56 protein-coding genes (2 of these 56 cut by a window edge) are annotated in these 55327 nt (G+C 68.2%); 29 read left to right on the plus strand and 27 right to left on the minus strand.

The features are described 5' to 3' along the window. Positions 1-801 carry the 3' portion of a hypothetical protein gene (locus tag MRBLWH13_RS16255; RefSeq protein WP_341955953.1) on the plus strand. It extends 186 nt beyond the left edge of the window, so 801 of the gene's 987 nt are visible here — the last part of the coding sequence; its start codon lies beyond the left edge, outside the window; the stop codon is at positions 799-801. Positions 802-978: 177 nt separating this feature from the next. Then, positions 979-2310, plus strand: coding sequence for an LCP family protein (locus MRBLWH13_RS16260; RefSeq protein WP_341955954.1), 1332 nt, complete (start codon positions 979-981; stop codon positions 2308-2310). A 49-nt stretch (positions 2311-2359) separates the two neighbouring features. On the opposite strand, the gene MRBLWH13_RS16265 is transcribed toward MRBLWH13_RS16260, so the two are convergent. After that, complete coding sequence (locus tag MRBLWH13_RS16265) at positions 2360-2956, minus strand: isochorismatase family protein (protein ID WP_341955955.1); 597 nt, start codon at positions 2954-2956, stop codon at positions 2360-2362. Then, a complete protein-coding gene (locus MRBLWH13_RS16270) occupies positions 2953-3615 on the minus strand; it encodes a Pr6Pr family membrane protein (protein ID WP_341955956.1) in 663 nt (220 codons plus the stop codon). The genes MRBLWH13_RS16265 and MRBLWH13_RS16270 overlap by 4 nt, the downstream gene beginning before the upstream one ends. A gap of 127 nt (positions 3616-3742) precedes the next feature. Here MRBLWH13_RS16270 and MRBLWH13_RS16275 point away from each other — a divergent pair, with 127 nt between their 5' ends. Continuing rightward, on the plus strand, positions 3743-4540 hold the full coding sequence (locus tag MRBLWH13_RS16275; RefSeq protein ID WP_341955957.1) for a siderophore-interacting protein: 798 nt from the start codon (positions 3743-3745) through the stop codon (positions 4538-4540). 11 nt (positions 4541-4551) lie between these two features. On the opposite strand, the gene MRBLWH13_RS16280 is transcribed toward MRBLWH13_RS16275, so the two are convergent. Both MRBLWH13_RS16280 and MRBLWH13_RS16285 read right to left on the minus strand, forming a co-directional pair. Continuing rightward, positions 4552-5541, minus strand: a complete 990-nt coding sequence (locus MRBLWH13_RS16280) for an aldo/keto reductase (RefSeq protein WP_341955958.1) — start codon at positions 5539-5541, stop codon at positions 4552-4554. A 97-nt stretch (positions 5542-5638) separates the two neighbouring features. Next, a complete protein-coding gene (locus tag MRBLWH13_RS16285) occupies positions 5639-6001 on the minus strand; it encodes a hypothetical protein (RefSeq protein ID WP_341955959.1) in 363 nt (120 codons plus the stop codon). Positions 6002-6223: 222 nt separating this feature from the next. On the opposite strand from MRBLWH13_RS16285, the gene MRBLWH13_RS16290 reads away from it, so the two are divergent. The 3 genes from MRBLWH13_RS16290 to arr are packed head-to-tail and all read left to right on the plus strand — an operon-like array spanning position 6224 to position 7170. Beyond that, the gene (locus MRBLWH13_RS16290; protein WP_341955960.1) at positions 6224-6460 is read left to right on the plus strand and encodes a hypothetical protein; all 237 of its coding nucleotides are present in this window, start codon (positions 6224-6226) and stop codon (positions 6458-6460) included. Beyond that, entirely contained in the window at positions 6457-6711 is a 255-nt protein-coding gene (locus MRBLWH13_RS16295) for a hypothetical protein (protein WP_341955961.1), read from the plus strand. The genes MRBLWH13_RS16290 and MRBLWH13_RS16295 overlap by 4 nt, the downstream gene beginning before the upstream one ends. 48 nt (positions 6712-6759) lie before the next feature. Further along, complete coding sequence (gene arr, locus MRBLWH13_RS16300) at positions 6760-7170, plus strand: NAD(+)--rifampin ADP-ribosyltransferase (RefSeq protein WP_341955962.1); 411 nt, start codon at positions 6760-6762, stop codon at positions 7168-7170. Between the two features lie 6 nt (positions 7171-7176). Here arr and MRBLWH13_RS16305 read toward each other — a convergent pair whose 3' ends face one another. From MRBLWH13_RS16305 to MRBLWH13_RS16335, 7 genes are all read right to left on the minus strand, one after another. Next, positions 7177-7938, minus strand: coding sequence for a Pr6Pr family membrane protein (locus MRBLWH13_RS16305; RefSeq protein WP_341955963.1), 762 nt, complete (start codon positions 7936-7938; stop codon positions 7177-7179). A 116-nt stretch (positions 7939-8054) separates the two neighbouring features. Continuing rightward, positions 8055-9014: a sugar kinase gene (locus tag MRBLWH13_RS16310; RefSeq protein ID WP_341955964.1), complete on the minus strand. Its 960-nt coding sequence runs from the start codon at positions 9012-9014 to the stop codon at positions 8055-8057. After that, positions 9011-9679, minus strand: a complete 669-nt coding sequence (locus MRBLWH13_RS16315; RefSeq protein WP_341955965.1) for a bifunctional 4-hydroxy-2-oxoglutarate aldolase/2-dehydro-3-deoxy-phosphogluconate aldolase — start codon at positions 9677-9679, stop codon at positions 9011-9013. Before MRBLWH13_RS16315 ends, MRBLWH13_RS16310 begins: the two co-directional genes overlap by 4 nt. Then, positions 9669-10895 (minus strand): D-mannonate dehydratase ManD, encoded by a 1227-nt coding sequence (gene manD, locus MRBLWH13_RS16320; RefSeq protein ID WP_259161187.1) that lies wholly within the window; start codon positions 10893-10895, stop codon positions 9669-9671. The genes MRBLWH13_RS16315 and manD overlap by 11 nt, the downstream gene beginning before the upstream one ends. Positions 10896-10975: 80 nt before the next feature. Continuing rightward, on the minus strand, positions 10976-12367 hold the full coding sequence (locus MRBLWH13_RS16325) for an MFS transporter (RefSeq protein WP_341955966.1): 1392 nt from the start codon (positions 12365-12367) through the stop codon (positions 10976-10978). 72 nt (positions 12368-12439) lie between these two features. Further along, on the minus strand, positions 12440-13444 hold the full coding sequence (locus MRBLWH13_RS16330; RefSeq protein WP_341955967.1) for an L-idonate 5-dehydrogenase: 1005 nt from the start codon (positions 13442-13444) through the stop codon (positions 12440-12442). After that, positions 13441-14955 carry a mannitol dehydrogenase family protein gene (locus MRBLWH13_RS16335; protein ID WP_341955968.1) on the minus strand — a complete coding sequence of 505 codons (1515 nt, stop codon included), beginning with the start codon at positions 14953-14955 and terminating at the stop codon, positions 13441-13443. The genes MRBLWH13_RS16330 and MRBLWH13_RS16335 overlap by 4 nt, the downstream gene beginning before the upstream one ends. Positions 14956-15107: 152 nt before the next feature. On the opposite strand from MRBLWH13_RS16335, the gene MRBLWH13_RS16340 reads away from it, so the two are divergent. From MRBLWH13_RS16340 to MRBLWH13_RS16355, 4 genes are all read left to right on the plus strand, one after another. Continuing rightward, the gene (locus tag MRBLWH13_RS16340) at positions 15108-16070 is read left to right on the plus strand and encodes a LacI family DNA-binding transcriptional regulator (RefSeq protein ID WP_341955969.1); all 963 of its coding nucleotides are present in this window, start codon (positions 15108-15110) and stop codon (positions 16068-16070) included. A gap of 146 nt (positions 16071-16216) precedes the next feature. Beyond that, positions 16217-17260 carry an ABC transporter substrate-binding protein gene (locus MRBLWH13_RS16345; protein WP_194764429.1) on the plus strand — a complete coding sequence of 348 codons (1044 nt, stop codon included), beginning with the start codon at positions 16217-16219 and terminating at the stop codon, positions 17258-17260. Positions 17261-17373: 113 nt separating this feature from the next. After that, on the plus strand, positions 17374-18345 hold the full coding sequence (locus MRBLWH13_RS16350) for an iron chelate uptake ABC transporter family permease subunit (protein ID WP_341958341.1): 972 nt from the start codon (positions 17374-17376) through the stop codon (positions 18343-18345). Beyond that, positions 18342-19106 (plus strand): ABC transporter ATP-binding protein, encoded by a 765-nt coding sequence (locus MRBLWH13_RS16355; protein ID WP_194764430.1) that lies wholly within the window; start codon positions 18342-18344, stop codon positions 19104-19106. The genes MRBLWH13_RS16350 and MRBLWH13_RS16355 overlap by 4 nt, the downstream gene beginning before the upstream one ends. A gap of 5 nt (positions 19107-19111) precedes the next feature. Here MRBLWH13_RS16355 and MRBLWH13_RS16360 read toward each other — a convergent pair whose 3' ends face one another. After that, complete coding sequence (locus MRBLWH13_RS16360) at positions 19112-19540, minus strand: MerR family transcriptional regulator (RefSeq protein WP_341955970.1); 429 nt, start codon at positions 19538-19540, stop codon at positions 19112-19114. 116 nt (positions 19541-19656) lie between these two features. Between MRBLWH13_RS16360 and MRBLWH13_RS16365 the strand changes: the two genes are divergently transcribed. Further along, the gene (locus MRBLWH13_RS16365; RefSeq protein WP_341955971.1) at positions 19657-20382 is read left to right on the plus strand and encodes an SDR family oxidoreductase; all 726 of its coding nucleotides are present in this window, start codon (positions 19657-19659) and stop codon (positions 20380-20382) included. A 182-nt stretch (positions 20383-20564) separates the two neighbouring features. Beyond that, positions 20565-21101 carry an MOSC domain-containing protein gene (locus MRBLWH13_RS16370; protein WP_341955972.1) on the plus strand — a complete coding sequence of 179 codons (537 nt, stop codon included), beginning with the start codon at positions 20565-20567 and terminating at the stop codon, positions 21099-21101. Between the two features lie 40 nt (positions 21102-21141). On the opposite strand, the gene MRBLWH13_RS16375 is transcribed toward MRBLWH13_RS16370, so the two are convergent. Together MRBLWH13_RS16375 and MRBLWH13_RS16380 are read right to left on the minus strand one after the other, a co-directional pair. Further along, on the minus strand, positions 21142-21768 hold the full coding sequence (locus tag MRBLWH13_RS16375) for a response regulator transcription factor (protein ID WP_341955973.1): 627 nt from the start codon (positions 21766-21768) through the stop codon (positions 21142-21144). Next, positions 21765-22949, minus strand: coding sequence for a sensor histidine kinase (locus tag MRBLWH13_RS16380; RefSeq protein WP_341955974.1), 1185 nt, complete (start codon positions 22947-22949; stop codon positions 21765-21767). Before MRBLWH13_RS16380 ends, MRBLWH13_RS16375 begins: the two co-directional genes overlap by 4 nt. Positions 22950-23112: 163 nt before the next feature. Here MRBLWH13_RS16380 and MRBLWH13_RS16385 point away from each other — a divergent pair, with 163 nt between their 5' ends. Together MRBLWH13_RS16385 and MRBLWH13_RS16390 are read left to right on the plus strand one after the other, a co-directional pair. Next, positions 23113-24183 carry an ABC transporter permease gene (locus tag MRBLWH13_RS16385; protein WP_341955975.1) on the plus strand — a complete coding sequence of 357 codons (1071 nt, stop codon included), beginning with the start codon at positions 23113-23115 and terminating at the stop codon, positions 24181-24183. Beyond that, complete coding sequence (locus MRBLWH13_RS16390) at positions 24180-24878, plus strand: ABC transporter ATP-binding protein (protein ID WP_341955976.1); 699 nt, start codon at positions 24180-24182, stop codon at positions 24876-24878. Before MRBLWH13_RS16385 ends, MRBLWH13_RS16390 begins: the two co-directional genes overlap by 4 nt. 7 nt (positions 24879-24885) lie before the next feature. Here the strand turns inward: MRBLWH13_RS16390 and MRBLWH13_RS16395 are convergent, their stop codons facing one another. Continuing rightward, positions 24886-25887, minus strand: coding sequence for a hypothetical protein (locus MRBLWH13_RS16395; protein WP_341955977.1), 1002 nt, complete (start codon positions 25885-25887; stop codon positions 24886-24888). A gap of 8 nt (positions 25888-25895) precedes the next feature. Continuing rightward, positions 25896-27725 carry a substrate-binding and VWA domain-containing protein gene (locus MRBLWH13_RS16400; protein ID WP_341955978.1) on the minus strand — a complete coding sequence of 610 codons (1830 nt, stop codon included), beginning with the start codon at positions 27723-27725 and terminating at the stop codon, positions 25896-25898. 129 nt (positions 27726-27854) lie between these two features. On the opposite strand from MRBLWH13_RS16400, the gene fdhD reads away from it, so the two are divergent. Next, a complete protein-coding gene (fdhD, locus tag MRBLWH13_RS16405; RefSeq protein WP_341955979.1) occupies positions 27855-28745 on the plus strand; it encodes a formate dehydrogenase accessory sulfurtransferase FdhD in 891 nt (296 codons plus the stop codon). Continuing rightward, complete coding sequence (locus MRBLWH13_RS16410) at positions 28735-31080, plus strand: FdhF/YdeP family oxidoreductase (protein WP_341955980.1); 2346 nt, start codon at positions 28735-28737, stop codon at positions 31078-31080. Before fdhD ends, MRBLWH13_RS16410 begins: the two co-directional genes overlap by 11 nt. A gap of 46 nt (positions 31081-31126) precedes the next feature. On the opposite strand, the gene MRBLWH13_RS16415 is transcribed toward MRBLWH13_RS16410, so the two are convergent. The 3 genes from MRBLWH13_RS16415 to MRBLWH13_RS16425 form a co-directional block, all read right to left on the minus strand. Further along, positions 31127-32086 (minus strand): glycoside hydrolase family 43 protein, encoded by a 960-nt coding sequence (locus MRBLWH13_RS16415; RefSeq protein ID WP_341955981.1) that lies wholly within the window; start codon positions 32084-32086, stop codon positions 31127-31129. Next, a complete protein-coding gene (locus MRBLWH13_RS16420) occupies positions 32077-33915 on the minus strand; it encodes a glycoside hydrolase family 2 TIM barrel-domain containing protein (RefSeq protein WP_341955982.1) in 1839 nt (612 codons plus the stop codon). Before MRBLWH13_RS16420 ends, MRBLWH13_RS16415 begins: the two co-directional genes overlap by 10 nt. Before the next feature lie 75 nt (positions 33916-33990). Next, positions 33991-35001 carry a LacI family DNA-binding transcriptional regulator gene (locus MRBLWH13_RS16425; RefSeq protein WP_341955983.1) on the minus strand — a complete coding sequence of 337 codons (1011 nt, stop codon included), beginning with the start codon at positions 34999-35001 and terminating at the stop codon, positions 33991-33993. Between the two features lie 141 nt (positions 35002-35142). Here MRBLWH13_RS16425 and MRBLWH13_RS16430 point away from each other — a divergent pair, with 141 nt between their 5' ends. The 4 genes from MRBLWH13_RS16430 to MRBLWH13_RS16445 are packed head-to-tail and all read left to right on the plus strand — an operon-like array spanning position 35143 to position 39266. Then, a complete protein-coding gene (locus MRBLWH13_RS16430) occupies positions 35143-36453 on the plus strand; it encodes an ABC transporter substrate-binding protein (protein ID WP_341955984.1) in 1311 nt (436 codons plus the stop codon). Continuing rightward, entirely contained in the window at positions 36446-37420 is a 975-nt protein-coding gene (locus MRBLWH13_RS16435; protein ID WP_341955985.1) for a sugar ABC transporter permease, read from the plus strand. The genes MRBLWH13_RS16430 and MRBLWH13_RS16435 overlap by 8 nt, the downstream gene beginning before the upstream one ends. Beyond that, on the plus strand, positions 37417-38271 hold the full coding sequence (locus tag MRBLWH13_RS16440; RefSeq protein ID WP_341955986.1) for a carbohydrate ABC transporter permease: 855 nt from the start codon (positions 37417-37419) through the stop codon (positions 38269-38271). The genes MRBLWH13_RS16435 and MRBLWH13_RS16440 overlap by 4 nt, the downstream gene beginning before the upstream one ends. Beyond that, entirely contained in the window at positions 38268-39266 is a 999-nt protein-coding gene (locus MRBLWH13_RS16445) for a glycoside hydrolase family 43 protein (protein WP_341955987.1), read from the plus strand. Before MRBLWH13_RS16440 ends, MRBLWH13_RS16445 begins: the two co-directional genes overlap by 4 nt. Positions 39267-39283: 17 nt before the next feature. On the opposite strand, the gene MRBLWH13_RS16450 is transcribed toward MRBLWH13_RS16445, so the two are convergent. Next, positions 39284-39733: a MarR family transcriptional regulator gene (locus tag MRBLWH13_RS16450; protein ID WP_341955988.1), complete on the minus strand. Its 450-nt coding sequence runs from the start codon at positions 39731-39733 to the stop codon at positions 39284-39286. 113 nt (positions 39734-39846) lie between these two features. Here MRBLWH13_RS16450 and MRBLWH13_RS16455 point away from each other — a divergent pair, with 113 nt between their 5' ends. Next, the gene (locus MRBLWH13_RS16455; protein ID WP_341955989.1) at positions 39847-41034 is read left to right on the plus strand and encodes an MFS transporter; all 1188 of its coding nucleotides are present in this window, start codon (positions 39847-39849) and stop codon (positions 41032-41034) included. Then, positions 41031-41906, plus strand: a complete 876-nt coding sequence (locus MRBLWH13_RS16460; RefSeq protein ID WP_341955990.1) for an aldo/keto reductase — start codon at positions 41031-41033, stop codon at positions 41904-41906. The genes MRBLWH13_RS16455 and MRBLWH13_RS16460 overlap by 4 nt, the downstream gene beginning before the upstream one ends. A 30-nt stretch (positions 41907-41936) precedes the next feature. Here the strand turns inward: MRBLWH13_RS16460 and MRBLWH13_RS16465 are convergent, their stop codons facing one another. After that, on the minus strand, positions 41937-42734 hold the full coding sequence (locus MRBLWH13_RS16465) for a shikimate 5-dehydrogenase (protein WP_341958343.1): 798 nt from the start codon (positions 42732-42734) through the stop codon (positions 41937-41939). Positions 42735-43317: 583 nt separating this feature from the next. Here MRBLWH13_RS16465 and MRBLWH13_RS16470 point away from each other — a divergent pair. Beyond that, complete coding sequence (locus MRBLWH13_RS16470; RefSeq protein ID WP_042540947.1) at positions 43318-43524, plus strand: cold-shock protein; 207 nt, start codon at positions 43318-43320, stop codon at positions 43522-43524. A 94-nt stretch (positions 43525-43618) separates the two neighbouring features. Here the strand turns inward: MRBLWH13_RS16470 and MRBLWH13_RS16475 are convergent, their stop codons facing one another. The 3 genes from MRBLWH13_RS16475 to MRBLWH13_RS16485 all read right to left on the minus strand — a co-directional run bounded on the left by MRBLWH13_RS16475 (position 43619) and on the right by MRBLWH13_RS16485 (position 46312). Continuing rightward, positions 43619-44284 carry an HAD hydrolase-like protein gene (locus MRBLWH13_RS16475; protein ID WP_341955991.1) on the minus strand — a complete coding sequence of 222 codons (666 nt, stop codon included), beginning with the start codon at positions 44282-44284 and terminating at the stop codon, positions 43619-43621. Positions 44285-44347: 63 nt separating this feature from the next. Continuing rightward, positions 44348-45043 carry an endonuclease NucS gene (gene nucS / locus MRBLWH13_RS16480; protein ID WP_341955992.1) on the minus strand — a complete coding sequence of 232 codons (696 nt, stop codon included), beginning with the start codon at positions 45041-45043 and terminating at the stop codon, positions 44348-44350. Between the two features lie 9 nt (positions 45044-45052). Continuing rightward, positions 45053-46312: an MFS transporter gene (locus MRBLWH13_RS16485; protein ID WP_341955993.1), complete on the minus strand. Its 1260-nt coding sequence runs from the start codon at positions 46310-46312 to the stop codon at positions 45053-45055. 59 nt (positions 46313-46371) lie between these two features. Between MRBLWH13_RS16485 and MRBLWH13_RS16490 the strand changes: the two genes are divergently transcribed. Further along, a complete protein-coding gene (locus MRBLWH13_RS16490; protein WP_341955994.1) occupies positions 46372-47433 on the plus strand; it encodes a LacI family DNA-binding transcriptional regulator in 1062 nt (353 codons plus the stop codon). Between the two features lie 2 nt (positions 47434-47435). Here MRBLWH13_RS16490 and MRBLWH13_RS16495 read toward each other — a convergent pair whose 3' ends face one another. From MRBLWH13_RS16495 to MRBLWH13_RS16505, 3 genes are all read right to left on the minus strand, one after another. Beyond that, positions 47436-48944 carry a hypothetical protein gene (locus tag MRBLWH13_RS16495; RefSeq protein ID WP_341955995.1) on the minus strand — a complete coding sequence of 503 codons (1509 nt, stop codon included), beginning with the start codon at positions 48942-48944 and terminating at the stop codon, positions 47436-47438. 111 nt (positions 48945-49055) lie between these two features. Beyond that, complete coding sequence (locus tag MRBLWH13_RS16500; protein WP_341955996.1) at positions 49056-49385, minus strand: L-rhamnose mutarotase; 330 nt, start codon at positions 49383-49385, stop codon at positions 49056-49058. A 14-nt stretch (positions 49386-49399) separates the two neighbouring features. After that, complete coding sequence (locus MRBLWH13_RS16505; protein WP_341955997.1) at positions 49400-50728, minus strand: alpha-L-fucosidase; 1329 nt, start codon at positions 50726-50728, stop codon at positions 49400-49402. Positions 50729-50813: 85 nt separating this feature from the next. Between MRBLWH13_RS16505 and MRBLWH13_RS16510 the strand changes: the two genes are divergently transcribed. After that, complete coding sequence (locus MRBLWH13_RS16510; protein WP_341955998.1) at positions 50814-52157, plus strand: alpha-L-fucosidase; 1344 nt, start codon at positions 50814-50816, stop codon at positions 52155-52157. 81 nt (positions 52158-52238) lie between these two features. Then, positions 52239-53495, plus strand: a complete 1257-nt coding sequence (locus MRBLWH13_RS16515) for an extracellular solute-binding protein (RefSeq protein WP_341955999.1) — start codon at positions 52239-52241, stop codon at positions 53493-53495. A 13-nt stretch (positions 53496-53508) separates the two neighbouring features. Further along, positions 53509-54471 (plus strand): sugar ABC transporter permease, encoded by a 963-nt coding sequence (locus tag MRBLWH13_RS16520; RefSeq protein ID WP_341956000.1) that lies wholly within the window; start codon positions 53509-53511, stop codon positions 54469-54471. Positions 54472-54475: 4 nt separating this feature from the next. After that, positions 54476-55327, plus strand: a complete 852-nt coding sequence (locus MRBLWH13_RS16525; protein WP_341956001.1) for a carbohydrate ABC transporter permease — start codon at positions 54476-54478, stop codon at positions 55325-55327. After that, position 55327, plus strand: partial view of a mandelate racemase/muconate lactonizing enzyme family protein gene (locus MRBLWH13_RS16530; RefSeq protein ID WP_341956002.1) — a 1-nt sliver only. 1148 nt of this gene lie beyond the right edge of the window; a 1-nt sliver of its 1149-nt coding sequence is all that appears in the window; its start codon straddles the right edge of the window (only 1 of its three bases is visible, at position 55327); the stop codon falls past the right edge of the window. The genes MRBLWH13_RS16525 and MRBLWH13_RS16530 overlap by 1 nt, the downstream gene beginning before the upstream one ends.

A 55327-nucleotide genomic window follows, 5' to 3' on the forward strand; every position in this document is an offset into this window, starting at 1 on the left:
TCCCTCGTGGTCGTGACGATCGTCGTCGTCAGCGTCCTGCTTCCGTCTCAGCAGGCTCTCGCCCTGACCCCGCCGCCGTTGGTGTATTCGAACGCGCAGCCGCTCGCCGAGGTCGTCGACGACGCGCGCGACGCGCTCGCCCGCCCTGGTGGCCCCGACCAGGAGAGTCGTGTCGAGACGCTCTCGTGGGGGTGGAACATCGACATGGCCGAACAGAGCGTCGAGGTCGTGCCGCAGTACGCGACGTTCACCTGGTCTCCCGAGGCGGGCTCGTCGAGCGTGGTCGTCGCCGGCGAGTCCCTCTGGGACGACGACGACCGCCCCGAAGGTGTGGCGGACAGCCCCTACGAACCGGGCCAGGTGATCAGCGAGGTCTCGACGCCCCCCGGCGAATTCATCGCGCCTCCCGCCGTGCTCGAACTCGACGGCGCCGACAGGCCACAGCTGGCGGCGGCGCTCGAATCGCTCGGCGCCCCGGCGAACGCATCCTCCGGCCAGCTGCTTGTGGCCATCGGGCAGCTGCTGAGCTTCTGGACGCTGACCGACGCGCAGCATGGCCTCCTGATCGACATGCTCGTGGACGCCGGCGGGGTGACGGTGCTCGGAGAGACGAGGGATCGAGAAGGGCGCCCCGTGGTCGGGCTCCGAGTGTCCGATGACGGTTCGCCGTATCGGGACACCGTGCTGATCTCGATGGCGACCGGGCGCATCGTGGGCGTGGAGAACGAACGCACCGAACCGCTGGACTTCATCCCGGCCGGGGTCGTCGGGTACACGCTCTGGGATCTGCCGCGGCGCTGAACGCACCTTGGAGTACCCCGGACAGGTCCTGTGAATCCGGCGCTGCGTTTTGAGATCACATCCGCCTCATGATGGTGTGAACCAGTGCGACGGCCAGAATTCCCCCAGACCGACTCGACTCCGGACCCCACGCCCGACTCCCCCCAGGCGACCCGACCTCGCCGTCGGCGTGGAAAGGTGATCGGCTGGATCAGCGCGCTCATCGTCGTGGCCCTGGTCGCCGTCGGGGCGATCGCCTACGCGCAGCTGCAGGGCAACGTCAGCACCGCGCCTCTGCGCTCCGACGACGGTGACGGCGAGCCCGAGCTCGCGACGGGAGACCTGAACATCCTCGTGCTGGGGTCCGACACCCGCGCACTCGCGTCGGGCGGGTTCGGCGAGGATGACGGCAGTCAGCGCAGCGACGCCATGGTCCTCGTGCACATCTCGAGCGACAGCTCGCGGATCGATGCGGTGCAGCTGCCGCGCGACACGCTGACCGACCTGCCCGCCTGCGAGGACACCGGACGGGGGTCGTACGACGGCGGCTACGGGATGCTGAACTCCGCGCTGGAGTACGGACCCGCCTGCTCCGTCGCGGCGGTCGAGCAGCTCGCCGGCGTGACGATCGACCACTTCGTGCAGATGGACTTCGAAGGCTTCATCGGCGTCGTCGACGCTATGGGCGGCATCGATGTATGCCTCCCGGAAGCCCTGAACGACGGGCACGCGCAGCTCGATCTGCCCGCCGGCGCGCAGTCGATCGACGGCAGCCAGGCGCTCGCACTGGCACGTACGCGGCACGCGCTCGCCGAAGAGAGTGATGTCGCACGTCTCGGGCACCAGCAGATGGTGCTGTCGGCGATCGTGCAGAAGGCGACGAAGTCCGATGTCCTGGTTCGCCCGGATCGTCTGTACGCGTTCCTCGACGCCGCCACCTCGTCGATGACGGTCGACCCCGGTCTCGGTGCTCTGACAGATCTCGCCGGCCTCGCCGCTCGGGTCGCGAACGTGCCCATGAGCAGCGTCACGTTCCTGACGATGCCCACGACCGAGGCCCCGGAGGACGCCAACCGGGTGGTGCCCACCGCAGATGCCGACGTCATCTTCCGTGCTCTCAGAGACGACGTTCCCGTCGTGCTCACGACGGATGCTGTCGAACCGGATGCGACGGTACGCACCGCGCCCATCGAGATCCTCAACGGCGCGGGTGTCGCCGGTCTGGCATCACGCGTCTCGGAGGACGCCACCGCCTACGGATACGCGGTCTCCGGGCTCGCCAACGCGGAGGCCGTCGATGTCACGACGATCGTCGCCGCCGACACCCCCGAGGCGCAGGCGACGGCGCAGGCGCTCGCCACCGAGCTCGGCATCGGCGTGACGGTCACGGTCGGCGACGTCGACGGTGTGCAGCTCCTGCTCGGCGCCGACTACGAGAACCTGACGTCCCAGCCGCAGGCCACCCCGGCACCGTCGCGCCCGGTCGATGCCGTCAACCGCAGCGCCGACACCGACCTCTGCGCGGGCTGATCCGAGCGGATGCAGTGACCGCATCCGTTCGTCTCGTCAGCGCCTGAGATCAGCGCCCGAGATCCGCGACGGTGGGGACGACCGTGGCGTAGAGGTCGGCGATGCCGGCGAGAGCCGCGCGGTGCAGCTGCCCTGCGGGAACGTCGCCGGCGACCGACGGAAGGCTGCGGGTGGCGGTCGCGGCGGCGACGACGGTGGGCCGGTTGCCGCGCAGGAACGCGCCCTCGGTCGTGTAGGTCACGCACATGTGGGTCATGAACCCGGCGATCACGACGTCTTCGTGACCCGCGGCGTCGACGAGGTCGCCGAGTTCGGTGCCCACGAACGAGTTCGGTGCCTTCTTGACGACCACGGCCTCGCCGTCGCGCGGAGCGACGCGCTCGTGGATCGCTCCGATGTCCTCGCGGATGTCGTACGCCGATCCGGCGCCGCCGTCGTGCTGCACGTGGATGACCGTCGCCCCTGACTCGCGGGCCTGGGCGAGCAGGTCGGCCGCGGCATCGAGAGCAGCATCCCAGCCCTCGAGCTCCATCTCGCCGCGCGTGTAGGTGTTCTGGAAGTCGACGAGCACGACGGTCGAGGTCGCGAGGGTCGCGGGCTGGTCGGCGACGCCGCTGAGTGCGCGGAGGGTGGCGGAGGTGGTCATGGGCGACTCGTCTCGATCGTGATGCTGTCGGTGGCGTGGTCGGGCGCGGTGCGACGTGACAGGGCGTTGCCGACGAGGCGGATCACCAGGGCGAGCACGATGAACGCGACCAGAAGCCCGGCACAGTAGGCGGCGACGCCACCGTATCCGCCGACCGCTGCCGGGTTGAAGAAGGGGTAGCAGTAGAAGCCGGTGATCGCGCCCCGCACGACGGAGTAGATCGTGTAGACGACGGGCACGAGCACCCAGAGCCAGGCCGTACGCATCGCGAGTCGACGCCGCGGAGGCATCAGCATCCAGTCGATCACGACGGCGAGCGGCATGACCATGTGATGCACGACGTTGGTCCAGGGCAGCAGGCCGCCGAGATCCGCACCCGAGAGCAGGGTGTTGAACACGATGCCGACGAAGGCCATGTAGACGACGGATGCTCCGCGCACTGCCTCCCAGCGGGCACTGCTCTCGCCGCGGCGCAGGATCTTGACCGCACCGACGATGAACACCACGCTCGCGAACAAGTTGCTGAGCGTCGTGAAGTAGCTGAAGAAGTTCACGAGACCGAAGTCGGTCTGAATCGCGATCACGAGCTGCGTGACGACTCCCGCGAGCGATGCCGCGGCCAGAATCAGGCGGAGGGCGACGGCCGCGGTGTGTCTCATGCGGCCAGAATACTGGGCGCGGGGTCCGGGAGACCGTCTTCAGCGCATCGATCGGAATGCTCGACCCCCCTCCGCTGCGGGGCGGGCAGACTGGAGGGGACTTCCTTTCGTGATCCCAGGAGACGCAATGCCGGAACAGCCTCGTCGAACCCCCAGCCAAGCAGTGCTCACCGTCGAGCAGGTGGAGCAGATCAGCCCCGACCTGGTGCGGGTCACGGCCGGCGGCGACGGGTACGCGGACTTCACCGACAACGTCTACACCGACAAGTACGTCAAGATCCTCTTCGCCGACCCGCGTCACGGGCTCACCCCGCCGTACGACCTGGCGCAGCTGCGCAAGGAGAGTCCCGAGAAGCTGCCCACCCGACGCACCTACACGGTGCGCTCGTCCGACCCGGAGGAGCGCCGACTCGTCATCGACTTCGTGGTGCACGGTGACGAGGGCGTCGCGGGTCCCTGGGCTCGACAGGCGCAGCCGGGCGACACGATCGTCGTCAGCGGTGCGGGCGGCGGCTACCTCCCCGAGCCCGAGCTGCCGTGGCACCTGCTCATCGGCGACCACACGGCTCTACCCGCGATCTCGTCGGCCATCGAGGCGATGCCGGCGGATGCTGTCGGGCACGTCGTCCTGACGGTGGCGGACCCGGCGGATCGCATCCTCCCCGACGCCCCCTCGGGAGTGACTCTGCGCTGGACCGAGACCGACGACGAGTTGCTCGCGATCCTCGCCGATCTGCCGTGGGCCGACGGGCATCCGGGAGTCTTCGCGCACGGTGAGCGGGGAACCATCAAAGAGGTCCGTGCCCTGCTCACGCAGCGCGACGTTCCGCGAGAGCGACTGTCGATCTCGGCCTACTGGGCGCGAGGCCGCGCGGAGGATCAGTTCCAGGCCGAGAAGCGCGAGCCCATCGGCCAGATCGAGTAGTCGGCCGCTGGTCAGAAGCCCTCGGGCTCCCGCGGCGTGTACGCGGCCTGCAGCGCCTCGAGCTCGGAATCCTCGAGATGGATGCCGACGGCGGCGACCGCATCGTCGATGTGGCCGGCCTTCGTCGCGCCGACGATAGGCGCGGTCACGGCGGACTGCTGCGCGACCCACGCGAGTGCGATCTGTGCGCGCGAGACGCCGCGCGCCTCGGCCACGCGAGCGACCGCATCCACGATGGCGCGATTCGACTCCTCCTCACGCCGGTAGAGCGTCGCGCCGAAGGCATCCGTCGCGGTCCGCGTGGTCTTCTCGTCCCAGTCGCGCGTGAGTCTGCCTCGCGCCAGGGGCGACCACGGCAGCACGCCGACGCCCGAGTCGAGGCAGAACGGATGCATCTCCCGCTCTTCCTCGCGCTGCAGCAGGTTGTATTGATCCTGCATCGAGACGAACCGCGTCCAGCCGTTCTGCGCGGCTGTGTGCTGGGCCTTCGCGAACTGCCACGCCCACATCGACGACGCACCGATGTACCGGGCCTTGCCCGAGCGGACGACGTCGTTCAGCGCCTCCATCGTCTCCTCGATCGGCGTCTGCGGGTCCCAGCGGTGGATCTGGTACAGATCGACGTGGTCGGTCCCGAGTCGTCTCAGGCTCGCATCGATCCCCGACAGGATGTGCGCACGACTGAGGCCGGCCTGGTTCGCACCCGGTCCCATGCGCCCGTGCACCTTGGTCGCGATCACGATCTCGTCGCGGCGGGCGAAGTCGCCGAGTGCCCGACCGACGAACTCCTCACTCGTGCCGTCGGAATACACGTCAGCGGTGTCGAACGTCGTGATCCCGGCCTCGATCGCCTGCCTGATCAGAGGGCGGCTGGTCTCCTCGTCGAGCGACCACCCGTGCGCCCCTCGGTCCGGTGCGCCGAAGCTCATGCATCCGAGCACTACCTTCGAGATCCTGAGTCCTGAGCCGCCGAGTCTCACGCTGTCCGCTGTGTCGAGCATCCGAAATCTCCCTCGAGTCGTGGTCTGAGGTCGATGCTCTCACGGGGTGTGCACTGTCGGGCGCGTCGTACGAGACCTGGGTGCTGACCGACGTCGGTCAGGCGTCGACCGGTGAAACCTCTTTCGCCAACGCCTTCTCGCGTCCGCGCTTGCAGATCCATATCATGGCGTAGGCGACGATGAGCGCGCCCACGATGTACAGGGTGATCCAGAGTCCGCCGTTCGGGTCGAGGGCGAATTGCACGGACTCGTCGGCTTGCGAGTTCTTGCGCCCGCCGCCGAGCACGAGGAACCAGAACAGGCCGAACAGCAGTGAGGCGATCGTCGCGAGCCAGGCGAAGAATCCGCCGGCCGAGTAGCGGCGGAAGACGGTGAGCAGCACGGCGAGGAGCAGCACGAGGATGTGCCCGCCGACGATGGCGAGGAACGCGGGATCGGCGGCAGCTGCGGCGAAGTCCATGGGGAGCCTTTCGAGAACTCGTTCGTCGCGCCTCCGGGTCGGCTGCGCGTCCTCTTCCTAAGACGAACGCACCCCGCGGAGTGTGACAAAACCGCACACCACCTCGCTCGACGGCCCGGCGGGAGGGAATCATCCTCGTCCTGAGCAGAGCTGTCAACCGCCCTGCGCTCGCCGCGGTTCGCACGGATCATGGTGAATCGGAAGAAACCAGAGGAGGGCACCATGTCGAACGTCGACGCTTTCGCCAACAGCTTCCCCCCGAACATGCCGGGCATCCCGCCGGTCGATGACTTCTCCGACGGCACGTTCCCCACGAACACCGATCAGCCGGAGACGCAGGGCGAGGATGCTCTCGAGGCTGAGCTGGGCGACGACGGCCAGGGTGACCTCGACGTGGAGGATGAACCGGATGCCGGCGGCGGAGACGCACCGCGAGACCTCCGCGACGGCAGCGAATGAGCGGCGCCGAGCACGATGACACCGTCACGCCAGACGGGGCGTCACCATCTGCCGAGGACATCGCCGCACTGATCGATGAGCGGGACGGCGACGATCCCGGGCAGGTCGCGGACACTCCTGCGGGAGGGGCCGGCGCAGATTCCGGCGGGTCCGGTCCCGTGCGCGTCGACCCGTCGTCGGCGGCATCCGTGCCCGACGAATCGGTGCACAACGACGAACCGGGCGTGGGCACCCGCCGCTCGGATCGGTGACGGCAGCACGACCTTCCGCAGCGCGAAGAGCCGTCGTAGGCTTCTGCGGTGAGCGACGCACTGGATGACGGCCCCTTCTTCCACGGCACCAAGGCGGACCTGCGACCGGGCGATCTGCTGACGGCGGGGTTCCCCTCGAACTACCGCCCCGAGATCGTCATGAACCACATCTACTTCACGGCTGTGGCGGATGGCGCCGGGCTCGCGGCTGAGCTCGCGCCCGGCGACCAGGATCCGCGCGTCTACGAGGTGGAGGTGACCGGCGAGTTCGAGAACGATCCGAACGTGACCGACAAGAAGTTCCCGGGCAACCCGACCCGGTCGTACCGCAGCAGTGCGCCGCTGCGGGTGATCCGCGAAGTGCACGACTGGACCCGTTTGACGCCTGAGGCACTCGCCACCTGGCGGGAGCGGCTGGCCGCCATCCGCGACGACGAGCGCGGCGAGATCATCAACTGAGCCGAGTCAGCGGCGGTCGAGGCGACGCGCGAGGGCGGCGAGCGCGCGGTCGATCACGACGAACACCAGGCCGACGACGACGAGAGCCAGCGTCAGCGCCACGATCCACTGGGCGACGCCGCCGACTCCGAGAGCGTCGACGTCCATGAACGGATACGGGTACTTCTGACCGGGCGTGAACTCCCCGCCGACAGCTCCGTAGATGAAGGCCCACACCAGGTACGCATACGGGATGAGCGTCCACAGCAGAGGGTCGATCCAGCGGAACGATCCCTTCGGCACGAAGAGCAGCCAATCCACGATCACCAGGAGAGGCGTGATGATGTGGATGAGGTTGTCGGTCAACGAGAAGATGTCGGAGTCACCGTCGGCGAACCTCGTCGGCACCAGGACGACCAGATAGATGAGCATCGTGACGGTGATCGCCATCATCACGGCACCGCTTGCTCGGGCGCTCGGAGTCGACGTGCCGGACGGGCCGCGGCGAGCCAGATCCTGAGCGGTGCGGACGACGAGCAGTGCGACCCAGACGAGGCAGAGCAGGTTGCTGACCATCGTGTAGAACAGCAGCGTCGTCCAGTTGGGAGCACCGGTCAGCACGTCGGAGTGCCGGATCACGCCGGTGATGATGACCGCGAGCGCGAGGATGCGGTAGACCAGTGCGACCGGACGCGAGTTCAGTGCGGCATGGGCGAACAGCGGAGTGCGCGAGGGGGCGGAATCCGGGAGGGCGGAAGCCGCGGACGGGGATACAACGGCTTTCGACATACTTCGAGGCTACGCGCCTTCGCGGGGCGTCACCTGCGGCCGCCCCGGAACGCGCTCGACGGATTCCGGTATGGCGATCGTGTCCGGTCGGGCGGGCATGAGCGGTGGGCGAATGATCAGCGCCGCACCGGATCGGAATCGCCGTCGAGGAAGCGCTCGAGGTCGCGCAGCGTGGGCGCCGCCTCCCAGTCGCCCGGTACGAGGCACGCCATCGCGCCGCACGCGTTCGCGCGGCGCAGGATCGCGTCGAGGTCGAGTCCGTCGAGCAGTCCGCTCAGGTATCCGGCGACGAACGCATCGCCCGCGCCGACGGTGTCGACCGGGGTGATCGTGAACCCGGAGCCGGCGACCTCGGCATCCGCGGCGAACACGGAGGCGCCGTCCGGACCGAGTTTCAGCACTGTCGTCGCGCATCCGGCATCGCGAAGAGAGGCGGCGGCATCCGCAGCTGACGAGCCCGGGTACAGGATCGCGAACTCCTCTTCGCCGCCGAAGACGATGTCGGAACGCTCCGCGAGCTCGCGGAGCACAGGACCTGCGACCGCGGGTGATGCCAGCGCGGAGCGGTAGTTGATGTCGAAGCTGACGATCGCACCGCCGGCCCGCGCGCGATCGATCGCCGCGTGCAGAGCCGTCCGAGCGGTGTTCGACAGCAGGGGAGTGATGCCGGTGATGTGCAGCAGCGTTGCGCCCTCGACCCAGCCGTCGGGCAGGTCGTCCGGGTGCAGACGGGAGCCCGCAGACCCCGCACGGTAGTAGTGCACGGCGGTGGATGCGGCGGAGGGCCGCTCCTTCACCATCAGGCCGGTCGCGGCATCCGGGTCGACGATCGCCCGCACCTCGACGCCGTCACCGCGGATCTCCCGCGCGACGCGCTCGCCGAGGGAGTCGTCTCCGACGCGGCCGAGCCACGAGCTCTGCACACCGAGGCGAGCGAGCCCGATCGCGACATTGCTCTCGGCGCCGCCGATGCCGAACGCCATCGAGTTCGCGTGCCGCAGGGATCCGATCTCGGTCGTGCGCACGAGCGCCATGGTCTCACCGAGCGTGACGACCGAGGGCGACGAAGTGGTCACTCGCCGCTCCGTGCGCAGACCTCGACGAATGCCGCAGCCCGCTCACGCAGCGCCGTGAGGTCTCCGCCGGCGAAGGCGTCGCCCAGCAGCGGGCCGCCCACGCTGACCGCGACCGCACCGGCACGCAGCCAGGCTTCGGCCCCGGCGAGGTCGACGCCGCCCGAGGGCACCGCGACCAGGTCGGGGAACGGCCCGCGAAGATCCTTGAGGTACGAGGGGCCGACCTGCCCTGCCGGGAAGACCTTGACCGCAGAGGCGCCCGCCGACCACGAGGCGAACAGCTCGGTCGGCGTGAGCCCGCCCGGGACGATCGGCACTCCGGCATCCGTCGCCTGGGTGACGAAGTCGGTCGAGGTGATCGGCGTCACGATGTAGGCCGCGCCCACCTCGATCGCCCGCGCCAGGTCACCGGTGTTCGTGACGGTGCCGATGCCGAGGTCGATCGTGTCACCGAATCGTGCGAGCAGGGTCGGGAAGTGCTCGAACGTGCCGGGCGTGGTCAGCGTCAGCTCGACGCTGCGGATGCCGGCGTCGACGAGCACGTCGAGCACGGCGTCGTAGTCTTCCGCACGCTTCGCCCGGGCGACGACGATCAGACGCGAGTCGACCGTGCGCTGAGGCAGGGCGACCCGTCGAGTCTCACCGGTCATGGCCTCACCAGTCATGGACGGTCCCGTCGAGCAGACGGTTCACCGGCAGGTAGGCCTTGGTGTACTCGTGGCCGGCCGCGGCATCCTCATCGAGGTCGACTCCGAGTCCGGGCTTGTCGCCCGGGTGCAGGAAGCCCTTGTCGAACGTGAAGGACGTCTGGAACACCTCGAGCGTCTGCTCGTTGTGCGGCATGTACTCCTGGATGCCGAAGTTGTGGATCGCGAGGTCGAGGTGCAGGGCTGCGGCCATGCCGACGGGCGAGATGTCGGTCGGACCGTGGATGCCCGACTTGATGCCGTAGATCGCGGCGAAGTCGAGCAGCTTCTTCATGGCCGTGATGCCACCGGTGTGCGTGACCGCCGAGCGCACGTAGTCGATCAGACGCTCGGTGATGAGGGTCTGGTAGTCGAAGACCGAGTTGAAGACCTCGCCGATCGCGAGCGGCGTCGTCGAGTGCTGGCGCACGAGGCGCAGCGCGGTCTGGTCTTCACCGGGAGTGCAGTCCTCGAGCCAGAACAGGTCGTAGGGCTCGATGTCCTTGGCGAAGCGCGCGGCCTCGATCGGCGACATCCGGTGGTGCCCGTCGTGCAGGATGCGCAGATCGGTGCCGAAGTCCTCGCGGATCTGCGAGAAGATCCCCGGCATGTGGTTGAGGTAGTTGCGGGTGTCCCACGTCTCCTCGCTGGGGCGGTCGCCCGAGCGCTTGGCGGGCTCGTAGTCGTAGCGAACTCCGGGGCCGGTCGACGAGACGCCGTAGATCTGGCCGAGCCCGGGCACACCGGTCTGCACGCGCACGGCGGTGTAGCCGAGCTCTTCATAGCCGGTGATGGCGTTCTTGAGCGCGGCGTAGTCGGTGCCGGAGGCGTGGGCGTACACGCGGACGCCCTCGCGGCTGGCGCCGCCGAGCAGCTGGTACAACGGCATCCCGGCCTTCTTGGCCTTGATGTCCCACAGCGCCATGTCGACCGCGGCGATCGCCGCCATGGTCACCGGGCCGCGGCGCCAGTACGGGCCGCGGTAGAGGTACTGCCAGGTGTCCTCGATGCGGTCCTCGTCGCGTCCGACGAGCATCGAGGCGACGTGGTCGGAGAGGTACGAGGCGACGGCGAGCTCGCGTCCGTTGAGCGTGGCGTCGCCCAGGCCGACGATGCCGTCGGAGGTCGTGATCTTGAGCGTGACGAAGTTTCGTCCGGGGCTGGTGATGTTGACGTCGACGATCTCGATGGTCATGTCGTTCTCCTGAAGAAGCGGGTCTGAGTGGGGGTGCGGGCGTTCGGGCGCCCGCACCCCGGGTCGTGATGTGCGGGCTATCAGATAGCGTCGCGGGGGTCCGTCAGGTCGCGGCCGGCGACCTCGGGCATCCAGATCGATGCGATCAGCGCGCTCAGCGTGAAGATGAACAGCATGATGATGATCGGGATGAACGAGCCGGTGACGGCCGACACCCACGCGGCGGCGATGACGGGGCCCGCACCGGTCGCGATGATGGCGGCGATCTCACGTGCCATGGCCGTGAACGTGTAGCGGTTGCGCGCACCGAACAGCTCGGGGAGCGTGAGGTTCTCGAGCGACGCGAAGCTCATCACCGCGAGGTTGTGCAGCACGACATATCCGATGAAGACCTGCACCGTGACGCCGCTGCTGATCATGAGGATCGTCGGGATGATGATGATCAGCGCGACGATCGACCAGATCATGTACATGCGCTTGCGGCCGAAGCGGTCGCCGAGCCAGCCCGACAGCGGCACGGTGATGAAGGCGACGAGCGACGAGACGATCACGGCGTTGACGCCGATCGAGCGGTCGAGCAGCAGCACGACGGTGATGTAGCTGATCAGGTAGGTCTGGATCATGCCCGAGTTGCCCGCCTGGCCGAAGCGCAGCAGCAGGGCGATCGAGAACGCCTTCCAGGGCTTGCGGTTCATCGCCTCGAGGGTGCGCACGTCGCCGGTCTCGGTGGCCAGCTGGATCGTCTCTTCGCGCGAGAGCGCCTTGCCGTCGACGACGTCGTCGCGCTCCTCGAAGACCGGGGTCTCCTTGAGGTTGAAGCGCACCCAGATCGCGAAGAGCATGATGATCGCGCTGCCGATGAACGGGATGCGCCATGCCCAGTCGATGACTTCCTGCTCGCTGTAGGCGACGAGGAGGATGGCCCAGATGCCGGATGCGAGCAGGGTTCCGCAGTTCGTGCCGAGCGCGACGAGCGAGGCGATGATGCCACGGCGCTTGGCCGGTGCGTACTCGGCGAGCATGACACCGGCACCCGAGATCTCGGCACCTGCCCCGAACCCCTGTGCGATGCGCAGCAGCACGAGGAGGATCGGTGCGAGCACGCCGACCTGGTTGTACGTCGGCAGGAAGCCGATGAGGGTGGTCGCGAGACCCATCAGGAGGATCGTGTAGAACAGCACCTTCGTGCGGCCGGTCTTGTCACCGAGGCGGGCGAAGAAGAACGCGCCGACCGGGCGGGCGACGTAGCCGACGCCGTAGGTGGCCATCGCGGCGACGACCGCGACGGCCGGGTTCTCGGATGAGAAGAACAGGTCGGCGAACACGAGCGCGGCGGCCAGCGAGTAGAGCTGGTAGTCCATGAACTCGAGCGCGGTGCCGAGCCATCCGGATATGGCCGCGCGCACGAGGTCTTTGACCGACCTCTTCTCGGCGGGATCGGCGGCCGTGGCCGTCGTCTGCGGTTCTGACATGGGAGGTACTCCTTCGGACCAGGAACAGGGTGGGGGTGTCGGGTGCGGCAGGGCCGCCGGGTGGGGGTGTCGCTAGAGGGAGAGCAGGACCTTCGCCGACGCCGACGAGTCGCGGGCGAGCTCGAAGGCCTGCACGGCGTCGGATGCCGGGAGGACGTGGGAGATGACGGAGTCGAGGGCGTCGGACTCCGCAAGCAGGGCGACCGCGTCGTCGATCTCGGTGGAGAAGCGGAAGGCGCCGCGGATCGTGAGCTCCTTCGCGAGCATCGGGGCGAGGTTCACTCCGATGTCGGCGTTGGGGAGCATCCCGACCTGCACGATGGTGCCGGCGCGACGCGCGGCGCGCACCGCCTGCGTGAGTGCGACTCCGACGCCGGAGCACTCGAAGACGACGTCGTACGACTCGTTGTCGATCGTGTCGCGGCCGACGAGCGAGACCTCGGTCGCGCCGAGGGACTTCGCCCGCTCGAGGGGCTCTTCGCGCACATCGCTGGCGCCGACGACCGATGCCCCTGCGTTGACGGCGGCGGCCACGACGAGGAGGCCGATGGGCCCTGCGCCGATCACGAGCACGCGCTTGCCTGCGATGTCGCCGGCGAGGTTCACGGCATGGATCGCGACGGCCAGAGGCTCGGCGAGGGCGGCGCGCTCGAGGGGAAGCGAAGCCGGAAGCACGCGGATCATCTGCTCTTCGACGATCAGCAGTTCGGATGCTCCGCCCTGACGGTGCGGGTTCGCCGCGGCGCTGCCGAAGTAGTCACCGCCGGGGCGCAGGTGCGGGCGGTCTTCGAGACCGGGCACCTCGGGGCCGTAGCGCGCGGGGTGCACGGTGACGGGGGTGCCGGGGGCGAGGCGACCGGACGGATCGAGGTCGACGACACCCGAGAGCTCGTGACCCGGGGTCAGCGGCTCCTGGATCGTGTACTCGCCGTTGGCGCCGTGGAAGTAGTAGTGCAGGTCGGAGCCGCAGATTCCCACGTAGTTCACGCGGAGGCGGACCTCTCCGTCGCCGGGGGTAGGGACCTCGCGGTCTTCCCAGCGGATGTCTTCCTTGCCGTGGATGGCGAGAGCCTTCATGGCTGCAGCTCCTTCTTCGTGGCCTGGGATGCCGAGACGGCATCGGCGATCGCGGCATCGACGCCGCGTCGCTGGATGGTGTCGACGAGCTCGCCGACGCGGGTGATGAACGCATCCTGAGATCCGAGTCCATCACCGAACAGGTGCAGTTCGCCGATCACGCGCTGTGCCAGGTCGCGGCCGTTGCGCGCGCTCGCCGCGTAGCCCGCCAGGCGCTCGCGGGCGCCGTCGGTCATCGCCGCGGCGTGCAGACCGGGGTCGAACCCGGGCAGCGGTGCGATGCATGACAGGTATCCGGCGACGGTGAGCGCGATCAGGTGCGGCATCTCGCCGTTGCCGAGGGCGAGCAGGGCCGGCTCGGGAATGCGCTGGCGCAGCTTCACCGATCCGTCGGTGCCGACCTGGCTGGTGCGGTGGCCCAGGGCGCTGTTGGCCCAGCGCTCGAACAGCTCGGTCTCGTAGGCGCGGATGTCGACGCCGGACGGCACCTCGATCGAGGGCTCGTACTCGTCGCGCAGCACCGCACGCGCTGCACTCTCGATACCGTCGAGTCCGATCGCCTCGGGGATCGTGCCCACTCCGCTGAGTGCGCCGAGATAGGCGATGAGGGAGTGCGTGCCGTTGAGCAGGCGCACCTTCATCTGCTCGTAGCGTCCGACCTCGTCGGTGAACACGGCGCCGCCTGCTTCCCACGCGGGGCGGCCGCCGGCGAAGCGGTCTTCGATCGCCCACATCGTGAACGGCTCGGCGGGCACGGGGATGTCGTCTCGCGCACCGAGCAGGGTGCTGACGCGGGTGCGCAGCTCGGCGGTGGTCGACGGCACGATGCGGTCGACCATGCTCGAGGGGAACGATACGGCGCGGTCGAGGAACGCGAGTGCGTCCGCGCCTTCGGAACCGGGAAGCTCCTGCAGGAACTCGCGGACGAGCTTCTCGGTGTGAGCGCCATTCGATGAGAGGTTGTCGCAGCTGAGGATCGAGATCGGCGCGCCGCCGGCCGCGGCACGGGCCTGCAGGCCGCGGGCGAGCTGGCCGATCGTCGAGCGGGCTGCGCCGCCGCGGAGGTCGGAGCGCACGGTGTCGTCGTCGAGATCGAGATGCTGCGTCGCGGGGGAGTAGCTGTACCCGTTCTCGGTGACCGTGAGGGTGACGATTCGGATGCCGGGGTCGGCGATCTGTGCCACGACGCGCTCGGGCTGCTCGGCGCCGACGAACGCGTCGGTGTGCACGCCGGGGATGGTCAGCGACGTGCTGCCGGGGCTGATGGTCGCGACCGAGTAGAGCATGTCCTGCGCGTGCATCGCGTCGACGATGGAGCGCGAACGCGAGGCGACGCCGACGATTCCCCAGTCGCCGCCGGCGGACTGGAGTGCTGCCGCGGTGTAGACGGCCTGGTGTGCGCGGTGGAAGCTGCCGAGTCCGAGGTGCAGGATGCCTGCAGCGGTCGGGGCGACCAGGGGGGATGCGGTCGCAGAGGTCGTGCGGCGCAGGGCCGGTGCTGGGATGCTCACGCGGTGGCTCCTTCGCTCGGGGCCGCGCACCGCTGAGGGTGATCGGCGTTGATCGTCATGAAAATCAGTGTGCAGCTTTTGTACAAACTTGTCAAGCCGTTTTACATCGAGGGTGAGGATCGTAGGATTGCCTGCGAGGGCGGGAGATCGACATGGCAGCGACGCTGACGGACGTGGCACGACGAGCAGGCGTCTCGATCGCGACCGCCTCCCGCGCGTTCGGAGAGCCGGATCGTCTCGCGCCGCACACCCTCGGTCGCGTCCTCGAAGCCGCGGGGGAGCTCGGCTACTCCACCCCGCAGTCAGCCACCGCCACCCGCACGTTCGGGGTCGTCGTGCCCGACGTGTCGAACCCTGTGTACGCCACGCTGCTCAAGGCGATCCAGGGTCAGGCATGGCATGGTCGCCACCGCATCGTGCTGTTCGACGCCGATGAAGACCTGCGCCGTGAGCGCGAGCAGATCGAGCAGGCCCGCAAGCTCGACGGGATGCTGCTGTGCAGCCCTCGTCTTCCCGATGTCGACGTGCTCGAACTCGTCGGCGACACCCCCTACGTCGTGGTGAACCGCCAGATCGACGGCGCCCCCTGCGTGCTGATGGACACCGAGCACGGGCCGGCGCAGGCGATCGAGCACCTCGCAGCCCTCGGCCACACGCACATCGCCTACGCCGCCGGCCCTCGAGGATCGTGGGCCGACGTGCGCCGAGCAGACACCGTCGCCCGCGCGTGCGAGCGCCACGGCATCCGTCTCACCGGCCTCAGCCACCATGCCGCATCCATCCAGGGCGGCCGCGCTGCCGCCGCCCCGGCAGCAGCGAGCGGTGCCACGGCCGTGATCGCCTACAACGACCTCGTCGCGCTCGGACTCGAGGCAGGCCTGCTCGAGCTCGGCAAGCGCTGCCCCGCCGACATCAGCATCGTGGGCATCGACGACATCGATCTGGCCGGCGCGGTCACGCCAGCACTCACGACGGTGCGGATGCCGATCGAACGCAGCGGTGCGCTCGCTGTGGATCTCCTGCTGCAGGCGATGAACGGCTCGGCGATCGACGACGTCGTGACGCTGGGGTCTCAGCTGATCGTGCGCGCCTCGACCGCGGCTCCTTCCGCCTGATCTCCGACGGGCCGACAGTGACGCCTCGGGCGCTCATCGCCCGAGCTCCACCGCGGCGATCGGCATTCGTCTGGGCAGACCCTCGATTCGCACGATGACTCAGGTAAGGCTACCCTTATCGAGTCCCCCCGAATGAAGGAGTCGTTGTGCAGCAGCGTGCCGTGTTCACTCTCGTCCTCGCCGCGGCGCTCACGGTCGGACTCGCAGGATGCGGCGCCTCGGAGGCGGTCGAGCCGGAAGCGACCGCTGCATCGGGGGAGGGAGCGACTATCTACCCTCTCACCATCGACAACTGCGGCGTCGAGGTGACCGTCGACGCTGCGCCGCAACGAGTCGTTTCACTCGATCAGAACTCGACCGAGATCCTTCTGTCTCTGGGTCTCGAGGATCGCCTGGTGGGCACTGCGTCATGGACCGATCCCGTGCTCGACTCCCTCGCGGATGCGAACGCCGATGTTCCGCGACTCGCGGACAATGCGCCGACCTACGAGGTCGCGTTGGGCGCCGATCCGGACTTCGTCACCGCCTCTTTCGGTCGACATTTCGCGGAGGGCGGCGTCGCGACGCGAGAGCGGTTCGCTGAGACGGATGTCTCCACCTACCTTTCGCCTACGGACTGCGACAACGGGACCAGCATCAACGGAGGCGGAACACGCACGACACCGCTCACGATCGATGCTCTCTATGCGGAGATCGCGGAGTTGGGCGAGATCTTCGACGTCTCGAACCGCGCCGACGAACTCATCGCCGACCTGCAGGCGCGTGCCGAGGCGGCGACCACGGGGGTCGATTTCGAGGGCGCCTCGGTGGCCTTCTGGTTCGCAGACACGAAGACGCCGTACGTCGCGGGCGGTCTCGGTTCTGCCGCACTCCTGGCTTCGATGACCGGGCTCGACAATGTGTTCACGGACCTCGATGATGACTGGCCCGCGACCACATGGGAGGAGGTCGCCGATCGCGATCCGCAGATCTTCATCCTCGGCGATCTCCAGCGGGACCGTTTTCCCGGGGACCGCCTGGATGACAAGGTGGCTTTCCTCGAGTCCGACCCGTTGACGAAGACCATCGATGCGGTCGGGCATCAGCGCTACATCGCACTGCACGGGGCGGAGTTGAACCCGTCCATCAGGTTCGTCGACGGCCTCGAGAAGATCAAGGCGTGGTGGGTCGAGCACGAGGGCGAGCTCTGACCCCCACCGCGCTGAGGGGCTCTGCCGAACACTCGTCGAGCGGAGCCTCCCAGCGCCCACCACGCGTCCGTCGCCTCGGAACCTCGAGTGCGCTCGTCTTCGCCGGACTTCTCGTGTTCCTCCTCTCGGTCGGGGTGGCGATCACGTTGGGCCCCGCGGACATCCTGATCGTCAACGTGCGCGACATCGTGGCGAATCACCTCGGCCTCGCCGACATCCCCGTGAAGGCATCGAAAGACGCGATCGTGTGGGAGGAGCGTCTGCCACGGGCCTTCGTCGCGGCGGCATGCGGTGCAGGGCTCGGGATCTGCGGGGTCATCATGCAGTCGCTTCTGCGGAACCCTCTCGCCGACCCGTTCATCCTCGGAATATCGTCAGGCGCCTCGACCGGCGCTGTCGCCATCGGGATCCTGGGGCTCGGTGGCGCGACGATCGGCTTGTCGGGGGGAGCTTTTCTCGGAGCGCTCGTCGCGTTCGGGCTCGTCCTGTTGCTCGCCCGCTTGTCCGGCGGCGGAAATGACCGCGTCGTGCTCGCGGGGGTGGCAAGCACACAGCTGTTCTCGGCCCTGACCTCGTTGATCATCTTCGCCTTCGCCGATTCGGATGAGACACGAGGTGTGATGTTCTGGCTGCTCGGATCGCTGGAGGGGGTGCGCTGGGACGATGCAGCGCTGTCAGCGACCGTGGTCGCAGCGGGCTCCCTCCTTTGCCTCCGCTACGCCCGCACGCTCGACGCATTCACCTTCGGTGATGACGTCGCAGCCTCACTCGGCATCCATGTGACACGAACTCGGGCCGTCCTGCTCGTGACGACTGCTCTCATCACCGCGACCCTGGTGAGCATCGCAGGCGCGATCGGCTTCGTCGGCCTCGTGCTCCCGCACGCCGCACGGCTGATCGCCGGTGCTCGACACTCGCGTCTGATCCCGGCTACCGCGATCATCGGAGCCATCTTCATGGTGTGGGTCGATGCCGGTTCACGGGTCGCGTTCTCCCCGACACCGCTCCCGGTCGGGGTCGGGACAGCGCTCGTGGGCGTCCCGGTGTTCATCGCCCTGCTGGCACGGAGAAGAAGACGCCCATGACTCTCCGAGCCGAGAACGTGTCGTGGAACCGTGGCGGAACCCTCGTCGTCGACGGGGTGACTCTGCACCCGGAAGCCGGGCAGACCGTCGGCCTGCTCGGACCGAACGGCTCGGGCAAGTCGTCGCTCCTGAGATTGCTGCACGGCCTCGTGCGGCCGACCGCCGGACTCGTCACACTCGACGGGGTCGACCTCACCGACGTTCCGAGGCGACGCATCGCGAGATCGGTGGCGTCGGTGACACAGCACGCCGACACCGACGTGGACATCACCGTTCGCGATGTCGCTCGTCTGGGTCGCATCCCGCACCGCTCGGCACTGGGAAGCGCCACCCACGCCGATGAGGCAGCGGTGGATCGAGCACTGGCGCACGTCGGGCTGATGCAGCAGGCTGATCGGCTCTGGCACACCCTTTCAGGAGGAGAACGCCAACGCGCGCAGATCGCCCGCGCCCTGGCGCAGGAACCTGCCGAACTGCTTCTCGACGAGCCGACGAACCACCTCGACATCCGGCACCAGCTCGAGCTGCTCGACCTGGTGTGCGCCTTGCCGATCACCACTGTCATCGCCATTCACGACCTCAATCTCGCGGCGATGTACTGCGACACCATCGTCGTGCTGCGCGAGGGGCGCGTGGTGACCGCAGGAACGCCGCTCGAGGTGCTGACGGCAGAGTTGATCCGGGAGGTCTACGAGGTCGCGGCCGACGTCGAACTCGGTGTCGGAGGACGCCCCGCCATCACGTACCGACGACAGAGGTGATGTAGTCACACCCGCTCGGGCGTAGCTGCCGGCCCCTCGATGGTGACGTGTGGTTCCCACGCCGGGTGCCGGAGGGCCGGGCAGTGTTCAGGCGCGGGGTTGTGAGCGATGTCGATGATGAGGTCCAGGGCATCGCGGGCGGCGGTGAGCCCCTCGATGGCGCCGGTGATGCGGTCGCGTTCCGCTGCCAGCAGGGCGAAGGCCTCAGGGGAACCGTGTCCGGTGTCGACGCAGGGCAGCAGTTGCGCGATCGTGCGGCTCGGCACCCCCGCGGTGAAGAACTGCTGAACGAGTCTGACGCGCTCAACGGCCGACGCGGCATATTCGCGCTGTCCGCTCGGCGTGCGCTCCGAGGCGAGCAGCCCCTGCTCTTCGTAGTAGCGGAGCGCCCTCGTGCTGACCCCTGCCTGACGTGCGACCTCGCCGATCCGCATCCGTTCCTCCGTGTTCGTGACTGGGACTTGACCTTGACGTCAACGTCAAGTTCTAGCGTAGTGGTGTCGGCCCGACCGGGCCGGACAGCGCACAATCCCAGCGAAGCAAGGAACCCATGAACGTCACCGACCAGATCGCCCTCGTGACCGGAGCAAACCGCGGAATCGGCCGTCAGTTCGTGCTCGAACTGCTCGAACGCGGTGCCCGAACCGTGTACGCGACCGCCCGCCGCACTGACACGCTCGACTTCGATGACCCGCGCGTGGTGCCGGTGCGGCTCGATCTGCTCGACCACGACTCGATCGTCGAGGCGGCCGGCGTGGCACAGGACGTGACTGTCATCGTGAACAACGCGGGGATATCCACGGGTGCAGGCCTCGTGACCGGCGACCTGCCGGATCTTCGCCGCGAGATGGACACCCACTTCTGGGGCACCCTCGACGTGATCCGCGAATTCGCCTCCGTCCTCTCCGCGAACGGCGGGGGTGCTGTCGTGAACGTGCTGTCGGCGCTGTCGTGGTTCTCGTCGCCCGGTGCCGGAGGGTATGCCGCTGCGAAGGCTGCGGCGTGGAACATGACCAACGGGGTTCGGCTGGAGCTCGCCGGTCAGGGAACCCTCGTGCAGGGCGTGCTCCTCGGCGCCGCCGACACGGACCTCATGGCGAACTACGACGGACCCAAGATCGATCCCCGCGACGTGGCCCGCCAGTCGCTCGACGGCCTCGCGGCCGGCTCGATCGAGGTGATCGTCGACGACTGGACCGCGATGGTGAAGGCATCGCTCGCCGGGGACCCCGCTGCGTTCTACGCCAAGATGTCAGAACTGCTCGGCGCCGCCTGAGGTCGAGTCTGCGCCGGCTCGCGATCGGCGGAACGCCCGGCTGAGAGCATGATGCGCCCTGCCTCGGGAGACCTCGCCTCGACAGCGAGTGATGTCCGTTGTCTCCGAAGGGCCTGGCGGAGGCCCATGTGGCGGCGGTCGTGGGTTTTCGCATGAGCAGCACGCAGGTGGAGACTGGTGGCATGACAACCCCCCGCGTCGTCTCGGTCAGCAGTGATGACGAGCACCGCTTCACCAAGCCCCGCCGTGAGGCGATCACCCTCGTCGCCGGCCTGGGGGTGGAGGGGGACGCGCATTTCGGCGCGACGGTGCAGCATCTCTCCCGGGTTCGACGCGACCCCACGCAGCCCAATCTCCGACAGGTTCACCTCATGCATAGAGAACTGTTCGATGAGGTCGACGCGGATGTCTCCCCGGGTGAGCTGGGCGAGAACATCACCACCGAGGGGATCGATCTGCTCGCCCTCACCCGAGGAACGCTGCTGCGGCTGGGGGCGGACGCCGTGGTCGAGGTGACGGGGCTGAGGAACCCGTGTCTGCAGATCGATCGATTCGAGTCTGGTCTGCTGAAGCAGGTCGTCGGGACCGACGCCCAAGGTCGCACGGTGCGCAAGGCGGGAGTGATGGGCGTCGTGCTCGCCGGCGGTGTCGTGAGACCCGGCGATCCGATCGTGGCGGAGACCCCTGCCGGAGTCGGTGAACCACTCGCTCCCGTGTGAGCGCTCGATCCGGCCCGGATCTTCCGGGACGCTCCAGGTCTCAGCGGAGGATGCCTTTCCGTCGGGCTTCCGAGACCGCGGCGGTGCGTGAGCTGACGTCGAGCTTCGAGAAGATGTGCGCGAGATGCGACTTCACGGTCGTCTCGCTGACGAAGAGCTGTTCTGCCACCTCGCTGTTCGATCGCCCGGCGGCGACGAGCTCGAGCACCTCGATCTCGCGACTGCTGAGGCTGACGCGGGGTGCGCGCATGCGGTCGAGCAGGCGAGAGGCGATCACCGGCGCGAGCGCGCTCTCTCCGGCTGCCGCCGCGCGCACGGCGGCGGTCAGCTCATGCGGTGGGGCGTCTTTCAGCAGGTAGCCGCTCGCGCCGGCCTCGACGGCGCCGAGGATGTCGGCATCCGAGTCGTAGTTGGTGAGCACGAGAACGTAGGGCGGAGCCTCGAGCGCACGGATGCGTCGCGTCGCGTCCACGCCCGTGGCCTGGGACTGCGAGCCGAACTGCAGATCCATCAGCACCACGTCGGGATTCACGCGCTCGGCGCAGGCGACGGCCTCGTCAGGTGTCGACGCTTCTGCGACGACCTCCAGGTCCGGTTCGAGGCCGAACAGGGCGGTGAGGCCCGCGCGGACGATGGGGTGATCGTCGGCGATGACGAGGCGGATCATGCGAACTCCGTCAGGGGGAGGTCGACGGTGAGTGTCGTTCCTCGTCCTGGTGCCGCATCGATCTCGAGCCTCCCGCCCAACTGCTGCACCCGCTCAGCGGTGGCGCGCAGACCGAAGGAATCCGACTTCTCGGCGGTCCCCGGTGCAGGAATCTCCGCATCGAACCCGGTTCCGTCATCGTCGACGGTGAAGTGGAGGTGGTCGCCCTCGATGCCGATCGTGACCGTCGCCGTCTTCGCGTGGGCGTGCTGGATGACATTGGCGATCGCACCCTGCGTGATGCGCAGCAGCGCCGTCTGCAGGTGCATGGGCAGGACGAAAGCGTCGGACACCCGCACCCGCACGTCGAGCCCCTGCGTCGCCCACTGCGTGCGCGCCAGTCGGCGCAGCGCCCCGCCGAGGGTCTGGTCGTCGAGCTGGGGAGGCGTCAGCTCGCGGATGAACCGCCGCGCCTCGACGAGGTTCGCGGCAGCTGTCTCGCGTGCGAGTCGGATGTGCTCGATCCCCGGGCGCGTGTCGTCGGCGCGTTCCGCGGCATGCAGCAGCATCTGGATGCTGGAGAGTCCTTGCGCGAGCGTGTCGTGGATCTCGCGGGCGAGCCTGGCGCGTTCTGCGAGAACACCCGATTCGTGCTCGCGCGCGGCAAGCTGCCCGCGGGTCGCGAGGAGCTCACTGACCAGCGCCTCGCGCTGCTGCGCCTCCCTCGCGAGAGCCTGGTATCCGAGGCCGATCAGGAGGGCGACGGCGGCGCCGACGAACGGACCGACGACGCCGCCGACGCTCCACCCGCCGTGGATGCCGAGTGCGCAGACCGCGATGATCGTCGCCGCGAGGATCGCGGCGGATCCCGCCCAACGCCCCAGCAGATGGAGGAACAGGAAGAACAGCGGGAAGACGAGGTAGGCGGCATCGGCACTCACCCAGAGCAGCCCCAGCCATTCCGCCGAGAGCAGGGCCAACCAGATCAGTGAGATCAGCCGTCGCCCGGCGGACAGACGCGTGAGCAGCAGACCGGACGCGTAGGTCGCGGCGACGATCACGGCGAGGACGATCGCGGTGATGCTCGAATCCGACGGGTCGAGCACCGCACGGGCGATGACGACCCCCGTCAGGGCGAAGAAGAGAACGTGAAGACCCGTCCGCAGACCCACGAACACCGGGGTCAGAGCGGTATGCGCCATGGATCGAACTCTACGCCGACGCACCGAGCGGCCGCATCGTCCGAAAGGACGATCGAGAGGTCCTCATCCTGGGTGCGAAAGCCCGTCCCGGCGGCCGATGACCACGACGGCGTCGACGGCGAAAGTGGAATGGTCGCCGCATCGGAGACAGGAAAGGCTCATCATGTTCGTCGCATTACGCGATCTCCGCTTCGCCAAGGGGCGATTCATCCTCATCGGCTCCGTCGTCGCCCTCATCACCCTTCTCGTGGGATTCCTCAGCGGCCTGACGGGAGGCCTCGCCATCCAGAATGTCTCGGGTGTGCTCGCGCTCCCCGCAGACCGCATCGTGTTCTCCTCCCCTTCGGGCGGCGACGATGCGGCGAGCTTCGCCGACTCCACGATCACCGAGCAGCAGGCGAAGGACTGGGCGGCGACGGCCGGCGTGACCGACGCGCGCCCCCTCGGCGTCAGCCAGACTCGCGCCGAGACCGATGACACCCGTGCCGCGATCGCGGTGTTCGGTGTCGAGCCCGGCTTCGACGCCGGTGCGCCCTCCGGGGACGGGCAGCTGCGCCTGTCGGTGCCCGCTGCGGATGCGCTCGGCGTGAAGGTCGGAGCGCAGATCGAGATCGCCGGCGTCTCCTACGACGTCGAGACGGTCGAGGGGGACGCGTGGTACAGCCATACGCCCGTCGTTCAGATGACCCTGCACGACTGGCAGGCCTACTCGGCATCCACGGGAAACCCCGATGCCTACGCCACGGTGCTCGCTGTCACGGGTGCCCCTGATTGGGCTGCCGCGGATGCCGCGAACGACACGATCTCGGAGACGACCCTCGGATCGCTGACGGCGCTGAGCGCCTTCCGCTCGGAGATCGGTTCCCTCCTGCTCATGGTGGCGATGCTCTTCGGCATCTCGGGACTCGTCATCGGGGCCTTCTTCACCGTGTGGACCATGCAGCGCAAGGGCGACGTCGCGGTCCTCAAGGCGCTCGGCGCGAGCACGCCGTCCCTGATCCGCGACGCGTTGGGTCAGGCGCTGATCGTGCTGGTGGTGGGCATCGGCATCGGTCTGGGGCTCGTCACCGTGCTCGGCCTGCTCGCCGGCACCGCCCTGCCGTTCCTGCTGAGCCCGATCACGACCCTCCTTCCCGGCGCCATCATGATCGCCCTCGGCCTCGCAGGCGCCGCCTTCGCCCTGCGCTCCGTCACGTCCGCCGACCCCCTCACAGCACTAGGGAGCAACCGATGATCCGTCTGAACCACATCACCCTGACCTTCCCCGACGGTGATTCCCGGGTGACCGCCGTGGACGGCGTCTCTCTCACCGCCCACCCCGGAACCGTCACCGGCATCACGGGTCCCAGCGGCTCGGGCAAATCGAGTCTGCTGGCCGTCGCCGGCACCCTCCTGCGGCCGGACTCCGGTGAGATCCTCATCGACGGCAGCGACGTCACGGCCCTCGACCCGGCTGAGGCGACGCGTCTCAGGCGGGACCGTATCGGCATCGTCTTCCAGCAGCCCAACCTCATCCCGTCGTTGACCGCCCGCGAGCAGCTGAGCGTCATGAACGAGCTCGGGGCGCCGCACAGCCGGCGCGATCGCGCCACGGCGGCAGCTCGCGCTGATGAACTGCTCGCCGCGGTCGGCCTCGCCGAGCACGGCCACAAGAGGCCGCACCAGCTCTCCGGAGGACAGCGTCAGCGAGTCAACATCGCACGAGCACTGATGAACGATCCGAGTGTTCTCCTGGTCGATGAGCCGACCAGTGCCCTCGATCAGGAACGCGGCGCCAAGATCATCGATCTCATCCTGCGGCTCACCGACGAACGGAACACCTCGACGCTGCTCGTCACGCATGATCTCGTGCATCTTCCGCGCATGCACGGGGTGCTGCACCTCGTCGACGGTCGTGTCGTCGACGCCGCCGCAGTTCCGACGCGCTGAGAGCCGACTACTCGCCGGAGCTCTGCTTGAACTGACGCTCCCAGTCGCGCAGCTCGCTGCGACCGATGAGCGAGTCGAGCGACACCTGGAACAGCAGTCCCTTCCGGGCATTGACCTGCTTGATGTTGTCGACGATCTGGGTGGTCACCGATGACAGTGCCTCGCGCACCTCGGCGATGCGCTCGTCGGGGGCATCCCAGAGGTCCGGCCGGGTCAGCAGGTCGAGCAGGTAGTCGCGATCCAGCGCCGCGACCAGACGGGCGAGCTTGTCGGAGTACTCGGCTTCGGCCAGCACGCTCTGATCCTCGCCGGCCTTGGCGTCGAGCCGGATGAACAGCTGCTCGACGTGCGAGGCGAGGGCGTCGATCCCCGCGGCGGTCTCGGCCGCCACCGGGCTGCCCGGCACTGCGGCGTAGTCGGCGCGGAGTTCACGCAGGCGGTTCACTCGCAGACGGATGCCGGCGGGCACCGGATCCGTCGAGGCCGGGGTCGTGCGACGACGTCGACGGGCGATCAGGCCGAAAGCCGTCACTGCGGCGGCGACGAGCACGACGCCGCCGATCACGAGCGGGATCACGGGGTTGGCGGCCAAGGCGCCCTCGCCCGATGAAGTCGGCATCTCGGCAGAGACCTCCTGCACCGTCTCGACGAGCTTTTCTTGGAGATTCGCCCCCGACGACTCGTTCTCGTTCGCGATGCGCAGGGCGTCATCGCTGGGAATCGCCGCTGAGGCCGCCTGCAGGTCATCCCCGATCGCGACGATCACGGTCTTCTGGCTCGAGCCCGCGGCGAGCTGATCGAGGATGTAGGTGTTGTACGGGGTGTCGCGCGCAGCATCCGCGGGGAGCACGACCACCGCGATCGAGCCGTCGCCCGGGACGACGCCGGAGAGCGCGTCGGCAATGGCTTGGCCGCCTGACACATCCGGGTCGACGTAGATGTTCTGCCCGGATATGCCCTGGACGGCATCATCGATCCAGGGATTGTTCGATGCGGAGAGAAACGGCATCGTGACCCTCAGAAGTTGTTGATCACGGAGGCGAACACGAGGTCGATCCGCTCGGCGTCGGAGGCGTCGAAGAGCTGGCCGCCCGTCACGTCTGCGATCCGCTGCAGCGCAGACGTGTCGGCGCCCTCTCCATACGCGATCGGGAATATACGCACGGGAGCGTCGTCACCGCCCTCCTTCGTGCTCTTGCCGATCTTTGCGATGAGCGAGTCGAGCGAGATGCTCGAGTCGGTGTCCTCGCCATCCGACAGGACGACGATCGCGTTGATGCGCCCTGGTTCCGCGCGCTCGCTCATCGCCTCGTACGCGAGCAGGATCGAGTCGTAGAGCGGCGTGCCGTTGCGCTGCGCGTACCGGAGGTCGTCGAGCGAGGAGTCGAGCTTCTCACCGTCGGATCCGAGTGCACTGACATCACGCAGAACCTGGATGCCCTCGCCCTCATCGGAGGAGATGCCGGTGGTGAAGGCCCAGACGCCGATCTCATCGGTCGAGCGGAAGTGGTTCAGGGTCGACTGCGCACCCTCGATCGCCCCGTCGAGGCGCGAGCGTCCGTCGCCGATCGGGTCGTCCATGGACCCTGAGATGTCGATGAGCTCGAGCACAGATGAGGGCTTGCGCACCTGAGTCCACTGGTCGATGGCCGTCGAGATCACGTCGACCTCGGGCTTCGGCAGGGTGATGGCGGGCTGCGCGGGATCGACGCCGAACTTCGCGGTGAACAGGTCGCCCAGCGGCACCGACTCGTCGAGCGGGCGGAACCCGTACTCGGGAAGGATCTTCTGCGCCGCGGTGGTCTGCACGAACTCGGCGAACGCCTCGCCCGCGGTGCGCTGCTCGGCGGTGACCCAGTCCGCACCGAGCACGGTGATCGGGTTGTCCGACCACATGGAGCCGCCGGCGGGATAGACCGCCACGAGCTTCGTCTTCGGCGGGGTCAGGGTCTCACCCGGCTGCACGGTGTGCGAGTCGGGGTTTCCCTGGTTGTAGTTGAGCAGCGACGTCTCTTCCAGCGCGACGGCCGAGACGTAGGCCGAGCCGTTCGAGCCGTTCTGCGTCTCGTCGTAGAGCGTCGAGAGCACGTTGCCGGTCGTGTCGCCGTAGTGGATGACGCACTCCTCGAACACGCGGGAGAAGTCGGCCGATGCCTCCACATCCGCCGAGGTGAGCCCCTCGGCCTTGCCTGTCGCCTCATAGGACTGCATGAGGATCGTCGAGAGGCCCGTGGTGGAGGTGTTCGGGTTCGTCTTCGAGATCTTGAACGCACCCCAGATGTCCTTGCCGACGCTTCCCCATCCGGCGGGGTCCTGGCAGAGGTTCTCGAGGTCCGTGATGCTGATCGGGGTAGTGGGCCAGCCGAGCGCGGTGGCCATCGGCTCGGGCATGCCGAACACGACGGGCGTGCGGGTGAATGACTTCGGCTCGCCCACGAGGCCGGGCGACGCGGCTGCTGCGACGCGGTCGGTCCAGACGGTGGATGCCGGAGACCAGAGTGTCGGCCACAGCGACCTGTCGTCGCTCGGCCAGTCGTCGCCCGAGGTCAGAAAGCGCGTCGCGTTGCCCGAGGAGACATTGGTCGGCCGCACCGTGGCGCAGGTCTCGAGCCCCTCGTGCTCGGGCGAGTCCTTGAACGCCTTTGCCAGCTCGTCGAGCATGTTGACCTTCTCCGACGAGGTCGCGACCGCGATGTGCGTGCAGCCGTCGTCGGGGAAGCCCTGTCCGCCGTCGCTCGTGGTGCCGTTCTCGCCGCCACCGACGGTGCAGGCGGTCAGAGCCAGGGCGACGATCGCCGCCATGGCGAGGGCGGCGGGTGTCCGTCGTGCGTTGCGGGGCGCGCTCATGCGCCTAGGCTACCCAGGTATCGCCCCCGCGATCACGGATCGGTCCGATCCTGTGACCCGCCCGATCTCGTGGCCAACCCGATCCGCGGACCTGCCCGATCCGGTGACCTGCGAGGTACGCTCGCTCGTGTGGGGCGGATCACGACGCGGAGACCGATTCTGAAGCTCACCCTCGGCGAGGGTGCGAGCCGTCGCGCCGACACGCTGGCCGTCGAGGAGCCGCTGGAGATCCGCGTCGCGGGCTCGCCGCTCGCTGTCACGATGCGCACTCCGGGGCACGACGTCGAACTGGCGGCCGGTTTTCTCGTGTCCGAGGGGATCATCGCGCAGGCATCCGACTTCCACTCGGCGATCCACTGCGGCGGCCCGGGCACCGGCGGCCAGGAGAACACCTACAACGTGCTCGACATCAGCCTCGCGCACGGAGTCGCGCTCCCTGAACCCGAGGCCGCGCGGCGTTTCTACACGACCAGCTCCTGCGGGGTGTGCGGCAAGGCGAGCATCGATGCCGTGCGCACCGTGTCGCAGCATCCGATAGCCGAGGGCGACATGCGGATAGAGCCGGAGCAGATCGCGGCGTTCCCCGACCGGCTGCGCGCCGAGCAGGCCGCATTCGACAAGACCGGCGGCCTGCATGCGGCCGCGCTGTTCGACGCCGACACCGGCGAGATGCTCGTGCTGCGCGAAGACGTCGGTCGGCACAATGCGGTCGACAAGGTGGTGGGCTGGGCGCTGCTGAACGACAGGCTTCCCCTGCGCCGGCAGATCCTGCAGGTCTCGGGGCGGGCGAGCTTCGAGCTTGTACAGAAGGCGGCGATGGCCGGTATCCCGCTGCTGAGTGCCGTCTCTGCTCCGTCTTCGCTTGCCGCCGAGCTGGCTGACGAGTCGGGGGTGACGCTCGTCGGGTTCGTCCGAGGGCGATCGATGAACATCTACACGCACGCGCATCGGGTGCGTGTCGACGGCCTGGGGATCGGCGCATCCGAGCCCGCCGCGGAGGGAGCCAGCCATGCTCGATAGCCAGGGAACCTCGGGCACCGCCTTCGGGCTGATGCCGGTCGAACCGCGCCAGGGCGGGTACGGCCCCCGCACCGATCGGTCGTGGTCGCGCAAGCCCTACGGCCACCCGGCCGCCGGGTGGGGTGCGGCGGTGTCGGTGGGGCGCGTGGTGCTGGATCAGCGCGAGCCGATCGCCGGTCCGCTCGCGATGCTGCAGATGAACCATCCCGTCTCGGGCTACGACTGCCCGGGCTGCGCGTGGCCGGACGATCTCGGCAACCTCACGCTCGACATCTGCGAGAACGGCATCAAGCATGTGACGTGGGAGATGACGCGCAAGCGCGTCGACCGTCGCTTCTTCGCCGAGCACACGGTCACCGAGCTCGCCACCTGGACGGATTTCGACCTCGAGGATCAGGGGCGCCTGACCGAGCCGATGACCTACGACGCGGTCACCGATCACTATGTGCCGATCTCGTGGGACGACGCGTTCGCGCTCGTCGGCGACGAGCTGCAGAGCCTCGAAAGCCCCGACGAGGCGGCCTTCTACACATCGGGCCGACTCAGCAATGAGGCCACGTTCCTGTACCAGCTGATGGTGCGGGAATACGGCACGAACAACCTGCCCGACTGCTCGAACATGTGCCACGAGGCCTCGGGCCGGGCGCTCAAGGCGTCGATCGCCACGGGCAAGGGCACGGTCGACATGCACGACTGGGACGACTGCGACGCCCTCTTCGTGCTCGGCGTGAACGCGGCATCCAATGCTCCGCGCATGCTCACGGCGCTGGCGGATGCCGTGAAGCGCGGCGCCCAGGTCGTGCACGTCAACCCGCTCGTCGAGGCCGGCGCCACCCGCACGATCGTGCCGCACGACTTCGTCGACATGGCGCGCTTCAAGGCGACCGGCACGAGCACCATGAACCTGCAGGTGCGCCCCGGTGGCGACCTCGCGCTGATCCGCGGCATGTCGAAGGTGGTCTTCGAGGCCGCCGCCGTCGACCCGTCGGTTCTCGACACCGAGTTCCTGGGTGCTCTGACCCGGGGCGTGGAGGAGTACCGCGCGCTGGTCGAGGCGACGCCGTGGGCAGACCTGGTCACGCAGTCGGGGCTGACGCAGGAGCAGATCCGCGCAGCCGCGGCCGTGTACCTGACCGCGGAGCGCACGATCATCAGCTGGTGCCTCGGCGTCAGCCAGCATGAGCACGGCGTCGACACCGTGCGCGAGATCGTCAATCTGCTGCTTCTGCGGGGCAACATCGGCCGCCAGGGTGCGGGGCCCTCACCGATCCGAGGCCATAGCAATGTGCAGGGCAATCGCACCTGCGGCATCGATCACCGGCCGACGGATGCCTGGCTCGATCGCCTCGCCGAGGTCTGCCGCATCGATCCGCCGCGGCATCCGGGGCTCGACACCGTCCGCACCATCGAGGCGATGCATGACGGACGCGTGAAGGTGTTCGTCGGCATGGGCGGCAACTTCGTGCTCGCGGCCCCCGACACCCCGTTCACGGCGCAGGGGCTCGAGAAGTGCCGCCTCACCGTGCAGGTGAGCACCAAGCTCAACCGCAGCCACCTCGTGCACGGCGAGAAGGCGCTGATCCTGCCCTGTCTCGGCCGCACCGAGCGCGACCAGCAGACAGAGGGTCCGCAGGGTGTCACGGTCGAGGATGCGATGAGCATGGTGCACCTCTCGATGGGGCGCAAGCAGCCGGCATCCGCATATCTGAGGTCGGAGCCGGCGATCATCGCCGGGATGGCCAAGGCGACGCTGCCCCACACGGCCACGCCCTGGGATTGGTACGTCGGAGACTACGCCCGCATCCGCGACGTGATGGCGAAGGTGCTGCCCGGGTTCGAGGGGTTCAACGAGCTCGTGAGCGACAGGCACGGATTCCGGATCCCGCAGCCGGCCAGGGAACGGGTGTTCCAGACGCCGTCGGGCCGTGCGGAGTTCTCGCACGCACCGCTGCCCGACGTCATCCCGGAGTCGGCCGAGACCCTGGTGCTGCAGACCGTCCGATCGCACGACCAGTGGAACACGACGATCTACTCGAACGACGATCGCTACCGCGGGGTGAAGAACCTCCGTGAACTCGTGTTCCTGCACGAGGACGACATGCGCGACCGCGGGCTCGTCGAGGGCGACCTCGTCGACATCGTCTCGACCTCGAAGGACGGCTCGACGCGGATGCTGACCGCGTTCCGTGCCGTGCCCTACGACCTTCCGCGCGGCAGCGCCGCCGGCTACATGCCCGAGATGAACGTGCTGATCGGCCGCAAGGACTTCAGCGTGCAGAGCGACCAGCCGCTGATGAAGAGCATCCAGGTGACGGTCTCGCGCACCGGTTCGTGACCGCGATCGCCGCGGGCTGATCCCGGTTCGGCGAATCCTGCCGTGGTCAGGCGCCGCTGTCGGGGGTGGTCGCGAGCAGCGCGGGCTCCTCGACCGCGAAGTCGATGGAAGCGATGTGCATCTGTCGCTCGGAGTGATCCGCATTCCATGCGTGGAACGCGATGCGGTCGCCCCCGTCGGGCCCGACGACGAGCGAGTTGTGACCCGGGCCGATCAGCGAGGCACCCGACGAGAGAAGGGGAGGCGCCGTCGGCGGTGCGGCGACCCACGGGCCGAGCGGGCTCCCTGACGACGCCCAGGACACCGCGTAGCCGGGCCCCGTCCATGCGCCGCCGGAGAACGTCATCCAGTACCTGCCCTGCCTGCGCACCACCGCCGGACCTTCGAGCGTGTGCCAGTCGAAGGTCTCGCCGTACATCGGGCGTTCTCGTTCGTAGATCTGCCAATCGGCGTAGGGCTCGAGCACGCCCTGCGTGTCGTCGAGCTGCGCCGGCCCGGGCAGGCGGGCGACAGCGAGATGCGTGCCGGGTCGCTCCGCGTCGAGCACGTCACGCGCGAAGTACAGGTACCACTGCCCGTCAGCGTCGTGGAACGGGTGCGGATCGATCGCGAAGGTCTCGTGAGGCGTGAGATCGACACCCAGATCGTGGAATGGACCCGTCGGCTCGGCCGCGCGGGCGACGCGCAGGTGATGACCGCTGATGCCGTGCCCGACGGAGTAGTACATCCACCACGAGCCGTCGCGGAAGCAGACCTCCGGCGCCCAGTACTCGTCTCCCTTCTCGGAGTCGAGCCGCATGAGCGCCAGACCGGCACTGCGCCACGTCTCGAGATCGTTCGAGAGCAGGACCTCGATGACTCCCGCGGTCGACGTCGCCCTCGGGTTCGTCCCGTACGCCGCGTAGGTGTCGTCGGGCAGACGCAGCACGAAGGGGTCGGCGAAGTAGCCGGGATGCACGGGGCGATGCCCGGCCCCGTCGGCCCGCCCCCGGACGCTCACTCCCACGGCTGGGATCCTCTCGGACCGACCATGATCGCGCGCAGCTCGTCCACGGGGAGCTTGGGGACCCGGTCGGCGCCGACGAGGCCGTTGGTCTCCTGCAGGGTGTCGGTGAGCTGCGTGTAGCAGTACCCGGCGAGGGCGGTGCTGTCGTGGATACCGTCCATCAGCGAGTTCAGTCGGTCGCGGAAGTCGCTGTCGGAGCTGGCGCTCGTGTAGCCCCAGGCATGGTCGGTGCGGTGCACGTCGAACGAGATGCCGCCGAACTCCGTGAGCATCACCGGCGCATCGTCGACGTCGCCTGTGAGCACGAGTCGTCTGCCCGCGGGCCCGACGCCGGTGATCATCTCGTCGATGGCGGCGCGGTCCTTGTATCGGACGCCCATCACCTCGCCGTCGCCCTCGTAGTCGTGGATGGCCACGATGTCGGTGGCGGCCTGCTCCCACCCGTCGTTCGACACGACAGGGCGAGTGGGATCGAGGGCCTTCGTCAGGTGCACGAGCGCCAGAGCGTGATGCAGCATGCGGCTGTCGTGCGCGATGTGCTGCACGCCCCAGCTCTCGTTCAGCGGCACCCAGGTGACGATGGAGGGATGCGAGACGTCGCGGTGGACGACCTCCATCCACTCGCGCACCGTGCGCTCGACGGCCGTCGGTGTGAAGGAGAAGACGGCGGGCGCCTCTGCCCAGATCATGAGCCCGAGCCGGTCGGCCCAGAAGAGGAACCGCGGGTCCTCGAACTTCTGGTGCACCCGGGCGGCGTTGAACCCGAGTTCCTTGATGAGCTCGACCTCTTGGCGCAGGGCGTGCGCCGACGGGGCGGCGAGATGGGTGTCCGGCCAATATCCCTGGCTGAGGACGGAACGGACGAACCGCGGCTTGTCGTTGAGCAGGAAGCAGCGCCGATCGACGCTCGTCGAACGAAGCCCGAGGTACGACGACACGGTGTCCAGGGGTGCCCCGTCATCCGATGTCCGGATGACGGCGTCGATGAGCCGCGGGTTCTCCGGCGACCACACCAGCTCTTCGTACGCTTGTCCGTTCGCCTGGCTCGGAATCGGGATGTCGATCTCGATCTCGGATTCGCGAGCGAGAGTCGAGGCGCGTGCCAGCAGGGTGTCACCATGACGCAGTTCGACGTCGACCACGCACTCGGATGCCGGCGTGGTGGTGAGACCGATGCGCGCATGCACGCGTCCTGACGGCAGATCCGCGCGCCAGTGGATCCACTCGATCGCCGGGCCGGCGGGTACGGATTCGAGCCAGACGGGCTGCCAGATTCCGCTCGTCCGGTGGTACCAGATCGCATGGGGCTCGTCGCGCCAGTCCTGCTTGCCGCGGGGCTGGGCGACATCCGTCGCCCGGTCCTCGACCCGCACCACGACATGGCCCCCGCCGTCTCGCTCGAGAGCGTCGGTGATGTCGACCGCGAACGGCGTGTGCCCGCCTTCGTGCGAGCCGACCCGCTGCCCGTCGACCCAGACGACGGCGCGGTAGTCCACTGCCCCGAAGCGGAGGATCAGTCGGCGCCCGTCACGATGCCCCGCGGCCAGCACCTCGTCGCGCGTGAGTGCGCGGTGGTACCACAGCGCCGTGTGCGGACGGGGGTCGCCGATTCCCGACGCCGACGACTCGGGCGGGAAGGGCACCACGATCGAGGCGTCGAAAGAGGGATTCGCGAACCACCTCTCTCGGATGCCGCGGTCGTCGTCGTCGACGGCGAAGCCCCACCGGCCGGTCAGGTCGCTCCACTCGCTCCGGACCAGCTGAGGGCGCGGGTAGGTTCCGTCCCCCTGGCTCGCGATGGGCGGGAGTGGCGGATCGATTCTCAGCATGCAGTCCAGCATGCATGATTTATGCAGCGCTGTAAACCACGCGGAATTCGAGTCCGAGCGCGACATGCGGCCCGATCACGGAGCGGACGGCGCGCTCTCGCGGACGGCCAGCCGGTAGCCGACCAGCTCGTGGCGTCCGGCCTCGGAGAACCCGGAGATCCGCTCCGTGAGCATCTCGACGGCCCGGCGGGCGAGCTCGTGCAGATCGGGGGCGATGGTGGTGAGGCTCGGGAAGGTCACCCGGCTCAGCTCGATGTCGTCCCAGCCGGTGACGGCGACGTCGTCGGGAATGCGGCGACCGCGCTCGTGCAGCGCGCGCAGGGCGCCGATCGCGGCGAGGTCGTCGCGGCAGACGAGGCCGTCGAAGTCGGCACCGGCGTCGAGCGCGCGCCCGACGCCCTCGACCGCTCCGGACGGCGAGATCTCTCGGCTGGGGAACAGCAGGAGGGGGTCGGGTCGCAGGCCCGCATCCTCCAGGGCCTGCTGATAGCCCGCGATGCGCTGCAGCGAGGTCGACGACATCTCGTGCGTCTCGTGGCCGGCGAAGCCGATCCGCTGCCTCCCCAGCGACACCAGGTGCGCAGTGGCGGTACGAGCGGCTTCGAAGTTGTCGATCATGACGCGATCCACAGGGAGGGGTGCGGCCCCTTCTCCGAGGATCACCATCGGCAGGTCGCTGCGGTGGCGCGAGATCTCGGCCGACGACATCGCGGAAGGCTGGAACAGGATGCCGTCGACCATCCCGGACTCGGAGCTGGTGAGCACGGCGCGCTCGCCCTCCAGCGTCCCGTCGGTCTCCTCGAGCAGCACCCGGTAGCCCGCCTCGCCGGCCGCCGCCGAGACGGCGCGGGAGAGCTCGGCGAAGTACGGAAGGGCGACGTTCGCGAAGGCGAGTGCCAGCAGACCTGTCCGGCCGGTCGCGAGGCGTCTGCCCATGAGGTTGGGGCGGTAGTCCAGCTCGTCGATCGCGCGCTGCACGCGTTCGCGCGTCGATGCGCTCACGTGCTCGTACCCGCGCACCACATTCGACACGGTCTTCATCGAGACGCCGGCGAGCTCCGCGACGTCCTGCAAGCGCACACCCATGCGGTCTCCAATTGGTCGCTACGTCGTCAACCGCGATACTACCTTGACAACAAAATTCTAGCGCTGTAAATTGCGAGCACGGCTGGGGTATCCGGTCATCCCGCTCCGGTGCGCCGGAGTCACTCAAAGGAGAGCAATCACATGAACAGTCCATGGGCTCGCCGAGCGATAGGTGCAGGCATCGCACTCGCCATCGGCATCACAGCATCAGGGTGCGCGGCGTCGGCCGGCACCGGTGGGGGCGGCGTCTCCGGCGACGGGGAGTACACCGGCCCCGATGTCGAGATCACCTTCTGGCACGGCTGGACGGGTGGAGCAGCCCCCAAGATCGTCCCCGAGCTCATCGAGGAGTTCAACGCGGAGCACGACAACATCACGGTGAAGGCCGTCCCGCAGGAGTGGGCGGACATCACGGCGAAGATGCCGCTCGCCATCAAGGCGGGCAAGGGGCCGGACGTCGCCGTGCTGCACGGAGACGACCTGGCCACGTATGCGGCGCAGAACCTGCTGCTCGACTCCGGCGAGATCATCGACGGGCTCGGATACGCCGCGGAGGACTTCCCGCCGACCGTCTTCGACAAGGGCAACTACCAGGACACCCAGTACGCGGTGCCGTGGAGCGTGACGCCGCTGGGCCTGTTCACGAACAAGTCGGTGCTCGCGAAGGCCGGCATCACCGAGATCCCCACCGACGAGGCGTCGTATCTGGCCGCACTCGACGCGCTGAAGGGTGCGGGCGTCCAGGGCGAGTGGGTCGACGGCTACGTCTTCACCGGCACGTTCGAGTTCCAGAGTCTGATCTGGCAGTTCGGCGGAGACCTCTACAACGACGACGTCACCGAGGCCACGTTCAACTCGGAGGCGGGCGTGAAGGCCCTCACCTGGATGACCGACATGGTCGACAAGGGGTACAGCCCCGCGAACGTCGCACAGGACGGCAACATCAAGGCGCTCATCGCCGGCGACACCGCATTCAACTGGAACGGCGTCTGGCAGACGACGAACACCGCCTTCGACGACCTCGACTGGGCGCCGGCACCCGTGCCGCAGATCGGCGACGAGAAGGCAGTCTGGTCGAGCTCGACCCACTGGGTGTTCCCGGCCAACAAGGGCCAGGACGCGAACGAGACGGCGGCCGCGTCGGTCTTCGTGAAGTGGATGAACGACAACTCCCTCGGATGGGCCGAGACGGGCGAGCTTCCTGCCGCGAACTCGGTGCGCGAAGACCCCGAGCTGCTCTCGACCTACCCCAACCTCGCCCCGTTCATGGAGCAGCTGGAGTACGCCCACTACGAGACGGTCTCGCCGGGGATCTCCGAGGTCAACGCGCAGATCACCCTCGCGCTGAACGAGGCACTCACCGGCAAGAAGGATCCGAAGACCGCGCTCGACGACGCCGCGGCCAAGGCCGATCAGATCCTCGAACAGAACCGGGCCAAGTACGGTGACTGAGACAGCCACCCTCGTCGCCCCCCAGCGCAGCAGCGCTGGGGGGCGACACCCGCGCAGACCTGCGGGTTCCGCATCCTCCCGGCGCAAGACGCTCACCGCGTATCTTTTCCTCGCTCCGTTCCTCGTGCTCTTCCTGACGTTCGTCGCCGGCCCCGGGATCTTCGGCATCTGGATGAGCCTCACCAACTGGAGCCCCTTCCGCGACGTGCAGGAGTTCGTCGGATTCCAGAACTACATCGATCTGTTCACCCCGGGCAACGTGCTCTCCAGCGACTTCTGGAAGTCGATGAGCGTCACCGGGATCTTCATCGTGATCAGCGTGCCGTTCCTCGTCGTCATCCCGCTTCTCGTGGCGATCCTGCTGAACCAGCGCATCCGCGCGGCCACGACGTTCCGCACGATCTTCTTCGCGCCCTATGTGCTGGGCGTCGCGGTCATCGGCGTGATCTGGGGCTACATCTTCGACACGCAGTCCGGCATCCTCAACCATCTGCTCGGCGTGGTCGGGCTCCCCTCGGACGTCCCGTGGACGGTCGACGTCCCCTGGGTCTGGGTCTCCATCGTCGGTGTGACCGTCTGGTGGACCATGGGACTCAACACGATCATCTTCCTCGCCGGCCTCAAGGGCATCAACGGCGACCTCTATGAAGCGGCCGCCCTCGACGGCGCCGGAGCGATGCGGAAGTTCTCGAGCGTCACCCTTCCGGGACTCCGCCCGGTGATGACCTTCATCACCACGACCACGATCCTCGCGTCGGCGAACATGTTCGGCCAGTCCTACCTGCTCACGAAGGGCGGCCCGGGCACAGAGACGCGAACGGTGATCATGTACATCGCCGATCAGGGGCTCTCGCAGAACAACATGGCACCGGCTGCCGCCATGAGCTACATCCTGTTCCTCGCGCTCGCGATCGTCAGCGTGATCAACTTCCGGCTGCAGCGCGAACGAGTCGAGAAGGCATCATGACCACAGCACTGACCCGTCGCCCGTCCGCCCGCCGCACGTGGGGGCGCGTCGCCCTCTATGCCGCGCTCATCGCGCTGGCTCTCGTGATCGTCCTCCCTCTTCTGTGGATGCTGATCACGTCGTTCAAGACCGATGCCGATGCGATCAGATCGCCGTTCTCGCTGCCGGACCCGTTCTCGATCGAGGCCTACCAGAGCCTGCTCGGCTCGGGAGAGCAGCCGATCTTCCTCTGGCTCTGGAACAGCTTCGCCGCCGCGACCCTGCAGACCGTCCTGATCCTCGTGACGGCGTCGATGGGGGCGTATGCACTGGCTCGGCTCGAGTTCGCAGGCAAGAGGATCATCTTCGGCGTCATCATCGCGACGCTCCTCGTTCCTCCGGTGGTCTTCCTCATTCCGAACTACCTGATCGTGCAGAACCTCGGCTGGCTCGACACGATCTGGGCCATCACGGTGCCCGGCGCCGCCGGTGCCTTCGGCATCTTCTTCCTGCGACAGTTCTTCGTCGGGCTGCCGCCCGAGATCGAGGAAGCCGCGCGGATCGACGGTGCCGGCGACATCCGCATCTTCGTGCAGGTGGTGCTTCCGCTCGCTCGACCCGCCCTGGCGACTCTGGCGGTGCTGTCGTTCCTCGGCAACTGGAACGACTTCCTCTGGCCGGTGTACGTGCTGCTGAGCCCCGAGAACCTCACGCTGCAGCCGGGACTCAGCCAGTTGCAGGGTGCCTACTCGACGCACTTCGCGATCGTCATGGCAGGAGCGGTGATCGCATCCGTCCCCGTCCTGATCCTCTTCGCGATCGCGCAGCGGCAGATCGTCGAGTCCGTCGCCGGATCGGCGGTCAAGGGGTGACCCAGGTCGCGAAGAAGCTCGCCTCCGCGGTCGCCGTGAGCATCATCCTCGCTCTGGGCGTCGGTGTCGCGGGATGCTCCGGCGAGGCCGAGCCCGAGCCCGAGGCGACCGTGGAGCGGGCGCCCTTCCTCATCGATCAGGATTTCGCCGATCCCGACGTCGTCCACGGCGACGACGGGTACGTCGCCTTCGCCACCGAGAATCAGGGCGCGAACGTGCAGTTCGCCACCTCGACCGACCTGGTCACATGGGACGTCTCGACCGATGACGCGTTGCCGGTCCTTCCGGCATGGGCGAGCGCAGGGCGGACCTGGGCGCCGGACGTCTCGGAGCGAGCCGACGGGAGCTTCGTGATGTACTTCTCGGCCGAGCACGCCGACTCCGGGAGGCAGTGCATCGGATCCGCCACCTCCGACTCGCTCACAGGCCCCTATGTCGCTGTCGGCGCGGAGCCGATGATCTGCCCGCTCGAAGAAGGTGGGGCGATCGACCCCGCCGCCTTCGTCGACGACGACGGGACGCGGTTCCTCCTGTGGAAGAACGACGGCAACTGCTGCGAGCTCGACACGTGGATCCAGATCGCGCCCGTCTCCGTCGACGGCACCCAGCTGGCGGGACCGGCGACCCGATTGGTCATGCAGACCGAGGCCTGGGAAGGGCATCTGGTGGAGGCGCCGGTGCTGGTCGAGCGCGACGGCACCTACGTTCTGCTCTACTCGGCCAACGATTACGGCTCCGAGGGCTACGCGATCGGAGCGGCGACGTCCCCGTCGCTGCTCGGACCCTACGAGAAGCTGCCGGACCCCGTCCTCTCCACCTCGTCCGCCGACGACCGCTACATCGGGCCGGGGGGACAGGACCTCGTCTCCACACCCGACGGCGATGTGCTCGTCTTCCACGGATGGGACGACCTCTTCATCTACCGGGGTCTCGCCGCCCTGCCTCTGGATTGGGAGGGCGCCCTGCCCTCCGTTCGACTCCCGACCACCGACTGACGCCGGCGAGCAGGCGCTCAGGCGTCGACGGTCACTGCCTGCAGTGCGTGCACGACCGGCGCGAGCTCGGGCTGGGTCACCGCATCGCTGAGCGCGCGTTCGAGGGTGTCGTCATGGATCGGATGCGCCTGCTCGTACAGCGCCAGGCCGGCCGGCGTGAGCTCGGTGTAGATGCCTCGACGGTCGTCGGCGCAGAGGATGCGGGTGAGCAGCCCCCGGTCTTCGAGACGAGTCACGAGCCGAGTCGTCGCGCTCGGGCTCAGGGCCGTCGCACGGGCGAGCTGCTGCATCCGCATGTGCCAGCCGTCCTGCCTGCTGAGCGCGTCGAGCACGGTGTACTCGACGACCGACAGGCCCACCGATGCGCCGAGCGCCTTCTCGAGGTCGGCCTCGATGATGCCGTGCAGAGCGGCGAGTGTCCGCCAGCCCCGAGCGCGGATCTCGACAGCATCGTCTGAGATGCCCACAGTGACCTCCGAAGTAGTTGCTTGCGCGGGATACTTGCGTGTGCAACGATTATCCCTCGGACGCAATATCCCGCGTCTGCAACTACTTTAGCAGAGGACTTCGGAGCACACCCATGCCACTCGGACTCATCGCACTCGCCATCGGCGCCTTCGGGATCGGACTCACCGAGTTCGTGATCATGGGCCTTCTTCCCGAGGTCGCCACAGACTTCGGAGTCACCGAGGCCACGGCGGGCTGGCTCATCTCGGGCTACGCGCTGGCGGTGGTCGTCGGCGCGCTCGGCCTCACCGCCGCCACGACGCGACTGCCCCGCAAGCCCGTGCTGCTCGGCCTCGTCGTGCTGTTCATCGCGGGCAACGCGCTCACCGCTCTCGCCCCGGACTACACGATCGCCATGATCGGCCGCATCATCGCAGCTCTCTGCCACGGCGCGTTCTTCGGCATCGGCTCGGTCGTCGCGGCCGCGCTCGTCGCCCCCGAGAAGAAGGCGCGCGCGATCGCGATCATGTTCACCGGTCTCACGGCCGCCAACGTGTTCGGAGTGCCCTTCGGCACGTTCCTCGGGCAGCAGTTCGGGTGGCGCTCGACGTTCTGGGTGATCTCGGCCATCGGTGTGATCGCGTTCGCCGGCATCGCGTTCCTCGTCACTGCCCCGAAGGTCGCAGGCGAGCAGGTGAGCCTTCGGAGCGAGCTCCGCGCCTTCCGTTCGGGCCAGGTCTGGCTCTCGCTCATCGTCACCGCCCTCGCGTTCGGCGGCATGTTCGGCGCCTTCACCTACATCGCGTACACATTGACCGGCGTCACGGGCTTCGCCGACACCACGGTGCCGTGGCTGCTCGTGCTGTTCGGCGCGGGTCTCGTGGCCGGCAACTGGATCGGCGGACGCCTGGCCGATCGCTCGATCGACCGCACTCTCCTGATCTTCATCGCAGCTCTCGTCGTCGTACTCGTGCTGTTCGGCTTCTTCGCGTGGTCGCAGCCCGTCACGATCGGGATTCTCGTGCTGATGGGAGCGTTCGGCTTCGGCACGGTGCCTGGCCTGCAGAGCCGCATCATGCACTACGCCGGCGGAGCGCCGACCCTCGCCTCCGGCGCGAACATCGGTGCGTTCAACGTCGGCAATGCTCTCGGCGCCTGGGCCGGCGGCCTCGGCATCGCTGCGGGTCTCGGCTACACCTCGCCCATCTGGATCGGCGCCGCGATCACGGCATCCGCACTGGTCGTCATGGTGATCGCCGTCGTCGCGGCCCGGCGGCCGTCGCCCGCAGCGACCGGCACCCTCCAGACCGTCGCCGCATGACCGCACACACCCGCACACCGAACAAGAAGGAATCAGCAGTGAGCACTCCCACCATCCCCACCGTCACCCTGAACAACGGCATCGAGATGCCGCAGCTCGGCTACGGCGTCTTCCAGGTGCCGGATGGGGAGACGACGGCGGCCGTCGCCGCGGCCCTCGACGCCGGATACCGCAGCATCGACACCGCAGCGGTCTACGGCAATGAGGCGGGCGTCGCCCGCGCGCTCAGCCAGTCGGGCATCGACCGCAGCGACCTCTTCGTGACCTCCAAGGTCTGGATCACCGACCATGGCTACGACGCCGCACTTCGCGCGTATGACGAGTCGCTCGAGCGCCTCGGCCTCGACCACCTCGACCTGTACCTGATCCACTGGCCCACGCCCGCGCTCGGAACGTACGCCGAGACGTGGCGGGCCCTCGAGAAGCTCTACGCCGACGGGCGCGTTCGCGCGATCGGGGTCTCGAACTTCGAGCCGGAGCACCTCGAACGGCTCGTGTCCGAGGGCGGCGTCGTGCCCGCGGTCAACCAGGTCGAGCTGCACCCGGCGCTGCAGAACCGTGCGGTTGCCGCCGCGAACGCTCAGCGGGGGATCATCACCGAGGCGTGGAGTCCGCTCGCGCAGGGCGCCGTGCTCGGTGACGCCTCCGTGGTCGATATCGCCGGCCGCCACGGCAAGACTCCCGCACAGGTGGTGCTGCGCTGGCATCTGCAGCAGGGTCGTGTCGTGATCCCGAAGTCGGTGACCCCGGCGCGCATCGCGCAGAACCTCGACGTGTTCGATTTCGTGCTGGACGCCGAGGAACTCGCGACGATAGACGGTCTCGAGCGCGACGGTCGCACGGGGCCGCACCCGGCCGAGTTCAACGGCTGACGCCACCGTCTGGTCATGCGGGCGCGGTGCTTACTGCGCCCGCATGAACTCCTCGGCTGCGGCGACCTGCTCGGGGGTCGGGCGGACGCCGGTGTAGAGCACGAACTGCTCGAGCGCCTGCAGGGTCGCGACCTCGGCGCCGGTGATCACGGTCTTCCCGGCTGCGCGCCCCGCCGCGATCAGTGGAGTCTCGGCAGGAAGAGCCACGACGTCGAACACGATGGATGCCGCGGCGATCTGCTCCTCGGTGAACGACAGCGCATGCTCGTCCGCCCCACCGGCCATACCGATCGGGGTGATGTTGACGATCACGTCGGCGGTCATGGCATCCGCATCCGCCGTCCAGTCGAATCCGTAGAGGTCGGCGAGCCCGCGACCGCGCTCCTCGTTGCGCGCCACGATCGTGACGCGCGAGAATCCGGCGTCACGGAAGGCGGCGGCCGTCGCCTTCGCCATGCCGCCGGAACCGCGCAGCAGCACGGACGACGACGGGTCGAGCGTGTTCCGCTCGATCAGCTGGGCGATCGCGCTGTAGTCGGTGTTGTGGGCCGTGAGCACGCCGTCGTCGTTCACGATGGTGTTGACCGAGTCGATCGCGGTGGCCGACGGGTCCATGCGGTCGACGAGTGCGATCACGTCCTCTTTGTAGGGCATCGAGATCGCGCATCCGCGGATGCCGAGCCCGCGCACGCCGGCGATCGCCTGTCCGAGGTCGGCCGGTGCGAACGCCTTGTAGATCCAATTCAGCCCCAGCTCCTCGTAGAGGAAGTTGTGGAATCGGGTTCCGTTGTTGCTCGGGCGCGCGGACAGCGAGATGCACAGCGTCATGTCTTTGTTCAGCATGGTCACCGACTCAGGGTACCCGCGGAGTCTGCGAGAGATCGGGCCGAAAGGCCTTCACCGATATCGCCCGGGGTCAACCCCCATGGCGTCCGGGCGGCTGCTCGCCTAGTGTGAAGGTGCGTGCGCAGGGGATTGATCGTCTCCGTCCACCCCAGATGACGGGCTGCCTTCCCCAGAGGCAAGGCGATCCGTGCACGCGATTGGGCCCTCTCGAGTGGTTCTGTCCCCAACAGGCTGCTCGAGAGGGCCGCTGATCGCACGTCATTCAAGTTTTTTCCGATTTGTCCCCCATATGGGGGACAAAAGGGTCTCGGAGGGGTTAGGCTGGAATCTGACGCACCCTCCGGTCGTCTTCGGCCCTCATCGCTCCCCCCGCGGTGAGGGCCACACCATTTTTCGGGCACCTCTCGTCGTCGAGACGAGTGCCGCGTGTGTGACCGATGATTACCGCTCATGCAACATTTGGGTTACGGGCTGACCTCGGGACTTCCGCTCAGCGCGTGCTCCACTAGCGTGGAGCACGTCGGGGCATCCTGCGTCGGCTTCTTTCCAGCAGAACAGGCAGTACATGAGCACCCAGGGCACGGTTAAGTGGTTCAACTCGGAGAAGGGCTTCGGCTTCATCTCCCCCGACGACGGCGGCGCTGACGTTTTCGCGCACTACTCCGCCATCGAGTCATCCGGCTACCGCTCTCTCGAAGAGAACCAGCGAGTCGAGTTCGACGTGGCGCAGGGCCCCAAGGGCCTGCAGGCTGAGAACATCCGTCCGCTCTGAGAGCGGACGTCCATAGAACTCCCTGACCGGTGGTCCGCACTCGATGCGACCCCCGGCAGGGAGTTCTGTGCTTTCTGGAGGGCTGGTCCGGCGGTCAGCGGAGCAGCAGTGCGCGCAGCTCGTCGGCGGATGCAGCGCGGAACGCGGCTTCGTCGCCTTCGTGCGCGTCGCTGAAGCCCCACTCGACGAAGATCACGGGCACGCCGTTCGCGTTGCCGCCCTCGACGTCGTGGTGGCGGTCGCCGATGAGCACCGGTCGTGATACGTCCGCGCCTCGCTCGGCGAGACGGCGCAGGGCCTCCGCGACGATGTCGGTCTTGGAGGCGAGGGTCGACTCGTCGGGAGTCGCGCCGACCGTCGTGAGGAAGTACGGGCGCAGCTCGAAGAAGTCGATGATCGCGTCGACCTGGATCTCGGGCTTCGAGCTCGCGGTCGCCTGCGGCACACCGGCGGTGTGCAGGTCGCGGATGATCTCGGGTACGCCGGGGTAGGTGGCGACGTCGGTCGTGTAGCCGTCGGCCTTGCCGAGCGTCCGGTAGAACGCCACGGCCTCGGCGGACTGCTCGGGAGTCATTCCCGCCTGCGCCTGGAACGACTGGAACATCGGCGGGCCGATCCAGTGAACGAGCTCCTCGCGTGTCGGCGCAGGGTGCCCGAAATGGGTGAGGGCGACGTTCAGTCGACGGAGGATGCCGACCGACGCGTCGGCGATCGTGCCGTCGACGTCCCAGAGCACGCAGGAGTAGGGGGAAGAAGCCATGTCTTCCAGCCTATGGGCAGTGCACGAGTCGACCGACCGTGATGAACATGTGTGCAGCTCGCCTCAGAAGAGGCGAGGGATGCCGGACTCGATGCCCTTCATGTCGTCGTAGTCGAGCACGAGACAGCGGATGCCGCGGTCCTCGGCGAGCACACGCGCCTGCGGCTTGATCTCCTGCGCGGCGAAGACGCCCTGCACGGGGGCGAGGTGCGGATCGCGACCCAGCAGCTCGAGGTAGCGGGTGAGCTGCTCGACGCCGTCTATGTCGCCGCGGCGCTTGATCTCGACAGCGATGGCCGCGCCGTCGGCATCCCGTACGAGCAGGTCGACCGGGCCGATCGCCGTCGGGTATTCGCGACGCACCAGTGTCGCGCCGTCGGAGATGCGGTCGACCTGTTCCGCCAGCAGACGCTGCAGGTCGGCTTCGACGCCGTCCTTCTGCAGTCCGGGGTCGATGCCGAGGTCGTGGTTGGTGTCGTGCAGGATCTCGTAGATCTGCACGCGCAGGGCGTCGCCGGTCTTCTTGTGCGTGACGCGCCAGACCTCGGTGACTCCGGCGATGGACTCCTCTTCGCCCGGTAGCTCGGTGGCGAGCGTGCACGGCGGGCTCATCCAGTTCAGCGGCTTGTAGCTGCCGCCGTCGGAGTGCACGAGCAGACTCCCGTCTCCCTTGTGCACGAGCAGACGCGTGGCGAGCGGGAGATGGGCGTTGAGGCGGCCCGTGTAATCCACGGAGCAGCGGGCGATGACGAGACGCACCCGTCGAGCCTACTTCGTCGGGCGCACTCCTTCTGCGGCGACGGGCGGTGTCGACATCTCGTCCTGGCGCAGGGGCCGGGCGGCTCCCGAGAACAGACCCGAGAGCACGACGAGGCCGACCAGGATGAACAGGGTGTTCAGCAGGCCGATGTGCTCGCTGATGAAGCCGAGCACCGGCGGACCGCCCAGGAACGAGATGTAGCCGATCGTCGCCGCGGCGCTCACGCGGGCGGCCGCCTTGGCGGGGTCGTCCGCTGCAGCGGACATTCCGAGCGGGAAGCCGAGCGATGCGCCGATGCCCCACAGCGCCGCACCCGCGAACACCAGCGGAAGGCTCGGCGCGAGGATGAACAGCAGGATGCCGGATGCCGCGGCCACCGCGAGGATGCGCAGCACCGCAACGCGGCCGAAACGATCGACCAGTGGCCCACCGAAGACGCGCACGACGGTCATCGCGACCGAGAACGTGGCGAGCGCGGCTGCGCCGAGTGCGGTTCCGCCACCGTGATCTTCGGCGACCCCCAGGGCGAGCCAGTCGTTGGCGCCGCCCTCGGCGAACGACATGCCGAGCATCACGACACCGATCGCATACGTGCGCGGCTCGCGCCAGGCAGACAGCGCGACATGCATCCGCTCGCGCCAGTGCGGCTTCTCGCCGTCGTCGTCGCCGGGATCGAGCGCCTCCTGGCGCCGGGGGACGCTGGCGATGCTGACGACACCGATAGCGGCGATCAGCACCGCGATCACGAGGGTGTGCGTGAAGACGTTGATCCGCAGCTGCGCGGCGAGGGCTCCGAGCCCGGCGCCGATGACGGTGCCGAAGCTGAAGAATGCGTGGAAGAGCGGGAGGATGGTCTTTCCCGAGTGCTGCTCGATCGCCGTGGCCTCGACGTTCATCATGACGTCGACGCATCCGTTGCCGAGGCCGAACAGCACCAGGCCGATGAGCACGACGGCGTACGAGCCGAGCACGTTGGCTCCGATGCCGATCAGCGCGACGCCGGACGCGAAGGTGAAGATCGACACCATCATGCCGAGGCGTGCGCCGGTGCGCGCCATGATCGCGGGACTCGTCGAGATCCCGATGATCGACGCGATCCCCGCGCCGAGCAGCAGCATGCCGACCTGTGCCTTGTCGACCTCGAGCGCGAGCTTGATGTCGGGGACACGAGATGCCCAGGTCGCGATCGACAGACCGCTGGCGAGGAAGATCGCGAAGATCGCCGTGCGCCAGCGCACGTACTGCGATCGGGAGAGAGCCGTGTCCATGATCGACAGCATATCGAATCGATTCGATGCAGAGGAACCGGGGGAGCTATCCTCGGAGTATGACGAGTCACGAGACCACGCGCCGGGCGACCATCGCCGATGTCGCACGCGCGGCCGGCGTGGCGACGTCGACGGCATCGGTCGTCTTCAGCGGAAAGGCGAACGTCGCGCCGGCGACTCGCGAGCGGGTGCTCGCGGTCGCTGCCGAACTCGGGTACGCCGGGCCCGACCCGCGCGCCGCCTCGCTGCGCCGAGGACGCAGCGGCATCGTCGCCGTGGTGCTCGAAGGGCATCTGCGGGCGGCGTTCCTCGATCCGGTGACCACCGCGATGATGGACGGTCTCACAGACGGGATGGCCGACCTGAGCGCGGGCATCCTGCTCATGCGCGACGAGCCCGGCGATGACGGATCGTCGCTGTCGAACGCGCCCGTCGATGCCGTCGTGCTGATCGGGTGCTCCGGCCGCACGAAGGCCTCGCTCGACATCGTCCGCAGTCGTGGCCTGCCCGTCGTCGTGATCGAGGGTGATGCGGGCGAGGGGATCCCGAGGATCACGCTCGACAACACCGCGGCGGCCGCTGACGTCGCCCGTCATCTGCGCGACCTGGGGCACCGCGACGTCGCCCTCGTCACTCTGCCCCTCGACACCGGACGCGAGAGAGGCCCCGTGACTCAGGAGCGCATCGACTCCGCCACAGTCGACGTCACGATCGATCGCCTCGCCGGCATGCGCGAGATCTTCCCTGATGCACCGGCCATCTCGGCGGGCGGCAGCCTGATCGATGAGGGTCTTCTCGCCGGACGCATTCTGCTGGCGGATGCCGGGTCGCGGCCGACGGCCGTCCTGGCGCAGAGCGACCTCCTCGCGGTCGGGATCGTCCGCGCGGCGGAGGAACTCGGACTGCGGGTGCCCGAAGATCTGTCGGTCGCGGGCTTCGACGGCATCGCCGCCGACGGGCTCGGCGATCTCGTGCTCACCACGAGCGTGCAGCCGGCCGTCGAGAAGGGACGCGCGGCGGGCGAACAGGTCGCCCGGATGCTCCGAGGCGAGCCGGGCCTGACGCTGCACCTCACCTGCCGGTTCCGCGAAGGCACGACGACGGCACCGCCCGCGCGCTGATCTCAGCTGTGCGCAGGGCCGAGGGGCAGCGTCGCGTCGCCGAAGTCGAGGATCGAGTACCGGCCGCAGTCGATGACTCGGTCGGGCACGGCGGACACCGGGAGATCCCACGGCACCGTCTGTGAATCCTCGACGAGGAACGAGACCTCGCCGACCTCGAAGTCGGTGCGATTCACGAGCCACGCGTATCCGTTGAGCCGATGATCGACCTGCACCAGCCCTGACGGGTCGTCGAGGTGCAGCTTCGGGAGACGGACTGTCCAGAACTGCCCTGCGCCGGTGCGTCCTGAGGTGTCGACCCAGTCGGTGACGCAGGCGAGATCGGGGTCCGGCTGCTGCGCGGCATCCGCGAGGCGAGGGATGCTCAGGCCGCCGCCGACGAGGAGCAGCGCGACGGCGGCCGCGGCGGACGCTCGGCGCAGGCGCAGGCGCACAGGGAAGGTCACCGCACGGGGCGCGGCGACGAGGGCGAGCAGCGGTGCGAAGACGACCGGCTGGAGGTAGCGCGCCGCGTGGGTGCCGAGAGCGATGGCGCCGACGACGACCAGCAGCGGCACGATCCAGGCGACGGCGGCGACCAGCCGAGAGCCGACATCGGGCGCACGAACGGTGCGGACCACGGCGAGCGTGACGAGAGCCAGAGTCATCAGCGACGCGAGGATGCCGGGCGCTGTCGAGAGACGGTCGGCGAGCAGTCCGCCGTAGTAGGCGATCGATTCGGGCCAGAGCTCTGGCTGTGCGTACCCGGCTCCGGTGTTCGCGATCCATGCCGCGAACGGAATACGTGCGAGGAAGCCGAGTCCTGTCGCCCCGACGAGGGTGACCGCCGCGGTGAGGATGCGGGTCCGTCGGCCTGCGTCGAGGAGGGCGGTGACGGCGAGGACGAACATCAGCGGCACCGTCCCCCAGACGGCGAAGAGCGGGTTGGTGAGGGTCGAGAACAGAGCGACCGCGCCGAGAGCGACCACGAGTCCGACGCCGCGTGCTCGTCGATCGAGCATGCGTCGCATGATGCCGACCGCAAGGATCACGGCGACGACCGTCGCCGAGTAGTAGGTGGTGGTCAGCTGCAGCGACGCGAGTTCGAGCGCGTCGCGCGACGGGGACGTCTCGGTCATCGCCAGAGCGCCGAAGGCGGCGAGAGCGATGATCGACCAGGCCACCGGAGCGTAACCCGGGCGGGACCGCCCCGCGACCAGGCGGATCGCCCCGTACAGGGCGAGCAGGTTCAGTGCCCCGCTCACCGCGAAGAGGCCGTTCGCACCGACGGGGAGAGCAGCGTCGAGAGCCGCGAAGCCCGCGGATTCGGGTATGAAGAGCACGCTCGACATGGCCCAGTCGAGCTTCTCTCCGGAGAGCACTGACCGGGCGACCATCGCGACGATCAGCGAGTCGCCGTCGCGGAACAGCAGGTCGGCGCGGGCGGACGCGGCCACCGTGGCTGCGGTGATCAGCGAGACGGCGGCGGCCGCGATCCACCCGGCCAGCTCTCGCGCCCATGCCCGTGTCACGCAGCTACTCTGCCACGGCCCGCACACGTTCGAATCGCGTGAACGGCAGCATCCGGATTCGATTCACGACCGTCTGCGCGATTCGAGAGGTTCGGTGACCCTGTGGCGAGGTCAGGACGAGGCCTGAGTCCTCAGATCCCAGATCTGCTCGAGGGGAGCTGTGCCTTCGGCTCCGTCGGCGTCGCGGAAGACCTCGACGAACCGGCCGATGTCGGCCTGCCAGGCGTGGTCGGCGGGGTCGTCCTTCAACGCGGCGACCGCGGAATCCCAGTCGTCGCAGTCGACGAGGTGGAACAGGCGGTGGCCCGACCGCCAGATCGTCCAGTCGTGGATGCCGATGCGAGCGAACGTCGCCGCGAGGGCATCCGGGATGCGCGCGTGGTTCGTGCGATAGTCGTCGATCGCGCCGTCGCGGATCTCGGAGTGGAGGGCGATGCGCATGATGAGGCCTCTCGTCAGTCCCGGGGGCGGAAGGAGATCGCGACGGGGGCCGCGGCGTCCGCCACTTCGACCAGGATCCCACCATCCACGCGCTCGGCCGCAACGGTGCGCTCGCCGATGCGGGCCGTGCGCTCGTCGAGGATTCGATCGGGGTCTGGCAGAAGGACGCGACCGCTCTGATCGACGACGGTGTGCACCGCGTCGTCCGTGCGGGTCCAGCGGATCCACGGGACTTCTGAGGCCTGCATGCGGGGCTCAGGTCGAGCACCGAACACCGCATGTCCGTACCGGGCGTTCCATGCACCGATGCCCTCGAGCGTCCGGCGCTGCAGCTCGGGGATGCGCCCCGACGCCTCGAGTCCGATGTTCAGCAGCAGATTGCCGCCGCGCGAGACGACATCGACGAGCAGGCGCACGGCCTCGTGGGCGGAGAGCAGGTGCTCGCTCGTCTCGTTGCGGTTATGCCCGAACGACAGGCCGATGCCGCGCGTGTTCTCCCACGCCTCGCCGACTTCGACCGCCGTGCCGTGCACGTATTCGCTGGTGCGGAAGTCCCAGTGCGATTCGCCCCAGCGGTCGTTGACCACGCCGTCGGGAACGCGTTCGTAGAACGTGCGGAACGCGTGCGCGAGGCTCTTCGGCCCCGGTTCGATCCCTGCGTCGGGCCAGCGGATGTCGCCCCACAGGATGTCGGGGCGGTAGCGGTCGATCAGGTCGATCACGTGATCATGTGCGTACTCGGCGTAGGCGAGGTCGTCGGGAGCCGGGTCGCCGTCGTGCTCGATCGGCGGAAGGTCGGAGAAGTGCCAGTCGAGCCCGCCCGAGTAGTAGACGCCGAAGCGGAGTCCCGCGTCGCGGGTGGCCTCGGCGAAGGCCCCGATCAGGTCCTGCTGAGGCCCGCGGGCGACGGTGTTGCGTCCGTCGGTGCCCGGTGCGTCCCACAGGGTGACTCCGTCGTGGTGCTTGGTGGTCGGGATGAAGTAGCCGGCTCCCGTCGCCGCGACGACCGCGAGCACCTCGTCGGCGTCGAACGCCTCGGCCTTCCACTGGTCGAGGAAGTCGTCATATGGGGCTCCGCCGTGCACCTCCTGCTGATGCGCGTGTGCGGGGGAGCCCTCGATGCGGATCGTGTTGGCGTACCACTCCGCGTAGGGATTGTGCGCGTACCACTGCTCCCTCGGCACCGCTCCGAGCTCGCCCGTCGGCTCCGCCCAGGCGGGCACGGAGTAGGGGCCCCAGTGCACGAAGATCCCGAGGGCTGCACCGCGGAACCACTCGGGCAGCGGTCGCTCGAACTCGCGATACGCCTCCGGACGAACGGGATCGGTCTTGAACATCGCCATGGTCGGCACCTTTCATCACACCCTTGTGAACTGTTTCGTCTATCACGTATCCTATAGGAAATTGTGAACTCAAAGGAGAGATTCGATGACGGACGCAGGCTTTCGACGGCCCACGGAGCGCATCCCCGGTGGGGAGTGGTTCAGCGGCGCGGGCTTCGGCATCTTCGTGCACTGGGATCAGGCGTCGCAGCAGGGGATCGAGATCTCCTGGCCGCTGGTCGGGCGCTCGATCATCCCGGGCACGGACGAGGTGGAGGATGCCGTGACCGTCGCCGAGTACCAGGCGACGGCGCCGACGTTCGACCCCACGGAGTGGGATGCCGCAGATCTCGCGCGACGGGCGCGAGAGGCCGGCGCCACCTACGTCGTCTTCACCGCCCGCCACCACGCGGGATACAACATGTTCTTCACGGAGCAGTCGGACTTCGGCGTCGAGCACGGCCCCTTCGGCCGCGACATCACGCGCGAGTTCGTCGATGCCGTTCGGGCTGAGGGGCTGAAAGTCGGCATCTACTACAGCCTCCCGGACTGGAACCATCCCGACTACCCGGCCTTCCGCGATGAGGATCTGCCCTACAAGCTCGAGCACTGGCCCGCAGCGGGCCTCGCCGAGTTCGCCGACACCCCCGATGCCACCGACCGCCACCGTCGGTCATCCCCGGAGGAGTGGTCGCGCTACCTCGACTACGTGCGCGCCCAGCTCACCGAGCTGCTCACGAATTACGGACAGATCGACCTGCTCTGGTTCGACGGCGACTGGGAGCGCTCCGCCGTCGAGTGGACGGCGCCGGGCCTTCGCCGCCTCATCAAGGAGCTGCAGCCGGACGTCGTCATCAACGACCGCCTCCCCGGGCAGGGCGACTACCGCACTCCCGAACAGGGCTTTCCCCTGAGCCCGCCCTCCGGGCCCTGGGAGCTGTGCCTCACGATCGGCGACCACTGGGCGTGGCGCAAGGGTCCTGACAACGAGAAGTCTGCACGGTCGCTGCTCGTCACCCTCATCGACGTGGTCGCCCGCGGGGGGAACCTGCTGCTCAACGTGGGCCCTGGGCCCGACGGCACGCTGCCGGCTGTCGAGCAGGAGCGGTTGCAGGAGTTCGCCGACTGGATGCAGGCGCACGCCGAATCCGTGATCGGCGCGGAGCCCACCGAGGGCGTCGACTTCCACGGCCCCACGACCGCCCGGGCCGGACGCCTGTATCTGCATCTGACGGCGCTGCCCGTCGACGAGATCATCGTGCGCGGCCTGCCGGTGCGCAGGATCACTCGCGTGCATCGTCTCGCCGACGGCCTCGATCTCGCCCACGATGCGAGCTTCGAGGTGCACGAGGCCTCCATCGCGGGCGACGACCTCGGCGAGCTGCGGATCGTCGCGCCCGCACCGAGCGGCGCCCTGATCGACGTGATCGCCATCGACTTCTCCGAGTGACCCGAGCAGTACCCGAACACCCGAGCACCACCCCCCTCACCCATCGCATCGAATCAGCATCCAATGAAGGAGGCAGACAGAATGAATGCACTCTCATCCCGACGCGCGAAGCGTCTCGTCCTGACCGGAGTCGCGGGCCTCACCGCGATCACCCTCGCCGGCTGTGCCAGCGGATCCGGCAGCGGAGGCGGCGACGCAGGCGGCCCGCTCGTGCTCTACACGTGGGCCGCCAGCGAAGGCGACCAGGCTCAGTGGGCCGACTTCATCGACGGCGCCAAGGCTGAGGACCCCGACCTCGACATCATGGTCGAAGGCCCGAGCTTCTCGGACTACTGGACCAAGGTGAAGACGCGACTGAGCGGCTCCAATCCGCCGTGCCTGCTCACCACCCAGGCCGCCAGGGCGCAGGAGCTCGGAGACCTGCTGATGCCCCTCGACGACCTGATCGAGAAGAGCGGCTTCGACATCGAGAACATCGATGCGTCGATGCTCAGCGGCATGACCGTCGACGGCACGATCCGCGCCATCCCCTACGACGCCGAGCCGATCGTGCTCTTCTACAACGTCGAGGCATTCCAGGCCGCAGGTCTCGAGCTGCCGGGCACCGAGTACACCCGTGATCAGTTCATCTCCGATGCCAGAGCACTCACCGACGGAGAGAAGAAGGGCCTCGCGCTCGCTCCCGGCATCTTCATCCCCAACGCCTGGTCGCTCGCCGACGGGGTGCCCGCCGTCACCGAAGACGGCGAGCTCGACCTGACGAACTCCGACTTCGTCGACCAGGTGCAGAGCTTCTTCGACCTCGTGTCGGTCGAACAGGTCGCCAAGGCGCCTGAGGCCGCTGACGGCTCCGAGGTCTCGCAGCAGGCGTTCACCTCGGGAGAGGTACCGATGCTGATCGAGGGCCCGTGGATGTACGGCAGCTTCGCCGACGCCGCCGACTTCACGCTCGGCGTCACGATCGTCCCGTCGACAAGCGGCGAGGCCGCCGCGATGACGGCCGGGTCGGGCTTCGGCATCGCTGCGAACTGCGACCGCCCCGACGAGGCCTTCGCCGCGATCGAGGCGCTGACGTCGGTGTCGGTGCAGGAGAAGCAGGCCGAGGCCCGCGGCATCGTGCCCGCGCGCATCGAGGCGCTGCCTGCCTGGGCCGAGGGCAAGACAGAGGGCGCCGCCGAGGTGGTCGAGGCTCTGCTCGCCGACGCGACCCCGCAGCGCACCACCCCGACCTGGAACCAGGTCGAGACGCTGATGACCCAGTACGGAGTGCAGGGCTACCGGGGTGAGCTGACGGCTGCGGAGATCATGGAGACGATCCAGAACTCGGTCGCGGGCTGAGCGGATGGCGATCATGAGCGAGCGGAGAGAGGCCACGGCCTCCTCTTCGATGCCCGGCGCGGCGGGGGTGCCCTTCGGCTCTCCCGCCCCGCGGGTTCCGAGGCCGCCGCGCCGACGCGGCAACGGCTGGGTGGCGGTCGCCTTCCTCGCCCCGGGGATGATCGGGTTCGTCCTCTTCATCCTCACGCCGCTGTTCGGGTCGGCATTCATCAGCCTCTTCGACTGGAAGCTGTTCGGCAGCCCCGACTTCATCGGGTTCGAGAACTACATCAAACTGTTCCGCGACCCGACGTTCTACACGGTGCTCGGCAACACGCTGATCTTCGCGATCGTCTACACCGCGCTGAACCTCGTCGTCGCCCTCACCATCTCGCTGTGGCTCAGCACGCGCATGAAGGCGGCAGGGGCCTGGAGGGTCATCTTCTTCCTGCCGGTCATCACTCCGATGGTGGCGAACGCCCTTGTGTGGCGTCTTCTGCTCTCGCAGGACGGCCTCGTCAACTCGATGCTCGCGACGGTGGGCATCGACGGCCCCAACTGGCTGTCCGACTCGGCCTGGGCGTTGCCCTCAGTGATCGCGATGTCGGTCTGGCAGTCGTTCGGCTACAACGTGATCGTCCTGTCGGCAGGTCTCAGCGCCATCCCGAAGGAGCTGCTCGAGGCGTCCCGCATCGACGGGACCTCGGCCTGGCAGCGCCTGCGGTTCATCATCCTTCCGCTGCTGTCGCCGTCTCTGTTCTTCTGCTCGACGATGACGATGATCGGCGCCTTCCAGGTCTTCGTGCAGCCGCTGTTCCTCACCCAGGGAGGACCGGGTGAGAGCACCAACACCTTCGTGCTGTACCTCTATCGCAACGGCTTCGTCTTCGATCGGCTCGGCTATGCATCCGCTCTCGCGTGGATCCTCTTCCTCGTGGTGATGCTCATCACCGCCTTGCAGTTCGTCGGCCAGCGCAGGTGGGTGAACTATGAGTGAGGTCATGAGTCTGCCTCGTCGAGCGAGTCAGCGCCGGGACTCGATCAAGGAGTGGCTGAACACCGCAGCCATCGCCGCGGTCGCGCTGATCTTCGCGTTCCCGTTCATCTGGATGTTCCTCACCGCTCTCAAGCCCGAGAACGAGGTGTTCACGGCGACGCCGCAGATCTTCGGCTCGGAGATCCGCTGGGCCAACTTCGTCGAGGCGTGGACGGTCGTGCCCTTCGGCCGGTTCATCCTCAACGGCCTTCTCGTCGCGATCCTCGGCGCCGCGCTCTCGGTGATCGTCGCAGTGCTGTCGGCGTACGCCTTCTCGCGGCTGCGCTTCAAGTACCGCGACAAGCTCTTCCTGCTGTTCGTGCTCACGCTCGTGCTGCCCCAGGAGGTGCTCGTCGTCCCGCTGTTCATCATGATCAACAGCTGGGGGTGGAACGACAGCTATGCGGCCCTCATCATCCCGTTCGCCTTCACCGCGTTCGGCACGTTCCTGATGCGCCAGTTCTTCCTCACCATCCCGATGGAGTACGAGGAAGCGGCGCTGATCGACGGCGCCTCGCGGCTGCGCACCCTGTGGTCGGTGCTGCTTCCGCAGCTCGTCGCGCCGCTGAGCGTGCTCGCGGTGTTCTCGTTCATCGGCTACTGGAACTCGTACCTGTGGCCGCTGATCATCATCAACACGCAGGACATGGCCACCGTGCCCCTCGGGCTCGGCATGTTCACCGGTCAGTTCGGCACGCAGTGGTCGCTGCTGATGGCCGCGTCGACGCTGGCCGTCATCCCCTCGTTGATCCTCGTGCTGCTGCTGCAGAGGCAGCTCATCAAGGGAGTCACCCTGGGCGGACTCGGAGGACGCTGA

The sequence above is a fragment of the Microbacterium sp. LWH13-1.2 genome (assembly GCF_038397735.1).
Lineage (GTDB): Bacteria > Actinomycetota > Actinomycetes > Actinomycetales > Microbacteriaceae > Microbacterium.

Bases quoted from the DNA above. Each gene is read 5' to 3' on its own strand.
- MRBLWH13_RS16325 (WP_341955966.1), bottom strand. From the start codon at position 12,367: ATGTCAGAACCGCAGACGACGGCCACGGCCGCCGATCCCGCCGAGAAG.
- MRBLWH13_RS16525 (WP_341956001.1), top strand. From the start codon at position 54,476: ATGAGTCTGCCTCGTCGAGCGAGTCAGCGCCGGGACTCGATCAAGGAG.
- MRBLWH13_RS16510 (WP_341955998.1), top strand. From the start codon at position 50,814: ATGACGGACGCAGGCTTTCGACGGCCCACGGAGCGCATCCCCGGTGGG.
- MRBLWH13_RS16410 (WP_341955980.1), top strand. From the start codon at position 28,735: ATGCTCGATAGCCAGGGAACCTCGGGCACCGCCTTCGGGCTGATGCCG.
- MRBLWH13_RS16485 (WP_341955993.1), bottom strand. From the start codon at position 46,312: ATGGACACGGCTCTCTCCCGATCGCAGTACGTGCGCTGGCGCACGGCG.
- MRBLWH13_RS16365 (WP_341955971.1), top strand. From the start codon at position 19,657: ATGAACGTCACCGACCAGATCGCCCTCGTGACCGGAGCAAACCGCGGA.
- MRBLWH13_RS16270 (WP_341955956.1), bottom strand. From the start codon at position 3,615: ATGAGACACACCGCGGCCGTCGCCCTCCGCCTGATTCTGGCCGCGGCA.
- MRBLWH13_RS16430 (WP_341955984.1), top strand. From the start codon at position 35,143: ATGAACAGTCCATGGGCTCGCCGAGCGATAGGTGCAGGCATCGCACTC.
- MRBLWH13_RS16295 (WP_341955961.1), top strand. From the start codon at position 6,457: ATGAGCGGCGCCGAGCACGATGACACCGTCACGCCAGACGGGGCGTCA.
- MRBLWH13_RS16280 (WP_341955958.1), bottom strand. From the start codon at position 5,541: ATGCTCGACACAGCGGACAGCGTGAGACTCGGCGGCTCAGGACTCAGG.
- MRBLWH13_RS16265 (WP_341955955.1), bottom strand. From the start codon at position 2,956: ATGACCACCTCCGCCACCCTCCGCGCACTCAGCGGCGTCGCCGACCAG.
- MRBLWH13_RS16470 (WP_042540947.1), top strand. From the start codon at position 43,318: ATGAGCACCCAGGGCACGGTTAAGTGGTTCAACTCGGAGAAGGGCTTC.
- MRBLWH13_RS16500 (WP_341955996.1), bottom strand. From the start codon at position 49,385: ATGCGCATCGCCCTCCACTCCGAGATCCGCGACGGCGCGATCGACGAC.
- MRBLWH13_RS16290 (WP_341955960.1), top strand. From the start codon at position 6,224: ATGTCGAACGTCGACGCTTTCGCCAACAGCTTCCCCCCGAACATGCCG.
- MRBLWH13_RS16515 (WP_341955999.1), top strand. From the start codon at position 52,239: ATGAATGCACTCTCATCCCGACGCGCGAAGCGTCTCGTCCTGACCGGA.
- MRBLWH13_RS16285 (WP_341955959.1), bottom strand. From the start codon at position 6,001: ATGGACTTCGCCGCAGCTGCCGCCGATCCCGCGTTCCTCGCCATCGTC.
- MRBLWH13_RS16360 (WP_341955970.1), bottom strand. From the start codon at position 19,540: ATGCGGATCGGCGAGGTCGCACGTCAGGCAGGGGTCAGCACGAGGGCG.
- MRBLWH13_RS16520 (WP_341956000.1), top strand. From the start codon at position 53,509: ATGAGCGAGCGGAGAGAGGCCACGGCCTCCTCTTCGATGCCCGGCGCG.
- MRBLWH13_RS16355 (WP_194764430.1), top strand. From the start codon at position 18,342: ATGACTCTCCGAGCCGAGAACGTGTCGTGGAACCGTGGCGGAACCCTC.
- MRBLWH13_RS16460 (WP_341955990.1), top strand. From the start codon at position 41,031: ATGACCGCACACACCCGCACACCGAACAAGAAGGAATCAGCAGTGAGC.
- MRBLWH13_RS16400 (WP_341955978.1), bottom strand. From the start codon at position 27,725: ATGAGCGCGCCCCGCAACGCACGACGGACACCCGCCGCCCTCGCCATG.
- MRBLWH13_RS16375 (WP_341955973.1), bottom strand. From the start codon at position 21,768: ATGATCCGCCTCGTCATCGCCGACGATCACCCCATCGTCCGCGCGGGC.
- MRBLWH13_RS16425 (WP_341955983.1), bottom strand. From the start codon at position 35,001: ATGGGTGTGCGCTTGCAGGACGTCGCGGAGCTCGCCGGCGTCTCGATG.
- MRBLWH13_RS16330 (WP_341955967.1), bottom strand. From the start codon at position 13,444: ATGAAGGCTCTCGCCATCCACGGCAAGGAAGACATCCGCTGGGAAGAC.
- MRBLWH13_RS16490 (WP_341955994.1), top strand. From the start codon at position 46,372: ATGACGAGTCACGAGACCACGCGCCGGGCGACCATCGCCGATGTCGCA.
- MRBLWH13_RS16370 (WP_341955972.1), top strand. From the start codon at position 20,565: ATGACAACCCCCCGCGTCGTCTCGGTCAGCAGTGATGACGAGCACCGC.
- MRBLWH13_RS16475 (WP_341955991.1), bottom strand. From the start codon at position 44,284: ATGGCTTCTTCCCCCTACTCCTGCGTGCTCTGGGACGTCGACGGCACG.
- MRBLWH13_RS16385 (WP_341955975.1), top strand. From the start codon at position 23,113: ATGTTCGTCGCATTACGCGATCTCCGCTTCGCCAAGGGGCGATTCATC.
- MRBLWH13_RS16465 (WP_341958343.1), bottom strand. From the start codon at position 42,734: ATGACGCTGTGCATCTCGCTGTCCGCGCGCCCGAGCAACAACGGAACC.
- MRBLWH13_RS16440 (WP_341955986.1), top strand. From the start codon at position 37,417: ATGACCACAGCACTGACCCGTCGCCCGTCCGCCCGCCGCACGTGGGGG.
- MRBLWH13_RS16305 (WP_341955963.1), bottom strand. From the start codon at position 7,938: ATGTCGAAAGCCGTTGTATCCCCGTCCGCGGCTTCCGCCCTCCCGGAT.
- MRBLWH13_RS16275 (WP_341955957.1), top strand. From the start codon at position 3,743: ATGCCGGAACAGCCTCGTCGAACCCCCAGCCAAGCAGTGCTCACCGTC.
- MRBLWH13_RS16340 (WP_341955969.1), top strand. From the start codon at position 15,108: ATGGCAGCGACGCTGACGGACGTGGCACGACGAGCAGGCGTCTCGATC.
- MRBLWH13_RS16380 (WP_341955974.1), bottom strand. From the start codon at position 22,949: ATGGCGCATACCGCTCTGACCCCGGTGTTCGTGGGTCTGCGGACGGGT.
- MRBLWH13_RS16455 (WP_341955989.1), top strand. From the start codon at position 39,847: ATGCCACTCGGACTCATCGCACTCGCCATCGGCGCCTTCGGGATCGGA.
- MRBLWH13_RS16390 (WP_341955976.1), top strand. From the start codon at position 24,180: ATGATCCGTCTGAACCACATCACCCTGACCTTCCCCGACGGTGATTCC.
- manD (WP_259161187.1), bottom strand. From the start codon at position 10,895: ATGACCATCGAGATCGTCGACGTCAACATCACCAGCCCCGGACGAAAC.
- MRBLWH13_RS16420 (WP_341955982.1), bottom strand. From the start codon at position 33,915: ATGCTGAGAATCGATCCGCCACTCCCGCCCATCGCGAGCCAGGGGGAC.
- MRBLWH13_RS16315 (WP_341955965.1), bottom strand. From the start codon at position 9,679: ATGACTGGTGAGGCCATGACCGGTGAGACTCGACGGGTCGCCCTGCCT.
- MRBLWH13_RS16505 (WP_341955997.1), bottom strand. From the start codon at position 50,728: ATGGCGATGTTCAAGACCGATCCCGTTCGTCCGGAGGCGTATCGCGAG.
- MRBLWH13_RS16395 (WP_341955977.1), bottom strand. From the start codon at position 25,887: ATGCCGTTTCTCTCCGCATCGAACAATCCCTGGATCGATGATGCCGTC.